Source organism: Pseudoalteromonas sp. C2R02, from assembly GCF_018860845.1.
Lineage (GTDB): Bacteria > Pseudomonadota > Gammaproteobacteria > Enterobacterales > Alteromonadaceae > Pseudoalteromonas.
Genome location: NZ_JAHKQC010000026.1, coordinates 57,672 through 115,342, shown reverse-complemented (window position 1 = coordinate 115,342; position 57,671 = coordinate 57,672). Strand labels below are relative to the sequence as shown.

Here is a 57,671-nt window from a genome sequence, read left to right as displayed (position 1 = left end):
ACATTACGTCATGAAATTAAAAATAATAATGATGCAAATGATTTAATTTTATATGTTGGTGGTGATGTGATCCCTTATTCAACTTCATTTAGTGCGTTTGTTTATGCAAAGAATGGTCGAGTTGAACTGAGTGAATACACTCAATTTAAAGGGGCGTTTTCTTCTGGTGTAATGTCCATACTGAGGAATGATTCATCAATAGAATATCAAACTCCAACAGGTGAAAATTTTGATGGCATTTGTGAAGTTACTGTACAACCTATCGTTGAATATCAATTTGATTCATGTGATATAGATGATATTGGAGATGATGCTTTAGGGAATTATGATGCTTCTGCTAATGGAATTTCGAATGTAACAGGTGGCATGATAGGAAACTCTCTTGACCTTACAGATTCAAACACTAATGATTGGTTATCGGTACCAAAAGAAGTCGTTGATGGTTTAGATGATTTTACTTTTTCTGTTTGGATAAATACTTCTGAAGAAGAAGAACAACAAGAAATATTTCATGCTTTAGGTAAAAATAAAAACGATGATGAATTAGAAATTCATTTATCTGTGGATGATGAAGTTGTTGTCAAAATTAAAGATGAAAAAATTGAATTAGAAAGTGATATAAAATTAACGAATGGCCAATGGCATCAAATTGTTTTAACACGAAAAAACGATGAGATATGCTTGTATGTTGATGGTAGTAAAGAAGAGTGTGATACACCTAGTTCATCAGGTACTTTATCTGTAACTAACAATAGCGCTATTGTGATAGGGCAAGAGCAAGATAGTTATGGAGGTAGCTTTTCATCATCACAAAGTTTTGTTGGTTTGATGGATGAATTGAGGCTATCACATGGTGCTATGGCAAGTTCATTAATATTAAATGCATATCAAAATGAGTCACAAGGGTTGGAGTATGATGATGGCAGCAGTCGTAAAATTGAAAGTTGTGATAGAGATCCCGTTTTAGATTTGAGATTTGACGAATTAAATTACTCCGGCACAAATACATTATTAGATAGCTCAGATAATAATTATAACGCAACTGCTTTTAATATTTCTCCTGTAGATGGTTTGTTGTGTAATGCTGCTGATTTAACTAATAGTTCAAGCTCTGATTTAATTGAAATAAACCCGCAAGCTATGGATGGGCTTACTGATTTTACAATCATTGTATGGGGGAAAACTAGCTCAACAAGTAACTCTACTATTTTATCTGCAGCGCAAGATGGATCTTCTTTAGGCGCTAATGAAGCGACTTTTATGTTTGACAACAATAATAACTTTTGGCCAACAATAGCTGAGTCCCCATTTGATACATCAACTAAGCTAAATCGAACCGTTAATATGCGTGATAATAACTGGCATCAACTCGTATGGACTCGAAAAGCATCAATTAATCAAAGTTGTTTTTTATATGACGGAGTGAATCAAGGTTGTGTGACTCATGATAATAATAACAAGTTACTCGAAATTGCGGGTTTGGTTTTAGGTCAAGAGCAAGATAGCCTGTTAGGAGGTTATGATTCATCTCAAGATTGGGAGGGGCTTTTAGATGAGTTACTTATTTTTGATGCAGTGCTGAGTAAAGAGCAAATAAATGATATTAAAAACAATATAGGAAATAGTAAAAACTGGGATGGAACACAAAGAATATGTCCTACTTTAGAGCCGATAGCTGAATACCGTTTTGATGAATCTAGTTGGAGAAATAATACAACGGATGTTAAAGATTCAACATCTAATAATTTAGACTTAACAGCCCACAATGCGCAAACTGACTATTCAAATCCTATACCTTCAATGCCAGATGGTAGCAACTTTTGTCGTTATGGTGAGTTTAATGGACAAGATAATGGCAGTTATTTAGAACTATCATCAAATAATTTTGATATAACTAGTGAGTTAACTGTTACTTCATGGATTAATATTAATCAATTTCCAAATGAGTTAAAGACCATAGTTTCAAAAGACAGTAATTATGAATTTCATGTCACTTCAAATGGTGGAATTAACTGGTGGTGGTCAAATGGTGCGATTACATCGAGTAATCATATAAAAGAAAATACTTGGCATCATATTGCGATTACTTATAAAAGCGGATCGCAAGTTATTTATATCGATGGTGTTTCGAGGGGCGTTGGAACATATTCTGGAGCTTTGAGCCTGAACAATTCTCCATTTCAAATTGGACAAGATCAAAACCATCCAGGTCGATTCTTTAACGGTTCAATTGATGAAGTGAGGGTGTATAACCAGTTTTTATCTCAGCAGAATATTATAGATATCATGACAGACAGTCGTACTTGTGCGCAGCAGGTTGATCATTATCGTTTAGAGTTAGATGCTAATAATAACGCTGCTTTTACCTGTGAGGCATTTCCTATAACAGTAAAAGCATGTGAAAGCAGTAATTCAGATGGCAGCTGTAATTTATTTGCTGGTAATGTTGCAATTGATTTATCACCAAATATTGGTTGGCTAGATAATGCAAATATCCCAATTATGAATGGGGCTTTTAACTTTACCTCAGGAAGTACTGATATTAAGTTTAGTCAAAGCAGCTCAGGTAAAGTGAGTTATAGGCTTGATAGCGCAAATCCTGACGCAGGTTTAAAATGTTTCATTGGCAATAGTGAGGTTACTTGTGAAACTATGTTTAAAGATTCTGGTTTTATTTTTACTGATATCAGTGGTAATACGCTGAATATTCCTGACCAAATATCAGCTGTCGCTTCAGATAATATTTATTTAAAATCAGTTGAAAAAAATACTGTAACAGGTTCATGTCAAACAGCTTTTGAAGGCAGTGAAACAATTGATTTAAAATTAAACTGTAATACTCCTGGAGTGTGTAGTACGGATAATGCAATGAGACTTACACTTGGTTCAAATACAATTAAAGATGCTTATACTGCTGTTTCTGTTAATTTTGACGCTTCGAATAATCATTTGGCACACTTAGGGGGGTTAAATTACAGAAATGCAGGTGAGATTAGTTTATCGGCTCAAGCTACTGCTCCTACAGGCGCTGTTGTAGCTGGGGAGTCAAACTCATTTGTGGTTATACCTGCAAAATTTGATGTGTTTGCTGAAGATAATCCAAATGCCGTTGACGCTAATAGCACTGTTTATAAAACGGCTGGTAAAGAATTTAACGTTAATATAAATGCGTTAAATGCTGACGGAGTTATTACAGATAACTTTAATGCAGCAGACATCGATCTATTAAACAAGTTTAGTTTAAGTCATGACTTGCAAGCACCTACGTTAGCTGATGGTGGTGTAAACGGTGTATTAGCGAATGAAGTGGTAGTTAATGATTTTAGTGCTGGGCAAGCGGTTTATAAAACCTCTTGGAACGAGGTTGGCATTATTAAATTAAAAGCCAACTTAGCCTCAGGTGGGTATTTATCTCATTTAAGTTCAATTGCAGGTGAAAAAGCCAATATAGGTCGATTTATTCCAAGTCACTTTAAATTAATTAGTTCTGATGTATTTAAAGAACCAAAAGAATGTAATGACTTTATTTATATGGGGCAAAGTTTCACAACAAACTATGTATTAGAAGCTCAAAATATACTTGGTGGCGTAACTAAAAATTACACCAAGGACAGTGGTTTTGACAAAGGTGTAATAGACATTGAAATTGAAAATGACGATATTTCAGGTAGTGATTATCAGCCGGCAAGTTATTTTGGGAATCGATTAACTTACCCTACTTCAAGTTGGAATTTAGGCACCGTTTCAGTTGCCAGCTCAAATAATTCTGTATTGGCTAAAACGACTAATCAAGATGGTAACTTTGCATTAAGTGATTTGATTTTATCGATACTAGATCCCGACGGTGTTAACTTTTTAAGTACAGATCTAAATCAAAATGCGAATGAAACAGCATGTGGTAGCCCTATTAATTGTACTGGAATAAAACTAAATTCAAGTTCTTTAGACTTTAGATATGGTCGTTTAGCATTGCAAGATAGCTATGGTTCTGAGTTTGATGAAATGCAAATCCCTATGAGAGCAGAATACTGGGATGGAGCTAAGTTTATATTAAATTCAGCAGATAGCTGTACTGACTATAGTAATAGTCTAAGTCAAATATCACCAACTACGCCTAATTTGAATTTTTTAATAAAAGGCTCGGATACAAAATTAGCTTCAGGTTTATATGGATCTCAAGAAGGGCTTTTTGTTGCGCCTTTAAAAGGTGAGCAACAAGGCAATTTTTTGATTGAGTATACAGCTACACCTGCTTGGTTATTGTTTGACTGGGATGATAATAATTTAACGCCTGATGAAAATCCGAAATCAAATATTCAATTTGGTCGTTTTAGGAGTAATGATCGCGTTATTTATTGGCGAGAGCAGTAGTTCTATTTATTGGCTTGCGCTTTATATAAGTAATATAAGGTTCTGAACTTAGCTAAGTTTTAGTTGAGTTTAGAATTTTTTAATTCATATTACTTCAAAAATAACTTTTAAACACTTCCATTTAAATGAGCTAACTAATTAAAAATACTATTAAATTCTAATTTCAGTAATTTAACTATTGCTCTATATTTTTGCTACATCTAAACTTAAGTAATACTTTCAAGCTTAATTAATGGATTATGTTAATGATAAAAGCAAATAATGTAGTAACTGCAATATTATTATCTGCTGTTCTTTTTATACTATCCATACAGAAAGCATACTCAGCGGCTTGTTTAGATGTTTTTCCTGGGGCAAGTCAAGACTGGGGGCCTGAGTTAACATTAGAAAACTTTAAAAATAGTTCGAACGCTTTAGGAGACAAAAGTGGGGGGAATTTAGCTTTAGTTGCTGGGCAGTATAAAGATGTTGTAGTCGATGAGGGTGGAATTGTTCAATTCACTACATTATCTAGTGAATATCGAATGAAAAAATTAGAAATAAAAGAAGGTGCTACAGTCGTTTTCTTGCCAGGAGACTATTGGATAAAGGATTTAAAATTAGAAAAAGATACCACACTTGCAATTACAGGTAGTGGTACTGTTAGGATTTACGCTAAAAATAAAATTGATATTAAGGAAAACTCTCATATAAATGATGCCGCAGGTGAGTTGATTTTAATTGGGTATAAAAATATAGAAGCAGAAAAGGAGCTAAACTTTACCGGAGCAATGTATTCAAAGAAAGATATTAAAATAAAAAAGGATTCATTAATATCGGGTTCAGTTACAGGTAAGGATGTTTCAATAAACAACCCTTCTACAGTAACATATGATGCTTCTAAAGTAACAACGCCAAATTTCTTAGCTATGTGTGATTCCCTTGTTACTTTAATTCCAATATCAGAATATCGTTTTGATGCTGCTAGTTGGGTCAATGGTGCTGCAAATCAAGTTGTAGATTCTATTAGTGGTTTTAATGGTATAGCATATGGTTCACAACCAACTGCTGGTAAATTGTGTAATGCAGTTGATTTGTCTGCTTCAGGAGTTTCAGATTATATCGATTTGAGTACACAAGCCATTAACGGAATGTCTGATTTTTCAATTTCTTTTTGGCTAAACTCGAACAATACATCAGGGCAAAGTATTTTTTCTGGAGCTAATTCAAGCGCATATTATGAATTAGTTATGTGGTTTAACAGTCCAACTAACTTTCAACCTTACCTTAAAAACTATTCAAATGGTAACTTCACCACTGCAAGTATTGCCGATAATACTTGGCATCATGTTGTATGGACTCGTTCAGGAACTGAAAACTGCTTATATAGAGACAAAGTATTGCAAGGTTGTGTTAGCCATTCATCAGCATCGCTAAATATAAATAAATTTATATTAGGACAAGAACAATCAAGTTCAGGGCTGGATGATAGATATGATTTTGAAGGTTTAGTTGATGAATTGTTAATATTTGATGGACCTCTGAGCTCAGCTCAAATTACGACTATTTATGATAATCAAAACTTAGGGTTAGGCTATGATGGTTCAGCTAGAGTATGTGGTTTAGTACCTGTTGCAGAATATAGATTTGATGAATTAGATTGGAATGGTTCTGCTGGTGATGTTAAAGATTCATCAGACAATGACTTACATTTAACATCTTATAATGCCAGTACTGAAAATACTTCACCAGTTATATCTGGTACGCCTGGCTTTTGTCGTTATGGTGAATTTAATGGTACTGATTCTTATGTTCAACTCGATACTGATGACTCTTTAGTGAGTTTAGCATCAGAGATGACAGTTACTGCTTGGGTTAATGCTGATGTTTTACCAAGTGGTAGTAATTTAAAGTCTATCATTTCAAAAGATGAAAATTATGAATTCCACCTTGATAGTAATGGGGAGGTTTTTTGGTGGTGGGGTGGTGGAAATAAGCAGTTACGTACCAGTGGTGCCAATATTACGGTTGGCAGTTGGTATCATTTAGCGATAGCCTACAAAGATGGTGAGCAAAGAATTTATGTTAACGGTGTGAGTTTAGCAAATGATAATGAGCCTGGTACTTTAACGTTAAATAACGATAAGTTTCAAGTTGGCCAAGATCAAGGTTTTGGGAATCGATTTTTTGACGGCTCTATCGATGAAGTTCGGGTTTTTGACCGATTTTTATCGCAATCAGATGTTGCAAGTATTATGGCTGATACGCGTGATTGTGGTTCTGTGCTTGATCATTATCGCATAGAGCATGATGGCGCAGGTTTAACATGTGAAGCTGAAACAATTACAATTAAAGCTTGTGAAGATTCAAGCTGTACTAATCTTTATGGTTCTAGTACTACATTAGACTTTAAAGCTGATGGTGTTACACAATCTACCCCTACTTTCACTGGCGAGACTACAGTTAGTTTAAGTCAAACAACTGTAGGTACTTTAACTTTGTCAGTTGATAATGAAACTGTAACAGCAAGTAACCCTTTGGTTTGTGTTAACTCAAGTGGTGGCAGTGGTTGTGATATTGAGTTTGCTGATGTTGGTTTAAGGTTTACTGATAGTACTGGCAATGGAAGTGTTGATTTTTGGGATCAAATATCTGGCAGAGTGATTTTGGAGCCTATTTATATTCAGCCTATTAAAAAAAATCCAGATACAGGTGCTTGCCAATCAGTTTATACAAATATTAAGCCTATCGAATTTCAATTAGACTGTATAGATCCAGGTAGTTGTACAAGTATGAATCTTACTTTAGATAATCATTCGGGTTCAAATGAAACGATTGAAAAATCAGGTTCGGGAAATTTTACTTCTGTTGATTTAGATTTTGGATTAAATGGTATTGCTGAAATATCAAATCTAAAATACGCCGATGCAGGGAAAATTAAGCTTAATGTTCGAGCGCCATTACAAGGTTCGTCTGATTATATGGTGGGTAATTCAAATGAGTTCGTATTTAGGCCAAAATCTTATACTGTTACTATTAAAGATGATGATCACGGAACAGACGACCCCTCATACGCAGATGATGCAACTGATCCATTATTTAAAAAAACAGGTGAAAACTTTACAGTTCAAATCCAAGCTTTAAATGCAGAAAATAATGTCACACTCAATTATGATGACGATGATACCGGTATTAGCTTAGTGCCTAATATTACTTCTAAAGTGCAAGCGCCAGTTGGTGGAGAGGATGGTAGCTTAACAATTGAAACATATAAATTTGTGGATGGTATATCTAAAGTTGGAGCAAATAGCTATTTTAATGTGGCATGGGATCAAGTGGGTATTTTGCAACTTGATGCTAGTTTAGACCCTGTCAATTATTTGAATTGGGCAAGAACTGATGATGTAGGGGCTAAAATCACAGGAAGTGAAAATAATATAGGCAGATTTGTACCGGACCACTTCTCATTAATTCCATCTGTTAGTGATCATGTTACCCAAGAATGCACAAACTTTACTTATATGGATCAAGATTTCATGATTCAATACACTTTGGAAGCTCAAAATTCAATAGGTGTACGCATGTTAAACTACGAGTATAGTGCAACTAATAAGAATAATTATGCGAGATCTCAGCCTGTTATTTTTATGGAAAATACAGAAAATGGTAATTACCAAGAAGCAGGTAGTAATGCAGTTGGTTCATTTGGTGCACGTTTAAGTGCTGTAAATTCTACTCCTAATTGGGATCAAGGAGAGTTCAAATTTAATAAAGATGAAGTAAAAAACTCTAAATTTAATCGTTTGGCTGTGGGTAATCCTGATGGAGCATATTTAGGAGTTAATATAATATTAAAACTAGTAGACCCTGATTCTTCACCTTTAAAGGATTTAGATGAAAACCCAGAAGATGGAAATGCATGTATTGAATCCCCTAATGCAGGTGCTAATTGTACAGGTAAAAAGTTAAACTCTAATGATTTAAAATTTAGATATGGTCGAGTAACCTTAGAAAACAGTTACGGCTCCGAGCTTGAAAAAATAAGAGTACCTATGAAGATTGAATATTGGGATAATTTATCAAATACTTTTAAACTGAATAAAGATGATAGTTGTACTACTTATGCATTAATTGACTTAACAACTTCACCAACACGAGATGTAACAAATATAGGCTCAGAGTTTGAAAATGGAGAATATAAAATTGGAGAAGGCTTATTATTAGATCCTGCAGGAAATATAGCTCCTATAGGTGTTGAATTTTTAGTTCCAGATTTTTTGAAATTCGACTGGAATAACGATAATACGGATGACAACCCAAGTTCAACAATTCAATTTGGTCGTTACAGAGGTAATGACCGCGTAATTTATTGGCGTGAACAATAATCAGTTTAAGAGATTTATAAGCCTATTTATCAGAACGTTGGCTTATAAATTTTTCAATGTTATTGTTAGCTAGAAGCTAGTTATTTTACTAACTTCTGCACCATTAAACCCGTAACAATAAATAATAACCCTACCAAAGTAGCGGGATGAATTTCTTCTCCTAACAATTGATTAATCAAAATCAGAGATATAAATGGAGAGATAAAAATAAGATTGCTAACCTTAGCTGTGTTCTCTGCTTTTTTCATGGCGATAAGCCATAAAACAAAAGTAATGCCCATTTCAAATAAACCAACGTATAAAGCGGCTAATGTGCCTTTTATACTTGGAATGATCCAAGCGTTTTGCCAGGTAACTACTGCCGCTATCAAAGGTAAACCAATACTAAAGCAAATAAATAGACTTAAAATTGGTTTGTCTTTGTTTTTTGTACTATAAATCCAGTACAATGCCCACAAAAGTGTACTGAGTAAGGCTAGACCTACACCTAAAGGGCTTTGAAAGTTAAGTTCGGTTAGCAGACCCTTGGTACTTATAATAAGTACCCCTAAATAGGCAAAGCTTAATGCGGCGATATCTGATTTTCTGAGTTTCTGCCCAAGCATAGGTACGGCTAATAAACTTAAAGCGATTGCCCAAGTATAATTTAGCGCTTGTGCCTGTTGTGCAGGTAATAAATCGTACGCTTTGAATAAAATTAAATAATATAAAAATGGATTTAAACTACCTAATTTAATGTAGAGCGCTTTGTTGCGTCTAAAGGTAGGGGAAATCTCAGTGAGTTGCTTGTTTTTGGTTAAACACCCTAATAAAAATAACCAACTAAAAACAGAAGCATAAAAAACTAACTGTAAAGGTGATAACTGTTGCAATGCAAGTTTAAAAGCAGTTGCAACAGTCGACCATAAAAAAACGGCTGCAAGAGCATAATAAATAGCGTGACGCTGGTTTTTAATCATATGTAATGTTCAATTTCTTTGATTATATGTATTGGCGCTTATTAGGTTTTAGCTATTTGGCGTTGCGCTGAAATAAGGTCGGGTAAAATATCACAAATTAACTTAATTTAAACTGAATAATGTATATTTTTTTGTAACTCAAATAAAAGGGAAAATGGAATGAAACTTAACACAGTAGCATGTGGTATTACTTTAGGGCTTTTAAGTTTAACGTCTCAAGTTGAAGCTGTACAACTTGAAGCTACCGATAAGGTATATGTAGGTGTTTTTGGTGAGCATTATTGGGCAGATTGGAATAATGTAGATCCATCAGATACGTTAGATTTAGGCGAATCATTTGGTGGTGGTATTGAGCTTGGTTATAACTTTAGTGATTATTGGACTGCAAGATTAGAATACACGTTACATCATTTTAATATTGAAAATAATAATGACCATAGTAAAGCTGAACGTTTTGGTATTGACGCTTTGTATCATTTTGATGATAGTTCTATATATGCCATTGCAGGCTTAAAACGTATGGAAGCTTATCAATCATTTAATATGGTTAATCTTGGTTTAGGTATGCGTCATTTTGTTACTGATAATGTTGCTTTTTCAGGAGAAATAAATCTGTATGAAGGTTTAAATGAAAACCACACAGATGTGGGTGTTAAATTAGGAGTCAACTACTTTTTTGGTGAAGCATCACCAGCTGTAAAAAAAGAAGTGGAGCCGGCTACTGTATCTCAAGTAGCAGCACCTGCAGCGCCTATCGATACTGATAATGATGGTGTATATGATGTAGCTGACAACTGTGTTAATTCAGAAGTTGCATATGCAGTAGATCTTAAAGGTTGTACTGTATATGAAGAAAAAGAAGTATCTGTACGTTTACTTGTAAACTTTAATAATGATAAATCAGATGTAAATTCTCAGTATTTAAGTGATATTAAAAAGGTTGCTGATTTCTTAAATACATTTAAGAAAAGTACGGTGAAGTTAGAAGGTCATACTTCATCGCAAGGTAATGCTGCTTATAATCATAAATTATCTGAGCAACGTGCTAAAGCTGTAGGTGATGTTTTAGTTTCACAATATCAAATTGATCGTACTCGTGTATCAACAGTTGGTTTTGGTGAGACTCGTTTAATTAATAAAGCCAATACAGATACTGCTCATGCGCAAAATAGACGTGTGGTTGCAGCAATAAGCACTGTAAAACGTTTACCAGTAAAACGCTAATTTAGCTTTTACTCAAAACAACAAAAGCACATACTGGATAAGGTATGTGCTTTTTGTTTTTAGGGGATTATAAAATAGTCCAGGGAGTGGTTATTTTATAATTTATATTAAACTCTGTTTAAGCTATTTACGAAATAGCAGTGATATACCTGCCACAATAGAACCTACAACTAATAAAGTCATTAATCCGCTAAATACTAAAGATAAAACTAATGCGGAACCTACAATAGCACCTGCCATTTTTAATTTTGTTGTGAACTTTCCTGGTTCTCTATCTACAAATGTTCCCTCTGATGTTTGTGTAAATGTCGTCATATTAAGATCCTTATCTTAAAAAATACGATTTATGTTTGCTTGGGATACATAATAAGGGATTCCTATATTTAATAGATGAGTTTGTGCTGAGCGGTAAAATTCAGTGATGTTTGGTTAATTATCGTGAAATAGGTGAAATATAGAGTAATATAGGGGAGAGGTTATTCATATCTATGAATAACCTCATACCAGTGCCTGTATTTATTTGTTTAATCTAGGTTGTTATTTTTGTTTGAAGATTTCGAAACCTAACAATTCCAAACATCAAAATAAATAATAAATAAATGCTACCAGAAGACTTTTGTTCTGGTTCATCTGGTGTTGGTAAAAATACAACGGATACTTTCATAGTCACCGTTGCGCTATTACTTGCCCCTCTTTGATCTGTCGCTGTTAGTTTTAATTCGAATTCACCTGATATATCACCTACATTGATGTTCATTGCAGCTTGTGTTGGATCTACAAACTCTATTGCAGGCCCAGAAATTTGCTCCCATAAAAAGCTGATTTCATCACCTTCAGGATCTGAGATATCAGGCAACGCATAATAAGTACCTCGCCCTGGCAGCTCACTTAAAATGTTTGAAATATTGATTATGGGTGCTTGATTGTTTTCGTCATCAAGTAAGGTTATTTGTAATTGGTTTTGTTGTACTGTGCCGTCTTCATCTGTTGCTAGCAGTGAAATACTTATAACCTCATCTAGCTCTGATAAATCATCATCAACAAGATTTACCAAAATCGTTTTTGAAGCTGTTTCACCATCAGCCCATATTAGTTGTGATTGATTAATTGAGTAATCGTCGTTGAAATCATTATTACTAGATAAGTCTAGGTTGAGTGTAATGACACCTCTATTACCACCAATGCGATTAAATGTGAGTGCTAATTCACCTTTATTTTCTGCTATTCGAATATCATTTTGCGCTAATGAAATATTACCAACAGCAGCTAAACCCTCAAGATTAACGCTTAAATAACCAAAATCTCCAATTGCACTATGGCTTTGAGAATTAAATAAGCGAATAAATAAATTGTTTTGAGGATTGATTGCATCAAAATCTTTATTAATTTCAAGATTAATATATTGAGTAGTATTATCCCCTGCAGCCCAGTTTAAAGTGCCCGAAACATAGGTGTAATCAGATGAGGCATTTGCGCTACCATCTAGGGTTTCAAAATCTATACTAGCAGCAAGTTCTATATTACCTTCTCTGATCACCGGTATTTGCACCATGCCTTTTGTATTAACATTTAACGCATTGCTTGAAAAAGATAATCTATCGTTGGCTTTTTGCTTTGTATTATCTTTAAGTACATAGAGGCCACTATTGATATCGCTCAATAAAATTAACCCCGATGGTAAAAATGGATAAACACCCCAGGCACCATTAAAGCTGCTGTTATTTGAACTTGGGAATGTATCAAAAAAACCAATTTCTACTGGATTTATCGGATCACTGATATCTAATATTGTTAAACCACGTTCATAGTTAGACATGTAGTAGCGGTTTCCGCGGGCAAAACCATTATGATCGATTGTTGGGTTGTTGCTTTTCCAACTTGCCACTTGCACTGGCGCAGTTAAGTTTTGTAAGTCAAAAATTCGTACAGTCGTATTAAGTGAACCGCGAGTTTCATCAAATTCATCATGTAAGTAAACATATCGATTATCCTCACTAAACCAGCCTGAATGTACGTATTTATTATCATCACTGACTTCATTATAAGTAATACTTGATAATAATTTAGCTTCGTTACTGTTAGATATATTCCAAACACGCATTTCATTTTCATTAAAATCAACTAATACGGTGCACTTGCCAGAAGCTTCACCGCAGTCTCTTTGTGCTCTTTCATCTTTTATAAATGCAGAAGCAGCATCGTGAGTATAATCGAGTCGAGATGCTTGTGAATTTTCAAAACTGATCGGAATGTTTGTGGGATCTGATAGCGAATAACTTCTAAATGCACCACCTGACTTGGAACCACCTAATGCAATAACATTTGCTTCACTACCTGGTAACGCAAGGCCAAGTCCATAATCTACATTTGAAATATACACGTTATGTATAAATTGTTCTTTTTGATTTAACTGATTAATTTTAGAAACCGAATTAGGTAAGTTATTTAAATCAATAATCACGATACCATCACTGGATTCAGCGGTAGTATATGCAAATGCTTGGTAGGCATTTAATGTGTTATCAAAATATTGATAAACTTTTATATCACGCCAGCTAGTTGCAATACCGCTTATTGTGCCTACTTGTTTAGGTTGGCTTGGTACACTTAAATCAAATACTGTTACGCCTTTATCATGCCCCATAATTGCATATTCTTTATTGTTATTTAAATCAATATGCCCCCAAATATCGCTGCCTGAAAAAGGACTTCCTGAAATACTGGTTAAGGGAATATGGGATATTAAATCGACATTTTGACATTCAAATCCTGCAGCTGAACCATTTTGGCAAGCTTGATTATTTTGTATTTGTGATAATTGACTTAATTTGTTTAATTTTACTTTTAATGCCGCTGAGTTTAAGTTTGATTTACCATCACTGACGATTGTGAACCCCGCCTTATATAATGCATTATGCATCGACTTTGGCGCATTACTGATAAAAGTTGGATTGTTTATCGGGCTTTGTATTTGAAAGTGATCCATACGATTAAAGCCGGCTTTTACTGGTACTAATTGACTTTGTAGATAAAAAACATCAGATTCAGATTCAAGTTTATAATGTCCACTGGCAACAAGTACTTTATCGCCTTTACTCGCTTGTTGAACAGCATAGCTAATCGTTTTACATGCTCGAAATGGTTTATCGCAATAGCCTTTATCTATGCCATTTTCAGATACATATCTGGCTTTATCATGTTCAATATGGGCGAAGCTTAATGAACTTATCGTTATCAATATAAAACTTAATGAGGCTTGTAAAGTTTTCTGGTACATACTTTATTCCTGTGCTTATAATCCCTAGTCATTAATATTTACATAAAAATATAATAATAGGTACGTATGAGACGTTTTTTAATCACTTTTATTATTTTAGCTCTGTTTGTGGCTATTGCTTGTCAAAAAACACTCCCGACTAAACTTAACTTTATTCCAGTTATAAATGGTCAGCCAGTAACATGTGACAGTGATTTGATAATTGCAGAAGAAGCTTGGCAATTAAGTACATTTCAATTCTATTTATCAAAAATACAACTTGATAGCAAAATGCAAAATATTAATTATGATGGCAGTTTAAAAGAAGTGAATAATGAAATTGCTTTGATTGGCGGAAATTGTAGAGGTGAATTTAATTGGCAAGTTGAACTCGATAGCCAGTTAAAACACAAGGCATTATTGGAATTTGAACTTGCTGTGCCTTTTGAGGTTAATCATAAAAATCCATTAACAGCGAAGTTCCCATTGAATCAATCAGATATGTTTTGGGCTTGGCAGCTAGGGCATAAATTTTTGCGTCTAGATTTGGCTAATAAAACAGTAAAAGGTGAAAGTTGGTCTTTTCATTTAGGATCAACTGGCTGTGATTCAGCATCAGTTATGCGCGCGCCTAAAGTACCTTGTAAAAATCCAAATCGGGTGAGTTTTGCCATTAAAAACTTTGAGCCGAGCAAACCCATATATATTTCATTTAATAACTTAACTTCAGAGTTAGCGCTCAACTCTGAAAATTCATGCATGGGAGAATTAAACCAATCAGCGTGTCGTGTTTTATATCAAAACTTAAATCAAAGGGTTATTTTTACCCAAGATCTTGAGTCTTTAAAATGATTTACTTATTAAGGTTAGTTGTGATCTTGGGGTTGGTTTTCAGCTTAATCGCGTGTGATAGTTCAAAAAAAACAGCTGAATATAAATGGCCAATCCCTAAAGGTTACCCTAAGCCGCAAGTACCAACAGACAACCCTATGTCAGAGGCTAAAGTTAAGTTGGGGCGATTTTTATTTTATGATAATAAATTATCCGCTAATCAAACGCAAAGCTGTGCGACATGTCATCAGCAAGATAAAGCTTTTTCAGAGTCCTTGGCTGTTTCTATAGGTTCTACAGGTCAAAGCCATAGGCGTAATTCACTGGCTTTGGTGAATATCGCTTATAATAAAACCCTTACTTGGGCACACCCTAGTTTAGATAGCATTGAGCGCCAGATTTTATTACCTTTATTTGGCGAAGAACCCATTGAAATGGGCGTAACTGGCTATGAAAGTCAAATATTAACGCGTTTTCATACTGAAAGTTATAAAGGAATGTTTGTTGCAGCTTTTGGTGATGACGAAATTAACTTCGATAGAATTAATAAAGCATTAGCAAGCTTTGTAAGAAGACTTGTTTCATTTAATAGCCCTTTTGATCGCTATGCTTATGCAATGCAAGATAATGCACTTAATGAAAGCCAAATTAGAGGCATGGATTTATTTTTTTCTGAAAGATTAGAGTGCCATCACTGTCATGGAGGTTTTAATTTCACCCAATCTACCACCCATGAAAAACAATTATTAGATAGGCGTCCTTTTCATAATACGGGGTTATATAATATTGATGGTAAAGGCAGTTATCCTTTAGCGGATATTGGCTTAAATGAAATCACTTTAGACTCAAATGATATGGGGGCATTTAGAGCGCCAACATTAAGGAATATCGCACTGAGCGCACCTTATATGCATGATGGTAGCATTAGCACATTAGAAGAGGTGATAGAGCATTATAATGCTGGCGGGCGTGCTGATAAACAGTTTAATAACCAAACACAAGTATTGAAAAATATCTATAAAAGCCCTTTTGTAAAAAAGCTCGCTTTAACTTCAAAGGAAAAGTCTGATTTAATCGCGTTTTTAAACGCATTAACCGATGAGTCTTTTGTTTCGGATCCTCAATTGAGCAATCCTTTTAATTGATCTTGATATAGCATATTTGCAATTTAATTTAATGTGAGTATATTGTATGCAATATGTTATTATCAATTAATTTACCTATGCAACAAAATCCTTTTGCTAACTGGCAAGTACCAACAGATTGGCTCCATATTACGACATTAGAAATGCATACTGGCGGTGAACCTTTACGGGTGATCACCGGTGGTTTTCCTGAACTTAAAGGGAAAACGATTTTAGAAAAACGACAGTATTGTTTAACCCATTTTGATGATTTACGTAAAACGCTTATTTTTGAACCGCGTGGACACGCTGATATGTATGCCGCATTGATCACTGAGCCTGAGCGTGAAACAAGTCACTTTGGTGTATTGTTTTTGCATAATGAAGGTTATAGCACTATGTGTGGCCATGCGATTGTTGCTTTATCTAAGGCTGCTGTTGAGGCTAAAGTGATTGATGTTATTGAAGGTGATAATGAACTTCGTATTGATAGCCCCGCAGGATTAATTACTTCATATATTACAGTTAAAAATGAGAAAGTAATTGATATTCGGTTTAACAATGTACCTTCATTTTTAGCTTTAAAGCAACAACAAGCCGCTGTAGCCGATTTAGGCAATGTTACTTTTGATTTAGCTTATGGCGGTGCTTTTTATGCGTATGTAGATGCAGACGTTTTAGATTTAGACCTCAGTGATACAAATAGCATGACCATAATTGATATGGGTAAACGGATAAAAGAAGCTGTACAAACTCAGTTTATAATCAAACATCCCTTTGAAGCTGATTTAAGCTTTTTATATGGCGTGATTTTTGTTTCCCATCTACAAACATTATCTAATGATGCCCATAGTCGTAATGTATGTATTTTTGCTGAAGGTGAATTAGATCGTAGTCCTACAGGTACAGGAGTGAGTGGTCGAGTTGCTATTCATCATGCAAAAGGTGAATTATTAATTGATGAGTCAGTTAAAATTGAAAGCATTTTAGGTTCATACTTTAATGTAAAAGTGGTTGAAACTACCCAATTTGGCCAATATAACGCGATTATTCCCCAAGTAAGTGGTATGGCGTATATCACAGGCAAGTCTGAGTTTTATATTGATCCTGAAGATCCATTAAAAGAAGGTTTTATTTTTCGATGAAAGAAATTTATCAGCAAAGGCAAAATCAATGTCGTGCACAGCTTGTCGAACAAGGTTTAGATGCATTATTGGTGCTAGGTTTTGAAAATTTACGTTATTTAAGTGGTTTTAGTGGGCACGCCGCTTATGGAATTATTACCCCTGAGCAGAATTATTTAATTACTGATTATAGATATGCTGAGCAAGCAGTTAATGAGTGTCGTGATTTTGAAGTGATCACCAGGGATCGCGAAAAAGAAACATTAGGCGCTTGTATTAAACGTCATTTAGGTAGTACAAAAAGCTTAGGCTTTGATGCTGCTTTTATTAATGTGGCTATGTGGCAGGGCGTGTGTAAAGACCTTGGCAATATTACAACTTTACCTATTACTGGCCTGATTGAACGCCAACGTATGGTTAAAGACCATTGGGAAATTAAACAAACTAAATTAGCAGCTGCGATTGCGGATCAAGCTTTAAGTGAGTTAATGCCATATTTTGTAGAAGGAGCAACTGAAAGAGATGTTGCTTTAGAGCTTGAATACCGTATGCAAAAACTTGGTTCAGAAGGCTTAGCTTTTGACACTATCATGTTATTTGCTGAGCGTAGCTCATTGCCTCATGGTATTCCAGGTGAGCAAAAGCTTAAAAATGGTGATTTCATCACGCTTGATTTTGGCGCGGTAATAAATGGTTATCGCTCTGATATGACTCGTAGTTATATATTAGGGGAAGCATCAAAAAAACAAACGGATCTTTATAATACTGTTGCGCAAGCACAGCAAGCTGCGATTGATATTTTAAAACCTGGTTTACCTGCAGTTGAAGCTTATAAGGCGGCACGTGAAGTTTTAAATGCATCTGAATATGGTCAATGGGCGGGTGATGGTTTAGGTCATGGTGTTGGTTTGTTTTTACATGAAGCGCCAATTATAGGCCCTAACTGTGATTATGTGCTAGAGACGGGCAATATTATTACGATTGAGCCTGGTATATATATCCCTGATTTTGGTGGGGTGAGATTAGAAGATGACCTGCTTATTACAGAGGATGACTTTCAAGTTTTAACCCATGCACCTAAGCCATTTGTTATTTAACCTTTTATGTAATTGAGTCATTCGAGGCTGTAGGCGGGGATTTATCCGCGCGGTCTTAAATACCGTTAATTGTTATACAGGTAAAAAATGAAAGTAATAGAAAAAGAACAAGTTCACAAAGTACTTAATTTTAAGGATTTAATTCCCGCTTTAGATAAAGGGTTTGCAGGCGATTTTAATATGCCAAAGCGTCAGGTATTTGAACTAGCTCCAGGCTGTGAAAAACACAATGCATTTGCTGTATTGCCAGCTTGGAATGAAGAAGTCATAGGCGTTAAATCTTTTACTTATTTTCCACAAAATGCAGATGCAGGATATGATTCTTTATACTCAAAAATAATGTTATTCAGCCGAGATCATGGTGTACCTTTGGCTTTGGTAGATGGCACTAGTGTTACTTTTTGGCGAACTGCTGCAGTATCTGCATTAGCCTCTCGTTATTTGTCCAGAGAAGACAGTGAGTCAATGGTATTTTTTGGCACCGGTAACTTATCAACATATATGATCAGTGCACATTTAAGCGTTAGAAATCTGAAAAAAGTAACAATAGTTGGCCGTAATACAGATAAAGTTGCCAGCTTAATAGCACTAATGCAAACACGCCATACGGATGTTGAGTTTGTTGCTTGTGAGCAAAGCAACGTTGAAAAAGCGATAAAACAGGCTGATATTGTTAGCTGTGCAACAGGTTCTGTAACGCCTTTATTTAAAGGTGAATGGCTTAAAGCAGGCGCCCATGTTGACTTAATTGGTAATCATAATCGTGACCGCAGAGAATGTGATACTCAGGCTATTTTAGATAGTTCAGTTTATGTTGATAGTCGTACTAATGTTTTAAATGAAGCGGGTGAGTTACTGATACCTATTAGTGAAGGTGTATTTAGTGAAAATGATGTTAAAGCTGAACTGGCACAATTATGTTCTGGAGATGTACCAGGGCGTCAATCGCACAATGAAATCACTTTATTTAAATCTGTAGGAACAGCATTAAGTGATTTAGTTGGCGCACATTTGGTTTATCAGAACCACAAATAACACGATTGTGAATGGTATTTAAACTTAAATAAAAATAAATTAAGGGAGCTACCTTTTATGTTATTAATTAGTATGAAAAATATAAAATGGTTAATTTCCCTTAATTTATTTGGAATGATCTTCGCATAAAATAATAAAGCAAAGCAGGCTCACGCGTAATTTTAGCTTCAGTTTTGCAATAAGGATATGCTATGAAATATGAACTTTTTTTAACCGGGTTAGTATTAACTGCTTTAGGGGTTGAGCCATTAATTTATTTTATATATGGCTTATATCGAAAGCGCACTTGGCGCGTATGTTTTATTGACAAGGTAACTATGGTATCACTTCAGGATTTGATGCCGTTTAGTTCATTTAAAGACAAACAAATGCTGGTGGAATATGGCTTTGAAAGTAAGTCTTTAAGTGCTATTACCAACTTTGATAAACAGCTTTTTAAAAAGACGCAAAAACAACCTCATACATGTCAAATATATGTGGACCCTGCTAATCCCAATAATATTTTTTTACCAAAAAACACCAGTAAATTAGCTGGAGCGATTTTACCTGTCATGGGTATTGCATTGATTTTATTATCATAATTTAATAATAACATCTACAAAAATTAAGATCTCTAACTTACCTTAGAGATCTCATTTCTACTAAAACCTTATGCCTACAATTTATGAAAATAAGTTGATCTATTCATCAAATTTATAATAAGTATAAAGTAAGGATCCGCTTCACTCACTTTCATCTAGCGAAAAAAATCGTATACTTTTGATATGTTTTTAGTCTGATTAATAAACATCTTCTGTAACTCTGCTAGAGTTGTTGAATATAAGGACGTCACCAAGAGGGCATATCATGCTTCAAGAATATCGAAATCACGTAGCAGAACGTGCAGCACAAGGGATTGTACCTAAAGCACTAGATGCAGAACAAACTGCAGATTTAGTTGAATTAGTTAAAAATCCACCTACAGGCGAAGAAGAGTTTTTATTAGATCTTTTAACTAATCGTGTACCTGCTGGTGTTGATGATGCTGCCTATGTTAAAGCTGGGTTTCTAGCTGGGGTAACTCAAGGTGAAGCAAAATCTCCAATTTTATCTGCAGAAAAAGCGACTGAACTGTTAGCTACTATGCTTGGTGGTTACAATATTCAACCTTTGATTGAGTTATTAGGTGATGAGGCATTAGCAGCAACTGCTGCCAAAGGTTTATCTCACACATTATTAATGTTTGATGCATTTTATGATGTGAAAGAATTAGCTGAAAAAGGCAATGTTGCAGCTAAGCAAGTTATGCAATCTTGGGCTGACGGTGAATGGTTTACGTCTAAAGATAAGGTAGCTGAAAAAGTTACTGTAAAAGTATTTAAAGTCACAGGCGAAACAAATACCGATGATTTATCTCCTGCCCCTGATGCTTGGTCACGTCCTGATATTCCGCTGCACGCTAAAGCCATGCTTAAAATTGCACGTGATGATATTAATCCAGATGATGACGGTAGTATAGGCCCGATAACGCAAATTGAAAAATTGCAGCAAGAGGGGATCCCACTGGCTTATGTGGGTGATGTTGTTGGCACGGGTTCATCTCGTAAATCGGCTACTAACTCTGTTTTATGGTTTATGGGTGATGACATTCCTTTTATTCCTAATAAACGTGGTGGCGGTGTATGTTTAGGCGGTAAAATAGCGCCTATCTTTTATAATACAATGGAAGATTCAGGTGCATTACCCATTGAATTAGATGTTCAAAAAATGAATATGGGTGATGTTATTGATATTTACCCTTACGAAGGTCTTGTAAAAAATGCTACTGGCGAAGTGATATCAACATTTGAACTTAGTCCTGTATTATTAGATGAAGTGCGTGCTGGTGGTCGTATTCCACTGATCATCGGTCGAGGTTTAACAGGCCGTGCTCGTGAAGCATTAGAGTTAGCTGAAACTGAGTTATTTTCTAAACCAGAAGACATCGCTGAATCGACTAAAGGATATACGTTGGCTCAAAAGATGGTTGGTAAAGCATGCGGTATTGAAGGTGTTCGTGCGGGTCAATATTGCGAGCCTAAAATGACAACTGTAGGCTCTCAAGATACAACCGGTCCTATGACACGTGATGAACTAAAAGACTTAGCATGTTTAGGTTTCTCTGCAGATTTAACGATGCAGTCTTTCTGTCATACATCAGCTTATCCTAAACCTGTAGATGTATTAACACATCATACTTTACCTGACTTTATGATGAATCGTGGCGGAGTATCACTACGCCCTGGTGACGGTGTTATTCACTCTTGGTTAAACCGTATGTTATTACCTGATACTGTAGGAACTGGGGGAGACTCTCATACACGTTTCCCATTAGGTATTTCGTTTCCTGCAGGTTCAGGCTTAGTAGCTTTTGCTGCAGCGACAGGTGTTATGCCATTAGACATGCCTGAGTCTGTATTGATACGTTTTAAAGGTGATATGCAGCCGGGTATTACTTTACGTGATTTAGTACATGCGATTCCTTATTACGGCATTAAAAATGGTCTTTTAACCGTTGAAAAGGCGGGTAAAGTCAATGAATTCTCTGGTCGGGTATTAGAGATTGAAGGTCTTAAAGGTTTAACTGTTGAGCAAGCATTTGAGCTTTCGGATGCATCGGCTGAGCGTTCAGCTGCGGGTTGTTCAATTAAGTTAGAAGAAAGTGCTGTAGCAGAATATCTGGAATCTAATATTGTGATGCTTAAGTGGATGATCAGTGAAGGTTACGGTGATGTACGTACAATTGAGCGCCGTATTGCCGGTATGCAAAAATGGTTAGCTGATCCTTCACTTATGTCTGCAGATGCAAACGCTGAATATGCACATGTGATTGAAATTGATTTAGCAGATATAAAAGAACCAATTGTATGTTGTCCAAATGATCCCGATGATGCAAAACTATTATCAGATGTCGCTGGTGTGGCGGTTGATGAAGTATTTATTGGTTCATGTATGACGAATATTGGTCATTTTCGCGCCGCGGGTAAATTGATCGATAGTTTTGGTGGTACGTTACCAACACGAATGTGGGTGACACCGCCAACTAAAATGGATAGCGCACAATTAAGCGATGAAGGTTACTTTTCTATTTATGGAAAAGCCGGCGCACGTATTGAAGCGCCAGGGTGTTCTTTATGTATGGGTAACCAAGCTCGTGTAGCAGATAAAGCAACTGTTTTATCAACATCTACTCGTAATTTCCCTAACCGCTTAGGTAATGGTGCCAATGTATATCTGACTTCTGCTGAACTTGCTGGTGTCGGTGCCATTTTAGGTAAGTTACCTACGCCAGCAGAGTATATGCAATATGCAGCAAAAATAGATGCAACAGCTGCGGATACTTATCGTTACTTAAACTTTCATAAAATGGAGCTCTATACTAGAAAAGCGGATGCCGTTATTGTTCAGCAACTAGTGTAGCTGATTTATAAGCGAGACTTTAGCCTTGCTAATTGTAATAGCCATAAAAAGCCTGCTACTTAGTCAGGCTTTTTTGTTTTTGATATGTTGTTAATCTATGGAAAGGTATTGATTTTTACAGTTTCTGTTAGTTTATTGATTTGTATTTTAAGGTTGCCACGATGTGGTCTTAATTGATCTAGGTAGCAGAACTATTATAAAATCAACTTCTCAAATTCGTTTAATGGGATAGGTTTAGAATATTTAAAACCTTGTACTTTGTCGCAGTTATTCTCAATTAAAAATGTTTCATGGAACTCATCTTCAATACCTTCTGCAACAACGCTTGTTCCGAGGTTGTGGGCTAAATCTATAATTGCTTTTGCTAAGGTGCGACTTTGTGGCTTTTTTTCTAGTGGAATAATAAAACAGCGATCAATTTTTAAAATATCTAAAGGCAGGTTTACCAGCTGGCTAAAACTAGAATATCCGGTACCAAAATCATCTATGGCAATTCTAAAACCCATCCCTTTAAGTTGATGTAAAATCTCTAAGTCTTGTCCTGCATCTTCCATTATAGCAGTTTCTGTGATTTCTAGCAGGATGTAAGCAGGGTTAACACTTGTACTCTCTAAGGTTGCTTTAAAATCTTTTAATAAATTATTATCCATTAGTTGTCGGGTGGATACATTGACTGAAATGTATTCAAGTTCGCCTGAATCAAACCTATGTTGCCATTTAATCATCAATTGACAGCACTGTTGAAATACCCATAAGCCAATGTCGTAAATAAAACCGTTTGTTTCAGCCAAAGGAATAAAGTCTGCCGGAGAGATTAACTCGCCCTTATGTATCCAGCGAATAAGCGCTTCACCTCCGGCAATTTTAAAAGGGCTAAGATGATAAGAGGGTTGGATCACGATATGAAACTCTCCACTTGCTAATGCATCGTGTAAACCCATTGCGATACTGAGTTTTTGTCTGGTATCTGAGTGCATTGAGTCTTTAAAAAATATCCACTGATCTCGACCCAAATCTTTAGCGCGATACATAGCTGCATCGGCATCTTTTAATAAATCCTGAGCATTTTTAGAGCCTGCATCATCAAAAGCGATGCCAATGCTTGCAGTCGCAACATATTCAATGTTTTCTAATGTCATAGGCTGATGTAATGAATCTAAAATATCATTTACTATGTCAACAACTTCATCTTGATTGCTTAGTTCTTCACAAAGAATAACAAATTCATCGCCCCCAAACCGGGCAACAGTATCATGAGGGCGAGCAGAATGAGATAAAATATCTGCTATGATTTTTAACAGTCTATCTCCCATCTCATGGCCATAAGTATCATTTACTAATTTAAAATTATCTAAATCTATAAATATAAGCGCAATATGGTTTTGTTCTATCACTGTTTGTTGAATTGCATCTTGTAGCTTAGTTTGTAAAAGTTGTCTGTTAGGTAATTTAGTCAGAGGGTCGTGAGTTGAAGACCAAAGCATATTTTCTTGTATTTTAGCTTTTTCAGTGAGGTCATTTATGGTGACACATAAAAGCCATCGCTCATTGATTTTTGTTTTGTTTAAATGTAAAAGCGCAGGAAAAGGGGTGCCATTTTTTTGATTGCATATGACCTCTTTCGCATCATTATTTTGCAATAAATTATTTTCAGCTAGAAAGTGAGTTAAATCACAGTTGTTTGGTTGATCTTGGCTACTTGTTATTAGTCTGGCAAATTCTTTACCTTTAAGTTCTTGTGAATTAAAGTTAAAAAGTGTTTTTGTTTTTTTGTTAGCCCAAAGGATTTGTCCGTCATCATTTAAAATTACCACTGACTCTTTTACCATATCGAGTGCATGGCTAAATTCATCAGCTGATAACGCATAGTGCATAGCGACACTCTTCCTTAAATATTCAGTATCAAATTTCTTTGTCTAAGTGTAGTACAGGAAAGCAGCTTTGTTGATCTTGTTGGTTTTAAAATTAAATGTACAAAAAAGCCAGCAAATGCTGGCTTTATAATTAGTTCGGTTAATAAGTTATTAACTTATTGTAGACCTAATTTCTTTTCTAAATAGTGGATGTTTGTACCACCATTTTGGAAGTTTTCATCGGCTAAGATTTCTTTATGTAATGGGATATTAGTTTTAATACCTTCAATTACTAATTCATCTAAAGCGATTCGTGCACGCGCAATCGCGATATCACGGTTTTCACCATAAGTAATTAACTTACCTACCATAGAGTCATAATATGGTGGTACGCTGTAATCAGCATAAATATGGCTATCCCAACGTACACCTAAACCACCGGCAGGGTGGAAACGTGTAATTTTACCCGGTGAAGGAATAAATGACACTGGATCTTCTGCATTAATACGACACTCAACAGCATGACCTTTAATCACGATATCATCTTGAGTGAGACTTAGCGGTTGACCAGCAGCTATTTTTAGTTGCTCTTTGATTAAGTCAACACCAGTAACCATTTCAGTTACAGGATGCTCAACTTGAATACGTGTATTCATTTCAATGAAGTAGAATTCGCCATTTTCATATAGGAACTCAAATGTACCTGCACCACGATAATTAATATCGATACATGCACGTGTACAACGCTCACCAATGAATTTACGCATTTCTTCAGTAATACCTGGTGCTGGCGCTTCTTCAACTACTTTTTGATGACGACGCTGCATAGAACAATCACGCTCACCTAAGTGAATTGCATTACCTTGACCATCAGCTAATACTTGCACTTCGATATGGCGTGGGTTTTCAAGGAATTTCTCCATGTAAACCATTGGATTACCGAAGAATTGCTGTGCTTCACTTTGCGTTAATGCAATAGAATCAATTAATTCTTCATCGTTACGTACAACACGCATACCACGACCACCACCACCACCGGCAGCTTTAATGATCACAGGATAACCAATGCGTTTTGCAATTTGCAGGTTACGTTCAGCATCTTCAGTCAATGGACCGTCTGAGCCTGGTACACATGGTACACCGGCTTTACGCATCGCTTTGATTGCTTCAACTTTATCACCCATGATGCGAATAGTATCGCCTTTAGGACCGATAAAGATAAAACCACTTTGCTCAACTTGGTCAGCAAAATCAGCATTTTCAGCTAAAAATCCGTAACCTGGGTGTATCGCAACAGCATCAGTAACTTCAGCAGCGGCAATAATGCGAGGGATATCTAAGTAACTTTCTAAAGCAGAAGGTTTACCGATACAAATCGTTTCATCGGCTAACAATACATGTTTTAGATCTCTGTCTGCAGTAGAATGCACGGCAACAGTTTTGATGCCAAGCTCTTTACAGGCACGCAATATACGAAGTGCAATTTCGCCTCGGTTTGCGATAACAACTTTATCTAACATAGCGTTTGCCTTAGATTATTCGATGATAAATAGTGGTTGATCAAATTCGATTGGATCTTCGTTATTAACTAAAATCTCTTTGATCACGCCAGCTTTATCAGCTTCGATTTGATTCATCATTTTCATAGCTTCTAAAATACATAAAGTATCGCCAACATTTACTGTAGAACCAACTTCTACATATGAAGGCGCTTCAGGAGAAGCTGAACGATAGAAAGTACCAACCATTGGAGATTTAACAACGTGACCAGAAATTGCTGCTGGAGCGCTTTCTGCTGCTGGTGCAGCAACTGCAGGAGCAGCTGCTACTGGAGCCGGAGCTGCAATTGGTGCTGCCATTGCTTGAGTCATAACAGGAGCTGGGCTGTAACGGTTAATACGTACTGATTCTTCACCTTCAGTGATTTCTAATTCAGAAATACCAGACTCTTCAACTAGCTCAATTAATTTTTTTATCTTACGAATATCCATGGATAAACCCGTCTCTATTTTATATTAATGTGTGTTTTGCAATTGGTTTGCCGCGGCTGTTAAAGCCATGGAATAACCCATTGCACCAAATCCTACGAGTACGCCTTGTGCAACATCAGAAAAATACGAGTGATGTCTAAAAGCTTCTCTTTTGTGAACGTTTGATAAATGCACTTCATAAAAAGGTATATCAACACTTAGTAATGCATCTCTTAAAGCGACACTGGTATGTGTAAATGCGGCGGGGTTAATAATAATAAAATCAACCTTGCCCCAAGCTGAATGTATACGCTCTATTAATGCTTGCTCACCATTACTTTGGAAGTGCTCCAGCTCAATATTAAGCTTAAGAGCTTGTTGCGTTAATGATGCGGTAATATCGTCAAGGGTTTGTGAACCGTACGTTTCAGGCTCTCTTTTACCTAACATATTTAAATTTGGTCCATTTAGGACTAAAAGTTTAAATTTAGCAGTCATTTTCTGCGAACTTTCCTTAAATGTTGTGAGTGTCGTTGTTTTTTATGATTTGAGTCATAACTTAATAGGTTCTGACTTAAATCGCAACTTTTTATCACGTTCAGCAACGATTATAGTTATTTCAAAGAAAATAGCAGCAAAATACTGGTCTAATCAGTAAAAAGTCAGGTGTGAAGCTTAATGCCGATAATACAGCTGGGGAGATTTAGTTTATCTTTAAAAAGGTGACATTAAATCTTTAACATAAAGATAGAGAGGTTTGATAAAAGCAGAGCTAAAATTTTATAATTTAATTTTAGCTCTTTAAGTTTTTTGCTATTTTAATTTATCTAAATGCGCTGAAAAATTATCAGCATCCATAAAGCCGGTGACACGTTCAGACGTGAGTTCAACACCGTTTTTATCAAAAAACAAAATACTTGGTAAACCAAACACATTAAAGTGTTTCATAAATGCCATATTAGTATCATTGGCATCGGTTAAATCTACTTGTATTAATTCATAACCAGAAAATGCTTTAAGTACCTTAGGATCGGTAAAGGTATAATGTTCAAATTCTTTACAAGCAACACACCAATCAGCATATAAATCTACCATAACTAATTTATCGTTTTGATTGGCAAGCTTAATCGCTTCATTAAGTTCAGCTAAATCAGCGACTTTTATGAATTCTCCATTACTTTGTTCACTAGTGATGGTTTGGGTTTGCTGACTTGGCGCAGTATCCGTTGTTAAATAAAGTTTCTGTAATAGGCTTAGCGCTGAAAATAATATAATAAAAGCACTTAACCATAATATTGTTTTACCCTTAGCTTGTGTTGTTTGCGTATGCCAATAATATAAATATGTTGCAGTTGCTATCATAAGTATTGCGCCTAAAGTTAAAATAATATCAAAACTTAAAATACGCTCTAACAATATTAAAGGTACAACTAACATGATAAAACCAAATAAGGTTTTAACTTGATCCATCCAACTACCAGACTTAGGCAATAGCTTACCACCAGAAGTGCCTAATAATAATAAAGGTAAACCCATGCCCATACTCAATACATATAGCGTGATACCACCTACAAAATAATCACCATTTTGAGCGACATATAATAAAACACCTGAAAGTGGTGCGGTTGTACAAGGCGAAGCGATTAAGCCGGATAATACTCCCATTAAAAATACACCAACATAATTGCCACTTTTTTGCTGATTACTCATTTGCGTCAAACGCGACATCCAGCTACTTGGTAGTCTTATTTCAAATAAACCAAACATAGATAGCGCTAAAACAACAAACAATAAACTAAAGCTGATTAATACATAAGGGTGTTGTAAATAGGCTTGTACTTGACCGCCTAAGGTTGCAACGACCAAGCCTAATAAGGCATATGTGATTGCCATGCCTTGTACATAAACAAAAGATAAAGCAAAAGCACGTTTTGTAGATAATGAGCCTGATTGTCCTGCAATTAGGCTAGATAAAATTGGAAACATTGGGAATACACAAGGTGTAAATGCCAAACCTAAACCTAAGAAGAAAAATACAATGAGGTTTTTAGTGAATCCTTGTTGCGATAATTTATCGGTAAGCGACAATTCATCGTTATTACTTTGTGAAGTCGTAGTCATGTCATTAGAAGGCGTTGTTACTATTTTATTAGCTGCATTGAGTGTACTTAATGGAATTGAGATAGTTTCTGGCGGGTAACATAAACCGGCTTCAGCGCAGCCTTGATAGCGAATTTTGACGATCGCGTTGTCTTTAATATCTGAGATAGGAATAACAAGATTTAATGCATTAAAGTAAACCTGAGTTTTACCAAAAAACTCATCTTCTATCCATTGTCCATCAGGTAATTTAGGCTGTTCAAGGTTGGCCTCTTTAGCAATAAATTGTAGCTTTTTTTGATAAATATAATACTCAGGCGCGATTTCCCAATTAATAAAAAGCTTTTCGCCTTGTTGATCAAAGTCTAGCTTAAATGCTTCAGAGACAGGTAGAAAAGTTTGCTGTGGTGGAGCCATTAAATCATCTAGTATATTGTTAGCATAGCTAGCGTTAGGGGTTAATAAACTGACAAATAAAAGCAAAGATAAAAATATTGAAGATATAAAACGCATTGAACTGTTACCTCATCAAGTCTAGTAAATAGTTAAGACTTATACTTTAAATAGCCTAAACGATAGGCTGCTGTCATATTTTATATTTTTAAATAAATTAAGTGGATTTGACTCATTTAAAGAGTTTAAAAAATCAAACTTAATACAAACTTAAACTATACAAACAATGACTTAATTTTTAATGTTGTATTTATACCTTAGTTTGCTGAGCAAATCAGCAAAATAAGCATAAACTTGGGTTGAAAAAAGACCGCTTAACCCTCATTTATATTTCGTTATATGTAATTTATTTTCTCTGAGGTTAGTATGTTTAAGGCATTATTATTAGTTTTTATTATTATTCCGATAATAGAAATTGCATTATTAATTCAAGTAAGTGAGGTAATTGGGGGTTGGAGTACAATCGCCTTAGTCATCATCACTGCATTTATAGGTGCTAAATTAGTTAAGCAGCAAGGCACTGATGCATTAAAGAATGTGCAAACTCAAATGGCGCAAGGTCAAATGCCAGCGCAAGATTTATTTTCTGGCTTATGCGTTATTATTGCAGGTGTATTATTAGTAACACCTGGCATAGTCACTGACATTTTTGGTTTTTTATTATTAACGCCATTAATACGTAATAAAATGGCCGCAGGCATTTTAAAGCAAGTTGCAGCTAAAGGCGCATCATCTGGCGCGCATGGTTTTCACTTCTCTTCAGGTGGTTTTAATCAAAGTCCGTTCAATCAAGAACAGAATCAAGAAAATAGCCAAGGGCAAACTTATGAAAATGAACCTCAAGTACCAAAACCAAAAGTGCTTGAAGGTGAATTTCAGCGAAAAGAGTAATTTTTATCTAATTTTTAAGCTTTTTTGCTTGGGATAAATAAAATCATCCCCATAAATATAATCAAATATTATTGTTGCAATAACTAAGCGCAATATTAAGAATCAACATTATTAGGAATAAAAAATGAACTTACGTCCATTAAGTGATCGCGTTATCGTAAAACGCTTAGAAGAAGAAACAAAATCAGCTGGCGGCATTGTATTAATGGGTTCAGCAGCAGAAAAGTCTACTCGTGGCGAAATCGTTGCAGTAGGTAATGGTCGTATTTTAGATAATGGCGAACTTAAAACATTAGAAGTTAAAGTTGGCGAAACAGTTCTTTTTGGTCAATACATCGAAAAAACTGAAAAAATTGAAGATCAAGAGTACTTGATCATGCGCGAAGATAACATTGTTGCAATCGTAGAATAAATTTACAAAAAATTTATTGATTCTCAGAACAGATAAAAATTTTATAGGAATTCAAAATGTCAGCTAAAGACGTAATTTTTTCAGGCGATGCTCGTGCAAAAATGCTTGCGGGTGTAAACATTCTAGCAAATGCAGTTAAAGTAACTTTAGGTCCAAAAGGACGTAACGTTGTATTAGATAAATCTTTTGGTGCACCAGTTATCACTAAAGATGGTGTATCAGTTGCTAAAGAAATTGAACTTGCAGATAAGTTTGAAAACATGGGCGCACAAATGGTTAAAGAAGTTGCTTCTAAAGCCAATGATGCTGCTGGTGACGGAACAACAACTGCAACAGTATTAGCGCAAGCAATCGTAAATGAAGGTTTAAAATCAGTTGCTGCTGGTATGAACCCAATGGATCTTAAGCGTGGTATCGATAAAGCAGTAGCAGCAGCTGTTATTGAATTAAAAGAAATTTCACAACCATGTTCAGATACGAAAGCAATTGCACAAGTAGGTACTATTTCTGCAAATTCAGATACTGAAATTGGCGATATCATTGCAAACGCAATGGAAAAAGTAGGCAATGCTTCAGGTGTTATCACTGTTGAAGACGGTCAAACTTTAGAAAATGAATTAGATGTTGTTGAAGGTATGCAGTTTGATCGTGGTTACTTATCACCATACTTCATTAACAATGCTGAGAAAGGTGTAGTTGAACTTGATAGCCCATTCATTTTATTAGTAGATAAAAAAGTATCGAGTATTCGTGAGCTTTTACCAACACTTGAAGGTGTTGCAAAAGCAAGCAAGCCATTACTAATTATTGCTGAAGATCTTGAAGGCGAAGCATTAGCAACATTGGTTGTTAATAACATGCGTGGGATCGTTAAAGTAGCAGCTGTTAAAGCACCTGGTTTTGGTGACCGTCGTAAAGCTATGTTACAAGACATCGCAATCTTAACTGGCGGTACAGTAATTTCTGAAGAAATTGGTCTAGAGCTTGAAAAAGCACAAATGGAAGACCTAGGTACAGCTAAGCGTGTTGTTATCTCTAAAGATGATACAACTATCATTGATGGTGCTGGCGAGCAAGATGGCATTTCAGGTCGTGTTTCACAAATCAAAGCACAAATTGAAGAAGCAACTTCTGACTACGATAAAGAAAAATTACAAGAGCGCATGGCAAAACTTGCCGGTGGTGTTGCTGTAATTAAAGTTGGCGCTGCAACTGAAATTGAAATGAAAGAGAAAAAAGACCGTGTTGAAGATGCATTACATGCAACTCGCGCAGCGGTTGAAGAAGGTGTTGTTGCCGGTGGTGGTGTTGCATTAGTACGTGCAGCAAGCAAATTATTAGACCTTAAAGGTGATAACGAAGATCAAAACCACGGTATTAAAGTTGCACTACGTGCAATGGAAGAACCACTTCGTCAAATCGTATCAAACGCAGGTGATGAAGCATCAGTTGTTGTAAATAACGTTAAAGCTGGCGAAGGTAGCTATGGTTACAACGCAGCTTCTGGTGAATACAACGATATGATCGAAATGGGCATCCTAGATCCAACTAAAGTAACACGTTCTGCAATACAGTACGCAGCGTCAATTGCTGGTCTTATGATCACAACAGAAGCTATGATTGCTGATGTACCACAAGAAGCAGCTGCACAAGCAGCTATGCCTGATATGGGCGGCATGGGTGGTATGGGCGGAATGGGCGGCATGATGTAATTTATGCTGGTCTAAATTCTTAATTACTGCGTTGCTTTATTGCTCGTTTAAGAAAACACTAAACGTCGTAAAAAAGCGCCTTGTACTAAAGGATTTATCCTACGCATAAATGGCTATCGCTATTTTGCTAAAAAAAACCTGCTACGGCAGGTTTTTTGTTTTTGAAATAAAACAAATGAGGTCTAAATTCTTAATTACTGCGTTGCTTTATTGCTTGTTTAAGAAAACACTAAACGTCGCAATAAAGCGCCTTGTAAAGAGTTTATCCTACGCATAAATGGTAGTTGCTATTTTGCTAAAAAACCTGCTTCGGCAGGTTTTTTTGTATCTGCGATCTTTTTTAGATCATTTTCACTATTTTGATCTTTGGCATGTTTCTTGTTTAATATTTGTTAAGGTGAGTAAGTGACAAATTTTTGAACTTCAATGGAGGCAATATGCAAATTAATAGTGAATTATTGACTAATGTAACGGCAAGCCAAGAAACAAATAAACAAATTTTAGATATGTTAAAGCTAGATCATGACGGTGATATTCAGTTTCATGTTTATCATACACAAGCAGACGGTAAAGAGGTTTACTGTTGTTTATCTGGTGGCGTAGTAGAAAATAATGAAATTGTGTTTACACCTGTAGGTTTAGGTGCGTTTGAGGCTTTAACAAACGTAAAAGTTGAACAAGATAATTATTATGCTGAAGAGCTAAAAGTTGAAAATGGTTCTATTCAAGCGCAAATAGAGGCTGTTTTTAACAAAGTGCCAGCTGATTCAAAAGTATGTTTTGTCGGTGATATGACGGGTAGTTTAAAATCATCAATTTCAGAGATATTCCCACTTGCTTTAAATTGAGTGGTTTAAGTTAGCGAGTCTGAGAATAATTGACTTGCTAACTTACAGTTTTGTTTTATGACGATGGGTCTACGGTACCCGCTATCGAGTTGTTGGTTCTAAACCAACCCGCGATAGAGTAACGTACATCATCGGCTGCGAGCACTTCATGTGCAAAACGTTCGCTTTCAAATACTACTAGTGTGCCAGCTTTGGGGCTCACTCTTGCTATCACATCGTTTGAATTTTCCGCGTAAATTAACAATTCTCCACCTTTTGATGGTGTATTTAAATAACATACAGTCGAAAATACTCTGTTTGAACGACCTTTAAAAGCATCTAAATGTTTTTTGTAAAAATCACCGATTTCATACTTCGCAAAGTGACTTTCATAATCAAATAAGCCTAAATAAAAAGAACGATTTAAGCTTGTTCTTATGTGCTCCATCAGGCTCAGAAAGTTTTTTTGCTCAGGATTACAGCCATCAAGCCAAAAAGTTTTATCGGTTCTTATTTTTTTATCTGTTTTGAAATCTTGTTGGCGACCAATACCAGCTGGATTAAACTTTTCGGGGTGCTTTATACAGTCTTGATGTAGCTGTTTTATTAAATCATCAGGGATGGCATTTTCAATAACGCCATAGCCATCACAGTGAATCTTATCGAGTACAGTTTCAATAGTTTGGGAGAATTGGTTATTGTTGCTATCCACAAAGCGACCTAATAATGTTTATTTATAGGAGGCTAATTATACGTTAATTAAATTTTGGTTTCTGCATCTATATAGTTTAATAAATTTAATATGTCAGGATGTGTTTCTTTATCGCTAGCAACAGAAATAGCTAAAGTTAGGTCTTGAAATTGCTTTTCTGGTTTTATGATCACAAGTTCCGGGTTGTTTTCAATTTCATTAGTATGCTCTATACCTGCCAGTGCAACATGTTCAGCATCTTTTAAGTAACCAATTATTTGCTCAAATGTGCCTACTTTCATTGTGGGGAGCTTTTGCAATGATGCAGCCGTTTCTTGTAGCATTTTTTGAACTTGCAGATTTTTAGATAAACATCCAAGGATAGGGTAAGGAGTTAAAGTGCCTTTATCTATACAGGTATCTGAGCTCAGAGGGTGGTTCTTATTAACAAATAAAATGACTTGCTCAGGTAAATAAACTAAATGCTCTGTGATGGGTAAATTGTTGGGAATATGTTTTGAGCTATCTATTGTGATATCTAGCTCAGCAGAGGCTAGTTTATGGGATAATTCTTGGCTATTTTGTTGTTGAATTTCAATTTGAACGTCAGGAAATTTTTTCATGAAATTGTTACAAACAAATGGCGCAATAGATGCTGTGTTTTGTGTGATGCCAATTTTAATACGTGTTGTACTATTGTGATTGAATTGGTCTAATTCTTGTTTGAAATGAGAAAATTGATTTAAAGTATCTGTACAATATTGTAAAAAAAGTTCACCTGATTTAGTGATAGACACTGAACGCGTTGATCTTGTAACTAATTTACAATCGAGCTCTTGCTCTAATGTTTGAATGCTGCGAGTTAATGCTGAAGTGCTTAAATTACAATGCTCAGCTGCTTGTCTGAAATGACGAAATTTAGCTAGTGCCAAAAACTGTTCAAATTGTTCCAGTCTCACTTTATTTTCCTTTTATACTCATTAATTGAGAGCAAACTCCTGCTGCTAATATCAGCTTTATAAGCTGGTACCTCTCTATCTTAATAAAGTCTATAAGGTAATTGCAATAAAAATGAGCGCTAAAAGTGAATATATGGAAAAGTATTTAAGTATTTAGTGAAAAAAAAAATTTATAATGCTAATTAATCAGGAAAACTGTCTCTAATGGCAAGAAAAGCATCAAGATCATCAAGAAACAGATCTATCAATTTAGGATCAAAATGTTTGCCTCTTTCTTCTTTTAATAAGCCAATTATTTTCTCAAGTGGCCATGCTTTTTTATAACACCTATCACTACCTAAGGCATCAAATACATCGGCGAGTGCTGTAATTCTACCTGAAATATCAATATTTTCACCTTTGAGTCCTTGTGGATATCCAGAGCCATCCCATTTCTCGTGATGTTGATAAGCAAGTAGGGCGCCTTGCTGCAAAATTTCATTATTTGAATTTTTTAATATATCAAAACCTTGCTGAGCATGTGATTGCATGATGTCCCATTCATTAGCATCATGCTTTCCTGGTTTATTTAAAATCATATCAGGAATGGCAATTTTGCCAATATCATGTAGTGGTGAAGCAAATTTAATTATTTCAGCTTGATACGGGGTTAAACCATATTTAATGGCTAGCATATAGCTATAATTAGCTACACGCTTAACATGACTGCCTGTTTCTTTACTGCGTTTTTCAATTGCTTCTCCTAAAATATATGACAGCTCTTTTTGCGATTCTCTTACAGTTTCACGTAAACATAAATTATCGTAGGCAAGGGAAATATTGTTGGAGAAAAACTCTAATAATTGATGATCTGAAGGCTGTAGCTTTGATGATTTACTTACATACAGCATGGTTTCTAAGCCATCTTTAGTCGGAAAGTAACCAACAAATTGATTATCATTTTTTAACGATTCTTTTTTATTATGAGCGTTTACAAAAAGCTCTTTTATTTCTTCAGGTACTTCAGTGTTTTCATTGGTATCAGTAATTCCTGATGCAGCTAACAGTTTAAAATCCGAAGCGGGTTTTGATTGGGAGTTAACTGCTGCGGCACAATATATTTCATTATCTTCTAAGCCCATAACATCAGATACGTGATCTAAAATTGTTGAGGCAAACTGATTGACTGTATCGCATTGTAGAAAATGTGCAGAGGCATCTATAATTTTTTCAAGACTATGTTTGTGTTTTTCTATGGTTCTGATATCTCTATACGCTCTCAGTGCTGAGTATAATAAGGTTTTTAGCTTTATCGCGGTTAACTCTGTTTTGTTCTTGTAGTCATTAATATCATAATCACGAATAACAGACTCTTCAGGTGCCTCACCTGGCTGACCTGTTCTAAGTACTAATCTAACATCATGATTTTGCGCATCTTCTCTGATATATTTTATTAAATCTAATCCTGCATGGGTTGTTTCCATTACAACGTCAACTAAGCAAACCGCAACATTTTGCAGTTCCTTAATTTTTGTTTTTGCCTCAGCTGCCGAATAAGCATGATGAAAATGAAGTTTTTTACCTTCAAAATTAAATCCAGACAATACAAGTTTAGTTACCTGATGAATATCATCTTCATCATCAATAACTAAAATATCCCATTCATCTAAGTTATTAACTATAGGAGATTGAGTTTCTGGTGCATCATTAGCGAATAAAAAATCTGTCACAGAGTTAAGACCCTCTTTTACTTTAATTTAAGCGTAGTATAGAGATAATTTAAATAACAATTTTTTTGATGAAATCTTTAATTGTTTTTGTTATCAAAAAGTAAATTACTTAAATGTTCACTAAATGGAAGTGATCAGCTAAACTGATATAAATAAATACCTTAAGATTAATTCAGCTTGTATTAGTCTTTGTAAGTAAATGAATAATAGAGCAATCAATAATAATATAAAAAGCTCAAAGGGGATAAAAAAATGGTGGGTTCTCAAAGTAAGCAGCTACATGAATTACTGCAAGCTTTTACTTCTACATCTGCAGTTGATGTTTTTCAACCTATGGCAGAAAAATTAGAGTTACAGCCATCTGAGGCTAAAAGTGCACTCCTTAATGAAATATCAACTAAATATCCTTACATAGAGCAATCATCTACCCAACTGGTTGATTTATTAATTCCACAATTACAAGGTTTTATGTTATCAGCTTGCCAACAAGCTTTAGAGAAAGGCCATCAAGCTGCCATGGTTCAACAGCAATCTGATGAAGATGAGCAATTAAATAAGGCGATTCAGCAGTTAGCTGCTTTAACTAAAAAGCACTCAGTGCAATCAAAAGAGTTAGAGGCGTCTGAGCAGCTTAATATTAAACAAATTGAACAACTTAAAGCTTTGCAGAATGATAAGAAACTTAATGAAGATAAAAACTCTGAATTTAAAGAAGAATTGTCAAAACTGAAAATGGCGTTCGAAGATACTTCAGAAGAAAACTTAGCCATTAAAAAACAATTAGATGAATCTAAAGTTGAAATTGAAAAGTTTCAACATATTGTTGAGCAAACAGAGCATGCTTTAACAAAGCAAAAAGAACATAACGAGTTACAATCTACTAAGTTAAAAGAACTTATTACACAACGTAGTGAAGAGAATAGTTCTTTAGATGAAAAACTTGATCAACAAGCTCAAGAAGTGCATTTATTGAAAGATGAAAATAAAGCATTAGTTACTACTGATGAGCAAAAAACTAAAATCCTCTCAGATAAAACACAAGAAATAGCGACATTAAATAGCGAAATTGAAAGGTTTGATAGTACCGTTAAAGAAAAAGATTTAGTGATTGAGCGCCTGCAAAAGCTAGGTGACAGTTTAACCTCAAAAGAGCTGAATCTTGAACAAGAAAATAAAAAGCTTACCGAAGCGTTAAATGAGTCTCAAAAAGCATTGATGGGGTCCAACGATGAACTCTCAAATATAGCGCAAACGAACGCTACAATGAGTGAATCAAATAATAAGTATCAAAAAGAAAATACTCGCTTACTTGAAGAAATGGACTCACTAGAGCAAAGCTTAACAGTTACTAAAGACGAATTAGCAACATTAGAGCAAGGTTCAAAAAATAAAATAGAAACCTTAGAGCAAGGCACAAAAGCACAAATAAAAACCCTTGAAGAGCAATCTCAAGCTCAAAAAGAAACATTAGAACAAGAATCTAAAGCTAAAATGGACGAATTAGAGCAGCAATATCAAGTTAAGCTTGAGGAGTTAGAACAACAGACTACAAAGCTTAAAGAAAACGCTGAAGCTTCAACAACAAAAAATGAAGGGCGCTTTAATGATTTAAAGAAAGATCTCAGAGAAGAAGCTAAGCGTTTAGAAGCATCGTTACTTGAAGCACAAAATAACATTGCAGCTTTAGAGCAAGATAAGAAAGAGTTTATAGATCAAGTGTCCCAGCTAAAAGAGTTGGAACTTGAATACAAAGATGAAATTTTAAAAAGCCGTAGTAAGCTTGAAGTACAAGATAATGAATTAAACTTTGCAAAAGGTCGAAATTCAAGTATGCAATCTAGGCAAGAAACTGAAATACATCAAGCCAGAACGGCATATGAAAGTTTACGCTCTGAAAATTTAGAGTATATTCAAACAATTGAAAATTTAGAAGCTAAGGTCATGGAGTTTAAATTAAAATTTGAATATGCACAAAAGCAGTTGGTTAGCTAATGATATCAGCATTTGATTGGGTGGAGACTTACTCTGCTCAAAATGCCATAGAAGCAAATCTTTTAAAAGGTTTGCTAGAACTCAATTCAATTATGGTATTGCTAAAGGGGGAGTCACTGTCTGGAGCGCTTGGTGAGATCCCAATAGATCAAACAGAAGTTAAAATATTAGTTCCTCAGATAAAACAGCGCCAAGCACAAAAAATATTGCTAGAATACCAATCTAAGCAACAAGATTCTCAAGACTGGCAATGCGCAAACTGTGAAGAGTATAATGGTTGCGGATTCGAAGTGTGTTGGTCTTGTTCGATATCGAAATAAAAGCTTTAATTAATAAAGTAGCCACTCCCAATTATATGATGGAAATAAATGAAAAAGCCTAATAACTTTCAGCGTGTTCGTGAATTAAATTATATGCAAAAAGCAGTGTTAGCCGCTGCGTTATTAGAACGTATGTTACCAAATTATGCGCTATTTAGTGATGCTACAGAATTTGGTGATACTAAAATTTTTAGAAATGCGCTCAATTCAATTTGGGAAAAATTAGTTTTTCCAAAAAGTAAAATTAACTTAGAGCTATTAGTTGATAAAATAGAGCCCAATGTACCAGAAATAGAAGACTTTGATATGTTTGGTGTTTATCCTGCAATTGATACCGGTACTGCTTTATTAAGTATGCTAAATGGCATGATGATTGAAGATGAACTTGAATTTGTAAATATTAGTAAAATATCACAAGCTTCAGTTGCTAAATTAATAGAATATCAATTAGGTTCTGATAATTTAAGTGCTAACAATGAAGCGATTAGAGAACATCCTTTGATGAAATATGAAATTGAAGTTTTGTCTGAATTAATTGATTATGTAGAAAGTATGGGTCGTATAAGCTCAGATACAATTAAAGGTTTAAAAGCAAAATCGATTGCAGATGGTCAAACTAATATTGGTATCGAAATCTAATATTTATAAGAGTTAATAAGATAGTTGCTTATTAACTCTTATAAATTCAATTATTAAATATTTACTTCTATTTCATAAGCGCTAAATTTTCTGATATTAATTACGCCATTATCAAAAATTAAATACTGACCTTTAATGCCTTTTAAAACTCCGCTTACTTCTGGATTTTTATCAAAGTTAAATGAGCTTATTTTTGTTGGAAATTCTGATACTGGAAATTCAAGCTCTACGACCTCTTCATCTAATTGTGTAATTGCTGTCGCGCCATATAACTGCGCAAGTTCGTCAAGTTTAGCTTGAATTTGAGGAATTAACTCTGCTGCTTTTGCTTTTAAATCAATTTCTTCATTATTACCTTTAAGCATATTACGCCAATTTGTTTTATCACTGATAAACTCTGCTAAAGCTATCTCAACTAAACCTGATTGTTGGCGTGTTTGTACTGTAAATATAGGCAGCGCTTGTGTTGCGCCTTGGTCAACCCAGCGGGTAGGTACTTGACGGGTGATCCCAACTTTAAGGCCTGAGGTATTAGCTAAGTATACAGTGTGTGGGATCATACAGTTTTCTAAGCCCCACTGAGGCTCTCTACAAGTCCCTTGTTCGTGATGACATGTCTCTGGCTTCATCATACACATATCACAGCTAGCAAGCTTACGCATACATACAAAGCAATGCCCTTGCGAGTAACTCTTTTTTGTTTTTTTCTCGCAATTACTACAGAATATATTTCCTGTATGGGTCAAGGTGAGTTTTTTACCTATGAGTGGATTTAAATCTATCAATTGATCACCAACAGGTAGTTGGTATTCGATTGGTTTGACTAATGACGATTTTAATTTCGAAAGTGTGCCTTTCATCTTCTTATGCCCCTGACTAGTAAGAGGCATATAGTAGCTTTAATTACTTTTATAGTCAGCTAACCATTGCTGAAATTGTCCAAACTCTAATGGTTTAGAGTAATAGTAGCCTTGCCCAATATCACAGTGACAATTCATTAGGTTTTTTTCAATTTCTGCTGACTCTATTCCTTCAGCCACAACTTTAAGCTCTAAGCTTTTAGCCATATCGATAGTGGTTTTAACGATCGTTAAATTTCTTTTTGATTCAGCAAGATCTAAAATAAAACTTTTATCTATTTTTAATTCATTAAATGGTAATTGTGAAATATAAGCTAAAGATGAGTAGCCCGTCCCATAGTCATCTACCGATACTTGAATACCCATTTGAGATAGGTTTTTCATTAATTTACTCAAGTGATTAAAATCACTCACCATCACAGATTCTGTTAATTCAAAATTGAGTAAATTAGTAGGGAGCTTATATTGAGCTAAAATATCTTTTACTTTTGTTAAAAAGTCATGGTTGGCAACATCTCTGCCGCTAATATTGATTGATAAATTATGTTCAGTGTAATTTAAGTCAATTAAAAGGCTTAACTGTTGGCAGGCAGTATTGAGTACCCACATAGTTAATTCGTTTATGATGCCAGTATCTTCTGCTATGCGGATAAACATATCAGGTGGAATAAAGCCATGAACAGGATGCTGCCAGCGTAATAGCACCTCGGAGCCATGTATTGAAGTGTCAGCTAAATTAATTTGTGGTTGATGAAAAAGCTGTAACTCATTATTTTGAATTGCTTGTTGAAGTTCAGTTGCAAGTGTGAGCCTTTGCGCAATATTGTAAGTATCACTTGTTTGATAAAAGCTCATATTCAGTCCTTCTCGTTTGCTTTTATCTAATGCCTGAAAGGATTTTTTCAGCATAATAGCTGCCGTTTCACAGCTTTCATTTGCCGAATAAATACCAATTTTAGTTTGTAAATTTATAAAAAAACCACTGAGATTTATATCTTTTGAGAGTGAGTTTTGCAGTTGAGTGAGCTGTTTGATGAGCTCTTGTTCATTAATGAATCGTGAGGCGAGTATGGCAAGTACCCCATCTTTTGCTTTTGCAATTTTAATTTCTAAATTGTTTTTACGCTCAAAATATAAAAAATGACTGTCAGTATTTATGTGAAAATCGATATCATTAGCGACATGAGAGATCAGTGTTTGGCTTTCTTTATTGCTAATATAGGGTGCTATGGTATTAAAGCGAGATACTTCAATTAAACATACAGAAAATCGACGATCGTTATCTATTAGTTTTTGTATGGTTGTTTCTAAGAAACTAAAGTTTGGTAAATTTAGCTCATGATCATGAGTCGCGTTGTAGAATGCTAATTCTTTTTGGTGGCTCATTCGTTCGGCCAATGCCATTGCCATTAAAGTTACTTCAAATAATACACCGATTAAAAAAGCATGGCGGGCTAAAAATGAATACTCAATCACGCCTGTTAACATCATAGGTTGTATTGCCGCACCTATTATTAAAGGCAGCCAAGAAATAATATAAAATTTTGCCCAATGAAAGTTAATCGTGAGTTTTTTATAAATTAAAACAAAACTTAAAATATAAAATATAAATAACACAATAAAAAATATTTGTGCAGCTATGTATTCGGGGATCCATAACGATGCTATTCCCATCACAGTCATAAACAAAGTGTAATACATAGCAAGATTATAAAGTGTGTCTTTTTCTTTGTGATATCGAAGAAAGAAGATAGCAAATAGCAGGGTGAAAACAGCAATCAGATAATTAAGAGAAACAACTTGTTGCTGAAATAAGGTTTGTATTGATAGTGGCCAAATAAGATATCCAAACCCTAAAACAACGCCCATCAACATTAATACCGATATAATGTAGCTGATATAAATCAGATAAATGCAGTCTTTCATGCCAAAAAAAAGTACTAAGTTATATAAAGCTATCATTAACATGATGCCAATAAATATGCCCCATATAAGATAGATATCATTAGTTAACGTTAAATAATCGTGATATTCATAAATGCGAATTGGGGTTTTTGCAATGCCTGTTGTTTTTATTTTTATAAGTAATTTCACATCGCCTTTTGATGCAATATTAAATTCATATGAAGGGGTTTTTTTATCACTCAAATTTAAATCTAAATTCAAGTCCCCCATTAACTTTTCATTTAAAATATTTAGGTCCTGACCAATTTGCATAACGTGCAATACATCTAACATAGGGTTATCAAAATGGGCGACCAATGAATGAGGGGTATTAGCTTTATTGTTGAGCTTTATCTTTATCCAGTAAGTTTGTTGAATAAAACTCCAAGGTATATCAGTTAAAGCACCTTGACTAAATAAGTTTGGCTTTAGCAATAATTCCTGTGTCGTCAACTTATCTGTGGGGTCTAATAAAAAAGTGGTATTACTATGAATTGAATATGTTTTATCTATGGCTCTTTGTGTTGGGTCAGAAATGGCAGATACTAAAAATAATATTAACATTATTAAAATTGTTAATATAAAAAGACCATAAGTTTTTCTTTGAAAGTGCGCAGAAAGCATCAAGTAGTGAACACTAAATCATATTATATAAAGATATTAGCATTAGTTTGAATTATTTACTGTTTAAAAGTATTAATTAACTTTACAAAATATAAACACATGTAAAAGTAATAGGGACGAAAGCCCCTAATACTTTAATTTAATCGATTTAGCTTTGTTCGCGTTCAATTGCACGATAAGCGATGTCTGTACGATACTCAACACCTTTCCAATCAATTTCTTTCACTAGTTCATAGGCGCTTTGCTGTGCTTCAGTTACTGTGTTACCAAGTGCAGTTGCACATAAAACACGACCACCAGAAGTTACAACTTTACCATCTAATTCCTTAGTACCAGCATGAAAAACTTTAGTGCCAGCTGGGTATTCTACTTTAAGGCCTGAAATTTCATCGCCTTTAGGGTAAGACGCTGGGTAACCTGCTGCTGCCAATACAACGCCTACAGCAGCTCGCGTATCAAACTGAATTTCTGCTTGATCTAGCTCCACACGCTCAGCTGCAAGTAACAATTCAACTAAATCAGATTTTAAACGTAACATGATAGGTTGTGTTTCAGGGTCGCCAAAACGACAATTAAATTCGATAACTTTAGGTGTGCCATCAGCATCAATCATTAAACCAGCATATAGGAAACCAGTGTAGGGGTGACCTTCATCGTGCATGCCTTTCACTGTTGGAATGATAACTTCATTCATGATGCGTTGATGAATTTCATCAGTTACAACTGGTGCTGGAGAGTATGCACCCATACCACCTGTATTAGGACCTTTGTCTTCATTGTACGCACGTTTGTGATCTTGGCTTGTAGCAAATGGTAGTACATTTTTACCATCAACCATTACAATGAAAGAAGCTTCTTCACCTTCAAGAAATTCTTCAATTACAACTCTGCTGCCAGCTTCACCAAATGCATTACCTGCAAGCATATCTTTGATTGCATCTTGTGCTTCAACTTCTGTCATAGCAACAATAACGCCTTTACCAGCTGCTAAGCCATCAGCTTTAATTACAATCGGAGCACCATTTTCTTTTACATAAGCGATAGCAGGATCGATTTCTGTAAATGTTTGGTAATACCCAGTTGGAATATCATGACGTGCTAAGAAATCTTTTGTAAATGATTTGGAACCTTCCAGCTGTGCAGCTGCTTGAGTAGGCCCAAAGATAGCAAGTCCTTCTTCGCGGAATCTATCTACAACACCAATAACTAGAGGCGCTTCAGGTCCAACAATTGTAAGTTCAACTTTGTTTTCTTTAACAAAATTGATTAGCGCTTCAATATCTTCAACACCAATCGCAACATTTTTAAGTTTTGGTTCTAATGCAGTTCCTGCATTACCTGGTGCGACAAAAACGTTTTTTACTTCAGTTGATTGAGCGGCTTTAAATGCTAATGCATGTTCACGACCACCACTACCAATAACAAGTATGTTCATTTTTTTTTCCTAATTTAAGGTTTGGCTAAAGGTTTTATAAATTTTAAAGTCATGCGATCGCTTTCGCCTATCGCTAAATATTTATTTGTATCAGTTTCGCCTGATGCTAATCGCGGAGGTAACGTCCACACGCCTTTTGCATGATCAGCGGTATCTTTTGGATTAGCGTTAATCTCACTTTTTGCAACTAAGACAAAGCCTGCCTGTTGAGCTAAAGCTATCACCCAACTTTCTTTTACGTATCCTGAGCGTTTTGCTTTTGCTGAATGTCTTACTTCCGGTAAGCGGTGATCAACTAAACCTAATACACCACCAGGTTTTAAGGCTGCAAAAAAAGCTTTAAAGGCATTCTCAACACCTTCATTGTCCCTTTGCATATACCAATTATGTAAATTTCTAAAAGTGAGCACCATATCGGCGCTTTCTTCGGGGGCAATAGCGTGATGGCTGCCAGGATAAAACTCAGAAACTTTTACTCTACTGTAGGCTTGATCAGTTGCAAGTTTATTTTTGTAGTTTTGTAATGCACGTTGGTAGTATTTAACTTCAGAATCTGAAGGGAAGTTAGCGGCAAAGTAATTACCTTCTTCCTTTAATACTGGGGCGAGTATTTCAGAGTACCAACCAGAACCAGGCCAAATTTCAACAACGGTCATATTTGGCTGTAAGCCAAAAAAGGCTAAAGTTTCTTTTGGGTGTCGGTATTGATCTCTATTTTTATTTTGCTGCGAACGTAAATCGCTAGTAATAGAATCCGTTAAGAGGGTATTAATATCTGTAGATTTACATGCAGTTAAACTGGATGTAAAAGTTAGAATAAATGCAGTTTTTATTATAAGTGATGTTAATTTCATTTTTATCTCAAGATATAAAAATTTTGATAATTTTATTATTGTTATTAAGGACTCGAAAATAACAGAAAAAAAGCAAAGACCCCAATAAAACTTTATTTTTATAGCAAACAAAATTATATATGAAAATTTGTTTTGTTATAAAAACAAAAAAGCCGATATAAATCGGCTTTTTTTGTTGGTTTTAATGGCGGAAGTGACGCATGCCAGTAAATACCATAGCCATTCCTGCTTCGTCAGCTGCTGCGATGATTTCTTCATCACGAATTGAGCCACCAGGTTGGATAACCGCTGAAATACCTGCAGCTGCAGCTGCATCGATACCATCACGGAATGGGAAGAAGGCATCTGATGCCATTACAGACCCTTTAACTTCAAGGTTTTCATCAGCAGCTTTAATACCCGCTATTTTAGCTGAGTATACGCGGCTCATTTGGCCAGCGCCTACACCGATAGTCATACCGTCTTTAACATAGATAATGGCATTAGATTTAACAAATTTAGCTACTTTCCAGCTAAACATTAAATCTTTCATTTCTTCTTCTGTTGGTTGACGTTTAGAAACAACTGTTAACTCGCTAGTTTCTACCATGCCTGTATCGCGATCTTGAATTAAAACACCGCCGTTTACACGCTTGATATCAACGCCAGATGTTTTAGCTGACCATTCACCGCACTCTAATAGACGTACATTTTTCTTAGCTGCAACAATTTGTGCTGCCGCATCTGAAACTTTAGGTGCAATAATCACTTCAACAAATTGACGTGAAACAATTGCTTCAGCAGTGTCTGCATCTAATTCTTGGTTAAATGCGATGATGCCACCAAATGCAGATGTAGGATCAGTTTTAAAAGCACGTTCGTAAGCTTCTAAAATATTATCACCTTGTGCAACGCCACATGGGTTAGCATGTTTTACGATTACACATGCAGGTGTAGTGAATTCTTTAACACATTCAAGCGCTGAATCTGTATCTGCAATATTATTAAAAGATAAAGCTTTACCTTGTAATTGTTTTGCAGTTGCAACAGATGCTTCTTCAATGCCATTTTCTACGTAAAAAGCAGCGTCTTGGTGTGAGTTTTCACCGTAGCGCATATCTTGCTTTTTAGTAAACTGAAAATTAATTGTACGTGGGAATTTAGACTCTGGATCATTGTTATTTTCAGCAGTCTCATCAAGTACGTGTGCAGGTACTTTTGTGCCGAAGTAGTTTGCTATCATGCCATCGTATTGTGCAGTATGCTCAAATGCCGCAATCGCTAAATCAAAACGTGTTTGGTATGTAGTAGCACCGTCGTTTGCGTCCATATCCGCTAATACGCGGTCATAATCAGCAACATTAACTATGATAGTCACGTCCTTGTTATTTTTAGCTGCTGCACGCACCATAGTTGGTCCGCCAATATCGATATTCTCGATTGCATCTTCTAAAGAACAATTTTCATTTGCGACAGTTTGTGCAAATGGGTATAGGTTAACTACAACCATATCAATTGCTGAAATATCGTTTTCAGCCATTACTGCTTCATCTTGACCACGGCGAGCTAGGATACCACCATGAATTTTAGGGTGAAGCGTTTTTACACGACCGTCCATGATTTCTGGATGACCAGTATGGTTTGATACTTCAGTGACCGAGATGCCATTGTCAGCTAGTAGCTTACAAGTACCACCTGTAGAAAGTAGTTCAACACCTTTAGCCGAAAGAGCTCGAGCAAAATCAACAATACCGGTTTTATCTGAAACGCTTAATAATGCGCGACGTACTGGACGAAGAGTATCCATTGTAGTTTTATAACCTCTATAGTGGGGTAGATTAAGTTGTTATTTAAAAGAGTTAACAAAAAAGCACCCGAGGGTGCTTTTTATGCAGTTTAAACTGCGTATTTAGTTCATGCCGTACTTTTTAAGCTTCTTACGTAGCGTACCACGGTTGATGCCTAGTAAGATTGACGCACGCGTTTGATTACCACGTGTATATGTCATTACTTCTTCAAGTAGTGGCGCTTCTAGTTCAGAAAGAACAAGCTCATAAACGTCTTCAACGTCTTGACCATTAAGCTGCTTCAGGTAGTGATGAACAGCTTTTTTAACTGCGTCACGTAACGGTTGCGGTTTCTCTTGTGACTGGACATGAGCGTTTGTAATAAATGGAGAAGTCACATTTTGTTCGAACATTGTCTTGTTTCTCTTTCTTAAATTGCTTGAAAATAATTATTTAGTACCGAAACTTGCTCTTGAGCTGTCTCTAGGGCATTAAATACACGCCTAAACTGTCCTTCTTTATCATGGGTTTGCAAATACCAAGATACATGTTTTCGTGCGATGCGCACTCCCATTACTTCACCGTAAAACTGATGCAAATTAACTAAATGTTCCATTAAAATGCTTTCTACCTCAGCGATTTCTGGCTCAGGTAAAAACTCACCGGTTTTTAAGTAATGTGCAGTTTCCCTGAAAATCCAGGGTCTGCCTTGAGCTGCTCGACCTATCATGACGGCATCTGCTCCCGTGTAGTCCAATACCTGTTTTGCTTTTTCAGGAGATGTAATATCTCCATTAGCGACAATAGGTATGGACACTGAACGTTTTATATCCCTTATGGTGTCGTATTCTGCTTCACCTTTATACATACAGGCTTTTGTTCGACCATGCACGGCTAAAGATGCGATACCATTTCGTTCAGCTATCCTTGCGATTTCAATACCATTACGATTATCGGTATTCCAACCGGTACGAATTTTTAAAGTAACTGGAACATCAACAGCATCGACTACTGACTTTACAATTACTTCAACTAAATCCGGATATTGTAATAATGCTGAACCCGCAAGTTTTTTATTCACTTTTTTGGCTGGGCAACCCATGTTGATATCAACAATTTGGGCGCCATTAGCTACATTCAATTGTGCTGCCTGTGCCATTAATGTTGGATCAGAACCTGCAATTTGCACTGCGCGGATCCCTGATTCGCCACTATGGTCCATACGGTTCATAGATTTCTCTGTTTTCCATACTTTTGGATTTGACGATAACATTTCAGATACAGCTAGTCCTGCGCCTAAGCGTCGGCAAAGTTGTCTAAAAGGTCTGTCTGTCACACCGGCCATTGGCGCGACTATGACATTGTTTTCCAGTTTATAAGGGCCTATCTGCACTATGTTTTATGGCTCACCATTCAAGGGGCGCTAATTCTACTTTTTTTTCAGCAAAAATCAAAGGTTATATTTTGAACAAAAGTGCTTTTTTTTAATCTTTTTCTATTGACTTTCTATAAGCTCAAGGAAATTGATTTATTTTTGTGGTTAAGTAGCGTTAACTCAGTGAATTTAATGCTTGAGCTATAAACTCACCTAAGGTGTTTAGCCAGATATTTGAGTTTTGTTTGGGGTCTTTTTGTGTGGAAGGTGTTTTTTGCAGGCATTGATTTAATAACTCATCACCAGCGGAAGCGTTATTACTATCGACATCTTGAATTAACTGATGGCAATTTTTAGATTGCATTGTATTTTTTTGAGGCTGGCTTGCACATGCAGTTACAAAAAATAACACGGAGATAATAAATAATGCTTTAGTGAATTTCATTTAAGCCTTCTTTAAATTTAACATTAAAATAGAGTTAGCATTTTTTAATTAAATGCTAACTCTATATAGGCTTAAGAATATACTCGTTTACTTTTTTGTACCACTTACACGAACCCACTCGCCATCAATTTCAATTGGAGAGAGTTCACATAAAGGCTGGTAAACATCACATACTGATTGTGCTTGCTCTTCTAAAATGCCTGATAGCGCAAACTCAGCACCATTTTTACCTAAACCTAAAATAACTTGGTGCAGTTCACGAAGTGGTGCCGCAAGAATATTAGCAACAACAACATCTGCTTTAAACTCAGGTTGGTTTTCAGGTAAATAAACTTCTAATTGATCTCTTACACCATTGCGCTGTGCATTATCTAAGCTTGCCTCTAAGGCTTGTGGATCGATATCAATACCAATAACACGTTTTGCACCCAGTTTAATGGCTGCAATGCCTAAAATGCCTGAACCACAACCAAAATCAACGACAGTTTTATCTGTTAAGTCTAACGACTCTAACCATTTTAAACATAATGCAGTTGTAGAGTGTGTACCAGTGCCAAATGCTAAGCCCGGATCTAACATCACATTTACGGCTGTTGGATCGGGTACGTCTCTCCAGCTTGGGCAGATCCATAAACGTTCACCAAATTTAATTGGGTGAAAGTTTTCCATCCATTCACGTTCCCAGTCTTTATCTTCAAGCTGCTCAATTTTGTAGTTGAAGTTGTCTTTTAGTTCAGGCTTTTCTTGGAGGTACTCAATTACTTGCTGCATATCATGGCTAGCGTCAAAAAGGCCGATAATAGTTGTTTGTGCCCAAAAAATAACTTCACCTGGTTTAGGTTCATATACTGGGCTGTTATCTGAATCCATAAAGGTTACAGATGCACTACCTACTTCAACTAAGTAGTCGCTGATCACATCGGCTGTGGTTTTTGTAGCTGGTATACGAATTTGGATCCAAGCCATGGGATTATCCTCTTTATATATTTCATCAAAATTATTCATTAAAAAAGGCCGCTAAGCGACCTTTCTATTTTTTACATCAAAATCGCTGAGCGATTTAGCCTTTAGCGTCTAAGAAACTCTTAAGTAAATCAGAACGTGAAGGGTGACGTAGTTTACGTAAAGCTTTTGCTTCAATTTGACGTATACGCTCACGTGTTACATCAAACTGTTTGCCCACTTCTTCTAAAGTATGGTCAGTATTCATATCAATACCAAAACGCATTCTTAATACTTTAGCTTCACGTGCTGTTAAACCAGAAAGTACATCTAATGTTGCACCTTTTAGGCTTTCCATCGTCGCAGCATCAATTGGAGATTCAATTGTTGAATCTTCAATGAAGTCACCTAAGTGTGAATCTTCATCATCACCAATTGGTGTTTCCATTGAAATTGGCTCTTTAGCAATTTTTAATACCTTACGAATTTTATCTTCAGGCATTAACATGCGTTCTGCTAATTCTTCTGGGTTTGGCTCTCTACCCATTTCTTGTAACATTTGACGTGAGATACGGTTAAGTTTATTAATCGTTTCTATCATATGTACCGGAATACGGATTGTACGTGCCTGATCCGCAATTGAGCGAGTGATAGCTTGGCGTATCCACCATGTAGCATAAGTTGAGAATTTGTAACCACGACGGTATTCAAACTTATCAACAGCTTTCATTAAACCAATGTTACCTTCTTGGATTAAATCTAAGAATTGTAAACCACGGTTTGTGTATTTTTTAGCAATTGAAATTACAAGACGTAAGTTTGCTTCAACCATTTCTTTTTTAGCACGGCGCGCTTTCGCTTCACCAATACTCATACGACGGTTGATGTCTTTAATATTCGAAATTGATAAGCCACACGCTTGTTCAATAATATGTAATTTTTTAATACAACGACCAATGTCGCCTTCACATTCAGCTAGCTTATCAGAGTAAGATTCACCTAGTGCCACTTCAAATTTTAACCATGCATTGTTTGTTTCATTATTTACAAAATGCTTAACAAAAGTCTTTTTAGGCATTTTTGCATATTGAACAGCATGTTTCATAACAAGACGTTCTTGAACACGGACTTTGTCCATTGTTTCACGCATGTTATTAACTAAACGATCAAATTCTTTTGGAATTAATTTGAAAGTTTGGAATAATTCAGCAATTTCAGCAAAAGCAGCTTTAGTATCAGCATGGTCACGACCATTAACTTCAATTATTTCACGTGCTTTTGTATTTAAATCTCTTAGATTTTCAAAGTTTTCACGAGCAAGTTCAGGACAAGGGCCTGTATCAACTTCTTCCTCGTCTTCATCATCTTCACCGTCTTCATCTTTAAGCTCTTGATCGCTTAAAGCTGAACCGATATGAGTTGCTTGAATAGCAATTTCTTCTTCGTTTGGATCGATAAAGCCATTGATGATGTCGCTTAGGCGAATCTCTTCAGCTTCAAATTTATCCCAACGGTCTAAAAGGTATGTAATTGTTTCAGGGTATTCTGCAACAGAAATCTGAACTTGGTTGATACCGTCTTCGATACGTTTAGCGATTACAATTTCGCCTTCACGTGTCAGAAGTTCTACAGTCCCCATTTCACGCATATACATGCGAACAGGATCTGTTGTACGACCAATTTCTTTGTCTACCGTAGCAAGTGCGGCAGCAGCTGCTTCAGCAGCATCTTCATCAGTTGTTGTTTCTTGCATCATAAGTTCATCGGCGTCAGGTGCGCTTTCGCTAACCTTTATACCCATGTCATTAATCATACTGATGATATCTTCAACTTGATCTGAGTCGATGATGTCTTGTGGAAGGTGATCATTCACTTGTGCGAATGTCAAATAACCTTGTTCTTTACCTTTTTGTATGAGGAGTTTTAGCTGAGACTGAGGACTTTGCTCCATAGAGATTTTCTCTTCCACTTAGATAAGTTGATATGTCGCGCGCAAGTTTTAAATAATTTAAAAACAACAAGCGCAGGTGAATAGAACAGTATAACACAGGAAATTAATATCGGCTAGGCCTTAAATTAGTCTGCTGCTTGTTCTTTTTTCGAGTTAGCCATAGCTAAAACGAGTAATTGGTATTCTTGTCTTTCATCACTCGTTAGGCCTTGGGTCTTATCTTTTATTAATAGGGTCTCGGCGCGATGATTTAAACACTGATCTTCAATAAATTTAAAGGTATTTTGAAAATAAGCGACTAATGTTTCATCTCCTATCTGGTGTTGCCACGATGCAAGCTTAGTTAATGCACTATATTCGGGCGTATCTCTAAATAACTCTAAAATTTGACCTGTATTGATGCCGTTATTTTTTAGACTTAAAGATTGTAAGTTTTTAAACAGTGCAAGACCAGGCAGACCTAATTCAACAAGTTCTGGTAAATGCGGGATTTCACGCGCTAATTCTGGATGTTGTACGATTAAACCTATGGCGATACGCATAGGTGTCATTTTGAATTTCTTTTGCAATGTATTTTGTTGTCTTGGGTTATTGAGCTTTTGATTTAATTGCTCTTTAGTTCTGCCAATAAGACGTGCTAATTGCTCTAATAGGTTTTCTTGATAAAACTCACTTTTTACTTTTTCTATTAAAGGTAAAGCTAAGCTGAGTATTTTTGATTTTCCTGCATCGGTTGTTAGGTCGCATTCAATTGCTAACTTTTCAAATAGTACTTTTGTAAAATCTTGGGATTGGCTGAGTCGTTGCTCAAAATCTGATTTTCCTTCTTTTAGCACTAAAGAATCAGGGTCTTCACCATCAGGTAAAAAGGCAAACTTTAATTCTTTTCCGTCAGCTAAGTAGGGAAGTGCATTTTCAAGGGCGCGCCAAGCAGCATCACGGCCAGCCCTATCACCATCGTAACAACATATAACACGATCTGTCGTTCTAAAGAGGGTATGCATATGTTCAGGTGTAGTTGCTGTGCCTAATGATGCGACTGCATATTCAATGCCTTGCTCTGACAGAGCAACAACATCCATATAACCTTCAACGATTAGGATTTGTTCTAGTTTTTTATGTGCTTGTTTTGCTTCGTATAAACCATAAAGTTCAAATCCTTTATGGAAAATTCGTGTTTCTGGTGAGTTGAGATATTTAGGGCCGCTACTTTTATCATCACCATCACTTGGCATAATCCGACCACCAAAACCAATCACACGGCCACGTTTATCTTTAATCGGAAACATTAACCTGTCTCTGAAAAAATCAAATGATCTTCCTGGCGTTTTTTCTGAGGCTAATTTTAAATCTACCAGTTGCTGCTTTTGACTCGGATTGCGAGCAAATAGAGAACATAAACCATCCCATTCACTAGGTGCATACCCAATCAAATATTTTTTGACTGTTTCTCCGCTGAGTCCGCGACCTTTTACATATTCAATCACTTGACTTGAGTTTTTATGATGTTTTAGCTGATGACCATAGAAACGCGCAGCTTGAAGCATTAACTCATAATCCGAACGTTTTTGTTCAGAGCTTATTTTTGGTCCTTTTGAGTAATTATCTTGTTCTCTTGGGACTTCTAAATGCAATAAAGAGGCTAGCTCTTCAATGGCATCTACAAATTCTAGCTTCTCATATTCCATCATAAATGAAATGGCGTTGCCGTTGGCGCCACAACCAAAACAGTGATAAAACTGTTTATCTTGAGATACAGTAAAAGAGGGAGACTTTTCATTATGGAATGGACAACACGCCTGATAATCTTTACCAGATTTTTTAAGGCCGATAGAGGAATCAATTAAATCGACAATATCTGTTCGAGCTAATAAATCATCAATAAAATTACGAGGGATTTTTCCAGCCATAAATGTCTAAGCCATCAACTTTTAAGTAAGTAAATAAAGTGGGGGTGGTATTGTAAAGAATACCCAAAAATTGCAATTGGATCTATTCTTATCTATTTTTTGAAAGTGCTAACTATCATTTAAAGTATAGTAAAAATGAAAAAACCGAGCATAAGCTCGGTTTTTAGTAACAATTAATTATTTGCTACTTTATGCGGTTAATTTTTGCTTTATCAAACCAGAGATTTTGCCCATATCGGCACGACCTTCAGCTTGGCTTTTAATTAACCCCATTACTTTACCCATATCTTGCATACCTGCAGCATTACAATCAGTAATAGCAGTATCAATAAGTGAAAGAATTTCTTCTTCAGTTAAAGGTTTCGGTAAGAAACTTTCAAGTACACTTATTTCATTTGCTTCAATATCAGCTAAGTCTTGACGACCTGCTTCATGATACTGATCGTGGGCATCGCGACGTTGTTTAACCATTTTCACAATAATTGATGTTATTTCAGCATCATTTAAAGTTACTTTGTCATCAATTTCGCGTTGCTTGATTGCAGCAAGAGCCATACGTATTGTGCCAAGACGTAATTTGTCTTTGGCGCGCATAGCATCTTTCATTGCATCTTTTAGTGTTACTAATAAACTCATCTACAAGACTCTGGGAAAAGTTTTAGTATAATCTAACGCGACGTGCATTTTCGCGAGATAATTTTTTCATAAGACGTTTAACAGCTGCAGCTTTTTTACGCTTACGTTCTGCAGTTGGCTTTTCATAGTGCTCACGACGACGAACTTCTGAAAGGATACCTGCTTTTTCACATGAACGTTTAAAACGACGTAGTGCAACGTCAAACGGTTCGTTTTCTCTTACTTTGATTACTGGCATTAAAAATCACCTAATAGCTAATGAGATCAACTCATATACCGATCAATAATTGACCGTTTGGTTTAAAAATGGTGCGGTATTGTAATCCGAATCACCTTTTGATGTAAAGGTTAATTATAGTAAATATATTAATCACTGGCAAAATTGCGCTAAGTCAGTAAAATTGCGCTCTGATTTATGGCTTTTTTATAATTTTTTGCTCTTTAATGGGCGCTGGGAGTAACTAATAATGCGAATTTTAGGTATTGAATCGTCATGCGATGAAACAGGTATTGCTATTTATGACGATGAAAAAGGGTTATTAGCACACCAGTTGTACAGTCAAATTAAGGTACATGCAGATTATGGTGGTGTGGTGCCAGAATTAGCTTCGCGAGATCATATCCGTAAAGCGCTCCCTTTAATTGAAGCTGCATTTCAAGAAGCAAATTGTACCGCTGAAGATTTAGATGGCATTGCATTTACTGCGGGGCCTGGTCTTGTTGGCGCTATTTTAGTGGGATCTTCTATCGGTCGATCTTTAGCATTTGGTTGGGATATTCCTGCCGTTGCTGTTCATCATATGGAAGGGCATTTACTAGCGCCTATGCTTGAAGAGAGAAAACCTGACTTTCCTTTTGTTGCATTACTCGTATCTGGCGGCCATACATTATTGGTTGAAGTTAAAGGTATAGGGCAATACCAAATTTTAGGAGAGTCGGTTGATGATGCAGCTGGCGAAGCATTTGATAAAACAGCTAAATTATTAGGGTTAGATTATCCTGGTGGTCCGTTATTGGCTAAAATGGCAGAACAAGGTGAAAATAAAAAGTTTGTATTTCCACGTCCTATGACGTCAAAACCTGGGCTGGATTTTAGTTTCAGTGGTTTAAAAACAGCCACAGCCATTACGATTCGTGAGCAAGGCGGTGTTGAAGGCTGTAGTGAGCAAACGAAAGCCGATATTGCCCATGCTTTTCAAACTGCTGTTGTTGATACCCTTGCTATTAAATGTAAACGTGCATTAAAACAAACTGGTATTAAGCGATTAGTGATTGCCGGTGGTGTAAGCGCAAATAAAGATTTACGAGAAAAATTTGAACGCATGATGCAAGGTATGCAGGGAGAAGTGTTTTATCCTAGAACTGAATTTTGTACTGATAATGGCGCTATGATAGCGTATGCAGGAATGCAAAGGTTAAAAGCAAAGCAATATGCACCTATGGATATGAAAGCACACCCTAGATGGCCTATTGATTCATTACCTCCAATCTAATTTAATAATAAATATTATTAGCGGGTTTAAATTTGCTCGCTAAATAAATTATATTTTTTTATCTTTTACTTTTGGCTCTTCACCTTTAAGCAAACGTACAATATTTTCGTGATGTCTAAAAATAATGAGTACACTTAACATGAGCACTGGTACTGTATATAAAGGTTTTATAAACCAAGTATAAATAGGTGCGATGGCAACCGTTAATAATGCTGCAAGTGACGAATATCCAGTAAGCCACACTATTAATACCCAAGTTAAAATTAGTAAACCAGCCAGAGATAAACCGATAGGTAACATAGTACCAAAAGCGGTCGCGACTGCTTTACCGCCTTTAAAACCAAAAAATATCGGATACATATGACCTAAGCAGGCAGCAATTCCGATAAAACCTAAATATATGGGTTCCACCTTTAAAAAATAAGCGCCCCAAACAGGCACAGTGCCTTTGAGTATATCAAAAGTCATTACAAGTACAGCGGGAAACTTACCGCCTAAACGGTATATATTTGTTGCGCCCGGATTTTTTGAGCCAAAATGTCTCGGATCGGGTAATCGAAAAATTTTGCTGATCAAGATTGCAGATGAGATAGATCCCAAAAGGTATGCAAATATGAACATCAATCCAGCTATCACTGTAATCCTTATATTTTAATTAGTAAAATTGGGCTATCATCTGCCGCTTATTTATTTGTTTGGCGCAAGGGTACGGAAAATTTTCGAAAAAAGGTATCCGACCAGCTAAGTTTAGCGCAAATACACGCAAATAACCTAATTAGAGAATTACCACATTATATTCTAAGAGTATGCCATATATGGATAAAGTATTTATAAGCCAATTACATGTTGATACCATAATTGGTGTTTACGACTTTGAAAAAGAAACAAAACAAAGTTTGTTTTTTGATATTGAAATGTTGACGGATATTCGTGCAGCAGCTAATTCTGATGATATTAATGATACGGTTGATTATGCAGTTGTAAGTGAACGCATTATTAAACATGTCACAGCTAAACCTGTAGAACTATTAGAAACACTCGTTGAGCAAATTGCTGAATTTATTTTATCTGACTTTAATGTGAGTGAAGTAAAGGTTAGGGTCAGTAAACCCGCAGCGGTTAAAGAAGCAAATACTGTGGGTGTTGAAATCATTCGTACAGTAAATAATACGCGTAATTAAGGTAAGTAAAGTTAATGGCAAACATATTTATCAGTATTGGTTCTAATGTGGATAAAGAATTAAATATTGTAAATTCAATAAAAACATTGAAAACGCATTTTCCTGATTTGATTTGCTCTGCTGTTTTTGAAAGTGAATCGATTGGTTTTGATGGTCATAATTTTTATAATTTAGTTGCTGGCGCCAATACGGATATGTCATTAAATGATGTGTGTTCATTGTTAAAGCAAATAGAGCGAGATAATGGACGTTTACCATCGGATAAAAAATTCAGCCCAAGAACGCTTGATTTGGATTTATTATTTTTTGATGATGTTGTTTGTGATAGTCCTGCGCAATTACCAAGAGATGAGATCACTAAAAACGCCTTTGTTTTATGGCCATTAGCCGATATCGCAGCTGAATTTATACATCCAATTAATAATTTGCCAATAAAAGATATTTGGCAAAAATATGATAAAACGCAACAAAAACTATGGAAAGTGGAGTTATCTTTTAAATGAGTATTATCGAAATAATCGTATTGGCCTTGATCCAAGGTTTCACTGAATTTTTACCAATATCGAGCTCAGCGCATTTATTATTACCTTCACAAGTTTTAGGTTGGCAAGATCAAGGTTTAGCATTTGATATTGCAGTTCATGTAGGTACATTGATTGCCGTCATTATGTACTTTAAAAAAGAAGTGGTAGATATTCTTAGTGCTTGGTTTAAGTCTTTAGGCAGCATCGATACAATGAAAACGAAGTCTACTGATGATAGTAAACTAGGGTGGTGGATTATACTCGGTACAATTCCTGCGGCATTAATCGGTTATTTAGCGAAAGATTTTGTAGAGCTTTATCTGCGTAATGCTTGGGTTGTCGCAATCACAACTATCGTTTTTGGTTTATTGCTTTGGTAC

The 57,671-nt window shown here is 35.7% G+C and carries 46 protein-coding genes (2 of these 46 cut by a window edge); 21 read left to right on the top strand and 25 right to left on the bottom strand.

The features are described 5' to 3' along the window. A protein-coding gene (locus KO527_RS09055; RefSeq protein ID WP_216039988.1) for a LamG domain-containing protein crosses the window boundary here: on the top strand, positions 1 to 4,371 show its 3' portion. 423 nt of this gene lie to the left of the window's left edge; the window shows 4,371 of its 4,794 coding nt (coding positions 424-4,794); its start codon lies off the left edge, out of view; it ends in the stop codon at positions 4,369 to 4,371. Positions 4,372 to 4,616: 245 nt separating this feature from the next. Then, positions 4,617 to 8,735 (top strand): LamG domain-containing protein, encoded by a 4,119-nt coding sequence (locus KO527_RS09050; RefSeq protein ID WP_216039987.1) that lies wholly within the window; start codon positions 4,617 to 4,619, stop codon positions 8,733 to 8,735. 80 nt (positions 8,736 to 8,815) lie between these two features. Here KO527_RS09050 and KO527_RS09045 read toward each other — a convergent pair whose 3' ends face one another. Beyond that, complete coding sequence (locus KO527_RS09045; RefSeq protein ID WP_216039986.1) at positions 8,816 to 9,694, bottom strand: DMT family transporter; 879 nt, start codon at positions 9,692 to 9,694, stop codon at positions 8,816 to 8,818. A gap of 159 nt (positions 9,695 to 9,853) precedes the next feature. Between KO527_RS09045 and KO527_RS09040 the strand changes: the two genes are divergently transcribed. Continuing rightward, complete coding sequence (locus tag KO527_RS09040; protein WP_216039985.1) at positions 9,854 to 10,918, top strand: OmpA family protein; 1,065 nt, start codon at positions 9,854 to 9,856, stop codon at positions 10,916 to 10,918. 123 nt (positions 10,919 to 11,041) lie between these two features. On the opposite strand, the gene KO527_RS09035 is transcribed toward KO527_RS09040, so the two are convergent. Then, the gene (locus KO527_RS09035) at positions 11,042 to 11,233 is read right to left on the bottom strand and encodes a hypothetical protein (protein ID WP_216039984.1); all 192 of its coding nucleotides are present in this window, start codon (positions 11,231 to 11,233) and stop codon (positions 11,042 to 11,044) included. A 214-nt stretch (positions 11,234 to 11,447) separates the two neighbouring features. After that, on the bottom strand, positions 11,448 to 14,195 hold the full coding sequence (locus KO527_RS09030; RefSeq protein ID WP_216039983.1) for a choice-of-anchor B family protein: 2,748 nt from the start codon (positions 14,193 to 14,195) through the stop codon (positions 11,448 to 11,450). A gap of 66 nt (positions 14,196 to 14,261) precedes the next feature. On the opposite strand from KO527_RS09030, the gene KO527_RS09025 reads away from it, so the two are divergent. The 7 genes from KO527_RS09025 to acnB all read left to right on the top strand — a co-directional run bounded on the left by KO527_RS09025 (position 14,262) and on the right by acnB (position 22,823). Next, entirely contained in the window at positions 14,262 to 15,026 is a 765-nt protein-coding gene (locus KO527_RS09025; protein WP_216039982.1) for an MbnP family copper-binding protein, read from the top strand. Further along, on the top strand, positions 15,023 to 16,150 hold the full coding sequence (locus KO527_RS09020) for a methanobactin export MATE transporter MbnM (RefSeq protein WP_216039981.1): 1,128 nt from the start codon (positions 15,023 to 15,025) through the stop codon (positions 16,148 to 16,150). The genes KO527_RS09025 and KO527_RS09020 overlap by 4 nt, the downstream gene beginning before the upstream one ends. Positions 16,151 to 16,203: 53 nt before the next feature. Continuing rightward, positions 16,204 to 17,274, top strand: a complete 1,071-nt coding sequence (locus KO527_RS09015) for a proline racemase family protein (RefSeq protein ID WP_252733574.1) — start codon at positions 16,204 to 16,206, stop codon at positions 17,272 to 17,274. Further along, entirely contained in the window at positions 17,271 to 18,350 is a 1,080-nt protein-coding gene (locus KO527_RS09010) for a Xaa-Pro peptidase family protein (RefSeq protein WP_216039980.1), read from the top strand. The genes KO527_RS09015 and KO527_RS09010 overlap by 4 nt, the downstream gene beginning before the upstream one ends. Positions 18,351 to 18,437: 87 nt before the next feature. Further along, entirely contained in the window at positions 18,438 to 19,385 is a 948-nt protein-coding gene (locus KO527_RS09005; protein ID WP_216039979.1) for an ornithine cyclodeaminase family protein, read from the top strand. A 191-nt stretch (positions 19,386 to 19,576) separates the two neighbouring features. Beyond that, entirely contained in the window at positions 19,577 to 19,966 is a 390-nt protein-coding gene (locus tag KO527_RS09000; RefSeq protein WP_216039978.1) for a hypothetical protein, read from the top strand. Between the two features lie 265 nt (positions 19,967 to 20,231). Next, positions 20,232 to 22,823, top strand: coding sequence for a bifunctional aconitate hydratase 2/2-methylisocitrate dehydratase (gene acnB / locus KO527_RS08995; RefSeq protein WP_216039977.1), 2,592 nt, complete (start codon positions 20,232 to 20,234; stop codon positions 22,821 to 22,823). A 194-nt stretch (positions 22,824 to 23,017) separates the two neighbouring features. Here the strand turns inward: acnB and KO527_RS08990 are convergent, their stop codons facing one another. The 5 genes from KO527_RS08990 to KO527_RS08970 form a co-directional block, all read right to left on the bottom strand. Next, positions 23,018 to 24,697 (bottom strand): EAL domain-containing protein, encoded by a 1,680-nt coding sequence (locus tag KO527_RS08990; RefSeq protein ID WP_216039976.1) that lies wholly within the window; start codon positions 24,695 to 24,697, stop codon positions 23,018 to 23,020. 155 nt (positions 24,698 to 24,852) lie between these two features. Continuing rightward, a complete protein-coding gene (gene accC, locus KO527_RS08985) occupies positions 24,853 to 26,196 on the bottom strand; it encodes an acetyl-CoA carboxylase biotin carboxylase subunit (RefSeq protein WP_216039975.1) in 1,344 nt (447 codons plus the stop codon). A 15-nt stretch (positions 26,197 to 26,211) separates the two neighbouring features. Further along, entirely contained in the window at positions 26,212 to 26,667 is a 456-nt protein-coding gene (accB, locus tag KO527_RS08980) for an acetyl-CoA carboxylase biotin carboxyl carrier protein (protein ID WP_216039974.1), read from the bottom strand. A 24-nt stretch (positions 26,668 to 26,691) separates the two neighbouring features. After that, the gene (gene aroQ, locus KO527_RS08975) at positions 26,692 to 27,144 is read right to left on the bottom strand and encodes a type II 3-dehydroquinate dehydratase (RefSeq protein WP_042146938.1); all 453 of its coding nucleotides are present in this window, start codon (positions 27,142 to 27,144) and stop codon (positions 26,692 to 26,694) included. A 315-nt stretch (positions 27,145 to 27,459) separates the two neighbouring features. Further along, positions 27,460 to 29,259: a protein-disulfide reductase DsbD gene (locus tag KO527_RS08970; RefSeq protein ID WP_216039973.1), complete on the bottom strand. Its 1,800-nt coding sequence runs from the start codon at positions 29,257 to 29,259 to the stop codon at positions 27,460 to 27,462. 306 nt (positions 29,260 to 29,565) lie between these two features. Here KO527_RS08970 and KO527_RS08965 point away from each other — a divergent pair, with 306 nt between their 5' ends. From KO527_RS08965 to KO527_RS08950, 4 genes are all read left to right on the top strand, one after another. Further along, positions 29,566 to 30,090: an FxsA family protein gene (locus KO527_RS08965; RefSeq protein WP_216039972.1), complete on the top strand. Its 525-nt coding sequence runs from the start codon at positions 29,566 to 29,568 to the stop codon at positions 30,088 to 30,090. A gap of 124 nt (positions 30,091 to 30,214) precedes the next feature. After that, positions 30,215 to 30,502, top strand: a complete 288-nt coding sequence (locus KO527_RS08960; protein ID WP_042146947.1) for a co-chaperone GroES — start codon at positions 30,215 to 30,217, stop codon at positions 30,500 to 30,502. Between the two features lie 56 nt (positions 30,503 to 30,558). Then, the gene (gene groL / locus KO527_RS08955) at positions 30,559 to 32,214 is read left to right on the top strand and encodes a chaperonin GroEL (RefSeq protein WP_216039971.1); all 1,656 of its coding nucleotides are present in this window, start codon (positions 30,559 to 30,561) and stop codon (positions 32,212 to 32,214) included. Between the two features lie 437 nt (positions 32,215 to 32,651). Further along, positions 32,652 to 33,062, top strand: coding sequence for a hypothetical protein (locus tag KO527_RS08950; protein ID WP_216039970.1), 411 nt, complete (start codon positions 32,652 to 32,654; stop codon positions 33,060 to 33,062). 55 nt (positions 33,063 to 33,117) lie between these two features. On the opposite strand, the gene KO527_RS08945 is transcribed toward KO527_RS08950, so the two are convergent. The 3 genes from KO527_RS08945 to KO527_RS08935 form a co-directional block, all read right to left on the bottom strand. Next, positions 33,118 to 33,720, bottom strand: coding sequence for a 2OG-Fe(II) oxygenase (locus KO527_RS08945; protein WP_216040030.1), 603 nt, complete (start codon positions 33,718 to 33,720; stop codon positions 33,118 to 33,120). Positions 33,721 to 33,800: 80 nt separating this feature from the next. Then, entirely contained in the window at positions 33,801 to 34,691 is an 891-nt protein-coding gene (locus tag KO527_RS08940; RefSeq protein WP_216039969.1) for a LysR family transcriptional regulator, read from the bottom strand. A 182-nt stretch (positions 34,692 to 34,873) separates the two neighbouring features. After that, positions 34,874 to 36,400, bottom strand: a complete 1,527-nt coding sequence (locus KO527_RS08935) for a DUF3369 domain-containing protein (RefSeq protein ID WP_216039968.1) — start codon at positions 36,398 to 36,400, stop codon at positions 34,874 to 34,876. A gap of 252 nt (positions 36,401 to 36,652) precedes the next feature. On the opposite strand from KO527_RS08935, the gene KO527_RS08930 reads away from it, so the two are divergent. Genes KO527_RS08930 through KO527_RS08920 form a run of 3 tightly spaced genes read left to right on the top strand, consistent with a single transcriptional unit; the run spans position 36,653 to position 39,351 of the window. After that, entirely contained in the window at positions 36,653 to 38,392 is a 1,740-nt protein-coding gene (locus KO527_RS08930) for a hypothetical protein (RefSeq protein ID WP_216039967.1), read from the top strand. Further along, positions 38,392 to 38,712: a DUF2007 domain-containing protein gene (locus KO527_RS08925; protein ID WP_216039966.1), complete on the top strand. Its 321-nt coding sequence runs from the start codon at positions 38,392 to 38,394 to the stop codon at positions 38,710 to 38,712. Before KO527_RS08930 ends, KO527_RS08925 begins: the two co-directional genes overlap by 1 nt. 48 nt (positions 38,713 to 38,760) lie before the next feature. Next, positions 38,761 to 39,351 carry a YjaG family protein gene (locus KO527_RS08920; RefSeq protein ID WP_216039965.1) on the top strand — a complete coding sequence of 197 codons (591 nt, stop codon included), beginning with the start codon at positions 38,761 to 38,763 and terminating at the stop codon, positions 39,349 to 39,351. A gap of 53 nt (positions 39,352 to 39,404) precedes the next feature. Here the strand turns inward: KO527_RS08920 and KO527_RS08915 are convergent, their stop codons facing one another. The 13 genes from KO527_RS08915 to rpsU form a co-directional block, all read right to left on the bottom strand. After that, entirely contained in the window at positions 39,405 to 40,211 is an 807-nt protein-coding gene (locus tag KO527_RS08915) for a DUF2797 domain-containing protein (RefSeq protein WP_216039964.1), read from the bottom strand. 39 nt (positions 40,212 to 40,250) lie between these two features. After that, positions 40,251 to 42,719: an EAL domain-containing protein gene (locus tag KO527_RS08910; protein WP_216039963.1), complete on the bottom strand. Its 2,469-nt coding sequence runs from the start codon at positions 42,717 to 42,719 to the stop codon at positions 40,251 to 40,253. 208 nt (positions 42,720 to 42,927) lie between these two features. Then, a complete protein-coding gene (gene purD / locus KO527_RS08905; protein ID WP_216039962.1) occupies positions 42,928 to 44,214 on the bottom strand; it encodes a phosphoribosylamine--glycine ligase in 1,287 nt (428 codons plus the stop codon). Positions 44,215 to 44,228: 14 nt separating this feature from the next. Next, complete coding sequence (locus KO527_RS08900; RefSeq protein WP_216040029.1) at positions 44,229 to 45,074, bottom strand: methyltransferase; 846 nt, start codon at positions 45,072 to 45,074, stop codon at positions 44,229 to 44,231. Positions 45,075 to 45,249: 175 nt separating this feature from the next. Beyond that, entirely contained in the window at positions 45,250 to 46,854 is a 1,605-nt protein-coding gene (gene purH, locus KO527_RS08895) for a bifunctional phosphoribosylaminoimidazolecarboxamide formyltransferase/IMP cyclohydrolase (protein WP_216039961.1), read from the bottom strand. A gap of 102 nt (positions 46,855 to 46,956) precedes the next feature. Then, positions 46,957 to 47,247, bottom strand: a complete 291-nt coding sequence (gene fis, locus KO527_RS08890; protein ID WP_042146997.1) for a DNA-binding transcriptional regulator Fis — start codon at positions 47,245 to 47,247, stop codon at positions 46,957 to 46,959. Between the two features lie 17 nt (positions 47,248 to 47,264). After that, complete coding sequence (gene dusB / locus KO527_RS08885) at positions 47,265 to 48,227, bottom strand: tRNA dihydrouridine synthase DusB (RefSeq protein ID WP_042146999.1); 963 nt, start codon at positions 48,225 to 48,227, stop codon at positions 47,265 to 47,267. Between the two features lie 157 nt (positions 48,228 to 48,384). Further along, the gene (locus tag KO527_RS08880; protein WP_216039960.1) at positions 48,385 to 48,654 is read right to left on the bottom strand and encodes a hypothetical protein; all 270 of its coding nucleotides are present in this window, start codon (positions 48,652 to 48,654) and stop codon (positions 48,385 to 48,387) included. 87 nt (positions 48,655 to 48,741) lie between these two features. Then, complete coding sequence (gene prmA / locus KO527_RS08875) at positions 48,742 to 49,620, bottom strand: 50S ribosomal protein L11 methyltransferase (RefSeq protein ID WP_216039959.1); 879 nt, start codon at positions 49,618 to 49,620, stop codon at positions 48,742 to 48,744. A 94-nt stretch (positions 49,621 to 49,714) separates the two neighbouring features. Beyond that, the gene (rpoD, locus tag KO527_RS08870) at positions 49,715 to 51,547 is read right to left on the bottom strand and encodes an RNA polymerase sigma factor RpoD (RefSeq protein WP_216039958.1); all 1,833 of its coding nucleotides are present in this window, start codon (positions 51,545 to 51,547) and stop codon (positions 49,715 to 49,717) included. Between the two features lie 125 nt (positions 51,548 to 51,672). Then, complete coding sequence (gene dnaG / locus KO527_RS08865) at positions 51,673 to 53,457, bottom strand: DNA primase (RefSeq protein WP_216039957.1); 1,785 nt, start codon at positions 53,455 to 53,457, stop codon at positions 51,673 to 51,675. A gap of 189 nt (positions 53,458 to 53,646) precedes the next feature. Then, positions 53,647 to 54,093, bottom strand: coding sequence for a GatB/YqeY domain-containing protein (locus KO527_RS08860; RefSeq protein WP_216039956.1), 447 nt, complete (start codon positions 54,091 to 54,093; stop codon positions 53,647 to 53,649). Positions 54,094 to 54,115: 22 nt separating this feature from the next. Beyond that, positions 54,116 to 54,331: a 30S ribosomal protein S21 gene (gene rpsU / locus KO527_RS08855; protein ID WP_042147013.1), complete on the bottom strand. Its 216-nt coding sequence runs from the start codon at positions 54,329 to 54,331 to the stop codon at positions 54,116 to 54,118. A 229-nt stretch (positions 54,332 to 54,560) separates the two neighbouring features. Between rpsU and tsaD the strand changes: the two genes are divergently transcribed. After that, the gene (gene tsaD, locus KO527_RS08850; protein ID WP_216039955.1) at positions 54,561 to 55,586 is read left to right on the top strand and encodes a tRNA (adenosine(37)-N6)-threonylcarbamoyltransferase complex transferase subunit TsaD; all 1,026 of its coding nucleotides are present in this window, start codon (positions 54,561 to 54,563) and stop codon (positions 55,584 to 55,586) included. Between the two features lie 48 nt (positions 55,587 to 55,634). On the opposite strand, the gene plsY is transcribed toward tsaD, so the two are convergent. Next, positions 55,635 to 56,222: a glycerol-3-phosphate 1-O-acyltransferase PlsY gene (gene plsY / locus KO527_RS08845; RefSeq protein ID WP_216039954.1), complete on the bottom strand. Its 588-nt coding sequence runs from the start codon at positions 56,220 to 56,222 to the stop codon at positions 55,635 to 55,637. A gap of 179 nt (positions 56,223 to 56,401) precedes the next feature. On the opposite strand from plsY, the gene folB reads away from it, so the two are divergent. The 3 genes in view from folB to KO527_RS08830 are tightly spaced (at most 14 nt apart) and all read left to right on the top strand, a layout consistent with a single transcriptional unit that may run on beyond the window. After that, positions 56,402 to 56,767 carry a dihydroneopterin aldolase gene (gene folB / locus KO527_RS08840; RefSeq protein WP_216039953.1) on the top strand — a complete coding sequence of 122 codons (366 nt, stop codon included), beginning with the start codon at positions 56,402 to 56,404 and terminating at the stop codon, positions 56,765 to 56,767. 14 nt (positions 56,768 to 56,781) lie between these two features. Beyond that, the gene (gene folK, locus KO527_RS08835; RefSeq protein ID WP_216039952.1) at positions 56,782 to 57,270 is read left to right on the top strand and encodes a 2-amino-4-hydroxy-6-hydroxymethyldihydropteridine diphosphokinase; all 489 of its coding nucleotides are present in this window, start codon (positions 56,782 to 56,784) and stop codon (positions 57,268 to 57,270) included. After that, on the top strand, positions 57,267 to 57,671 hold the start of the coding sequence (locus KO527_RS08830) for an undecaprenyl-diphosphate phosphatase (protein WP_216039951.1). It continues 414 nt past the right edge of the window; the window shows 405 of its 819 coding nt (coding positions 1-405); the start codon lies at positions 57,267 to 57,269; its stop codon lies off the right edge, out of view. The genes folK and KO527_RS08830 overlap by 4 nt, the downstream gene beginning before the upstream one ends.

What these genes read in the sequence shown, in the direction of transcription:
- KO527_RS09050 (WP_216039987.1), top strand. Translation starts at nt 4,617, where the DNA reads ATGATAAAAGCAAATAATGTAGTAACTGCAATATTATTATCTGCTGTT.
- KO527_RS09045 (WP_216039986.1), bottom strand. Translation starts at nt 9,694, where the DNA reads ATGATTAAAAACCAGCGTCACGCTATTTATTATGCTCTTGCAGCCGTT.
- KO527_RS09040 (WP_216039985.1), top strand. Translation starts at nt 9,854, where the DNA reads ATGAAACTTAACACAGTAGCATGTGGTATTACTTTAGGGCTTTTAAGT.
- KO527_RS09035 (WP_216039984.1), bottom strand. Translation starts at nt 11,233, where the DNA reads ATGACGACATTTACACAAACATCAGAGGGAACATTTGTAGATAGAGAA.
- KO527_RS09030 (WP_216039983.1), bottom strand. Translation starts at nt 14,195, where the DNA reads ATGTACCAGAAAACTTTACAAGCCTCATTAAGTTTTATATTGATAACG.
- KO527_RS09025 (WP_216039982.1), top strand. Translation starts at nt 14,262, where the DNA reads ATGAGACGTTTTTTAATCACTTTTATTATTTTAGCTCTGTTTGTGGCT.
- KO527_RS09020 (WP_216039981.1), top strand. Translation starts at nt 15,023, where the DNA reads ATGATTTACTTATTAAGGTTAGTTGTGATCTTGGGGTTGGTTTTCAGC.
- KO527_RS09015 (WP_252733574.1), top strand. Translation starts at nt 16,204, where the DNA reads ATGTTATTATCAATTAATTTACCTATGCAACAAAATCCTTTTGCTAAC.
- KO527_RS09010 (WP_216039980.1), top strand. Translation starts at nt 17,271, where the DNA reads ATGAAAGAAATTTATCAGCAAAGGCAAAATCAATGTCGTGCACAGCTT.
- KO527_RS09005 (WP_216039979.1), top strand. Translation starts at nt 18,438, where the DNA reads ATGAAAGTAATAGAAAAAGAACAAGTTCACAAAGTACTTAATTTTAAG.
- KO527_RS09000 (WP_216039978.1), top strand. Translation starts at nt 19,577, where the DNA reads ATGAAATATGAACTTTTTTTAACCGGGTTAGTATTAACTGCTTTAGGG.
- acnB (WP_216039977.1), top strand. Translation starts at nt 20,232, where the DNA reads ATGCTTCAAGAATATCGAAATCACGTAGCAGAACGTGCAGCACAAGGG.
- KO527_RS08990 (WP_216039976.1), bottom strand. Translation starts at nt 24,697, where the DNA reads ATGCACTATGCGTTATCAGCTGATGAATTTAGCCATGCACTCGATATG.
- accC (WP_216039975.1), bottom strand. Translation starts at nt 26,196, where the DNA reads ATGTTAGATAAAGTTGTTATCGCAAACCGAGGCGAAATTGCACTTCGT.
- accB (WP_216039974.1), bottom strand. Translation starts at nt 26,667, where the DNA reads ATGGATATTCGTAAGATAAAAAAATTAATTGAGCTAGTTGAAGAGTCT.
- aroQ (WP_042146938.1), bottom strand. Translation starts at nt 27,144, where the DNA reads ATGACTGCTAAATTTAAACTTTTAGTCCTAAATGGACCAAATTTAAAT.
- KO527_RS08970 (WP_216039973.1), bottom strand. Translation starts at nt 29,259, where the DNA reads ATGCGTTTTATATCTTCAATATTTTTATCTTTGCTTTTATTTGTCAGT.
- KO527_RS08965 (WP_216039972.1), top strand. Translation starts at nt 29,566, where the DNA reads ATGTTTAAGGCATTATTATTAGTTTTTATTATTATTCCGATAATAGAA.
- KO527_RS08960 (WP_042146947.1), top strand. Translation starts at nt 30,215, where the DNA reads ATGAACTTACGTCCATTAAGTGATCGCGTTATCGTAAAACGCTTAGAA.
- groL (WP_216039971.1), top strand. Translation starts at nt 30,559, where the DNA reads ATGTCAGCTAAAGACGTAATTTTTTCAGGCGATGCTCGTGCAAAAATG.
- KO527_RS08950 (WP_216039970.1), top strand. Translation starts at nt 32,652, where the DNA reads ATGCAAATTAATAGTGAATTATTGACTAATGTAACGGCAAGCCAAGAA.
- KO527_RS08930 (WP_216039967.1), top strand. Translation starts at nt 36,653, where the DNA reads ATGGTGGGTTCTCAAAGTAAGCAGCTACATGAATTACTGCAAGCTTTT.
- KO527_RS08925 (WP_216039966.1), top strand. Translation starts at nt 38,392, where the DNA reads ATGATATCAGCATTTGATTGGGTGGAGACTTACTCTGCTCAAAATGCC.
- KO527_RS08920 (WP_216039965.1), top strand. Translation starts at nt 38,761, where the DNA reads ATGAAAAAGCCTAATAACTTTCAGCGTGTTCGTGAATTAAATTATATG.
- KO527_RS08915 (WP_216039964.1), bottom strand. Translation starts at nt 40,211, where the DNA reads ATGAAAGGCACACTTTCGAAATTAAAATCGTCATTAGTCAAACCAATC.
- KO527_RS08910 (WP_216039963.1), bottom strand. Translation starts at nt 42,719, where the DNA reads ATGTTAATATTATTTTTAGTATCTGCCATTTCTGACCCAACACAAAGA.
- purD (WP_216039962.1), bottom strand. Translation starts at nt 44,214, where the DNA reads ATGAACATACTTGTTATTGGTAGTGGTGGTCGTGAACATGCATTAGCA.
- purH (WP_216039961.1), bottom strand. Translation starts at nt 46,854, where the DNA reads ATGGATACTCTTCGTCCAGTACGTCGCGCATTATTAAGCGTTTCAGAT.
- fis (WP_042146997.1), bottom strand. Translation starts at nt 47,247, where the DNA reads ATGTTCGAACAAAATGTGACTTCTCCATTTATTACAAACGCTCATGTC.
- KO527_RS08880 (WP_216039960.1), bottom strand. Translation starts at nt 48,654, where the DNA reads ATGAAATTCACTAAAGCATTATTTATTATCTCCGTGTTATTTTTTGTA.
- prmA (WP_216039959.1), bottom strand. Translation starts at nt 49,620, where the DNA reads ATGGCTTGGATCCAAATTCGTATACCAGCTACAAAAACCACAGCCGAT.
- rpoD (WP_216039958.1), bottom strand. Translation starts at nt 51,547, where the DNA reads ATGGAGCAAAGTCCTCAGTCTCAGCTAAAACTCCTCATACAAAAAGGT.
- dnaG (WP_216039957.1), bottom strand. Translation starts at nt 53,457, where the DNA reads ATGGCTGGAAAAATCCCTCGTAATTTTATTGATGATTTATTAGCTCGA.
- KO527_RS08860 (WP_216039956.1), bottom strand. Translation starts at nt 54,093, where the DNA reads ATGAGTTTATTAGTAACACTAAAAGATGCAATGAAAGATGCTATGCGC.
- rpsU (WP_042147013.1), bottom strand. Translation starts at nt 54,331, where the DNA reads ATGCCAGTAATCAAAGTAAGAGAAAACGAACCGTTTGACGTTGCACTA.
- tsaD (WP_216039955.1), top strand. Translation starts at nt 54,561, where the DNA reads ATGCGAATTTTAGGTATTGAATCGTCATGCGATGAAACAGGTATTGCT.
- folB (WP_216039953.1), top strand. Translation starts at nt 56,402, where the DNA reads ATGGATAAAGTATTTATAAGCCAATTACATGTTGATACCATAATTGGT.
- folK (WP_216039952.1), top strand. Translation starts at nt 56,782, where the DNA reads ATGGCAAACATATTTATCAGTATTGGTTCTAATGTGGATAAAGAATTA.